70 protein-coding genes (2 of these 70 cut by a window edge) are annotated in these 52,164 nt (G+C 50.5%); 54 read left to right on the top strand and 16 right to left on the bottom strand.

Annotated elements, in window-relative coordinates:
* Nucleotides 1–271 carry the 5' portion of an outer membrane protein assembly factor BamE gene (locus HMPREF2952_RS00280; RefSeq protein ID WP_049336924.1) on the bottom strand. Its footprint begins 125 nt before the window's first position, so only the first 271 of its 396 coding nucleotides appear in the window; it begins with the start codon at nucleotides 269–271; its stop codon lies off the left edge, out of view.
* 151 nt (nucleotides 272–422) lie between these two features.
* Between HMPREF2952_RS00280 and fur the strand changes: the two genes are divergently transcribed.
* The 3 genes from fur (at nucleotide 423) to dapD (ending at nucleotide 2,828) form a co-directional block, all read left to right on the top strand.
* Entirely contained in the window at nucleotides 423–920 is a 498-nt protein-coding gene (gene fur, locus HMPREF2952_RS00285) for a ferric iron uptake transcriptional regulator (RefSeq protein ID WP_003682812.1), read from the top strand.
* A gap of 77 nt (nucleotides 921–997) precedes the next feature.
* Nucleotides 998–1,744 carry a leucyl/phenylalanyl-tRNA--protein transferase gene (gene aat, locus HMPREF2952_RS00290; protein WP_049336925.1) on the top strand — a complete coding sequence of 249 codons (747 nt, stop codon included), beginning with the start codon at nucleotides 998–1,000 and terminating at the stop codon, nucleotides 1,742–1,744.
* Between the two features lie 262 nt (nucleotides 1,745–2,006).
* Nucleotides 2,007–2,828 (top strand): 2,3,4,5-tetrahydropyridine-2,6-dicarboxylate N-succinyltransferase, encoded by an 822-nt coding sequence (gene dapD, locus HMPREF2952_RS00295; RefSeq protein WP_003684212.1) that lies wholly within the window; start codon nucleotides 2,007–2,009, stop codon nucleotides 2,826–2,828.
* A gap of 182 nt (nucleotides 2,829–3,010) precedes the next feature.
* Here the strand turns inward: dapD and HMPREF2952_RS00300 are convergent, their stop codons facing one another.
* From HMPREF2952_RS00300 to HMPREF2952_RS00320, 5 genes are all read right to left on the bottom strand, one after another.
* The gene (locus tag HMPREF2952_RS00300; protein WP_049336917.1) at nucleotides 3,011–3,805 is read right to left on the bottom strand and encodes a glycosyltransferase family 8 protein; all 795 of its coding nucleotides are present in this window, start codon (nucleotides 3,803–3,805) and stop codon (nucleotides 3,011–3,013) included.
* 38 nt (nucleotides 3,806–3,843) lie between these two features.
* Nucleotides 3,844–5,646: a DNA recombination protein RmuC gene (gene rmuC / locus HMPREF2952_RS00305; RefSeq protein WP_049336918.1), complete on the bottom strand. Its 1,803-nt coding sequence runs from the start codon at nucleotides 5,644–5,646 to the stop codon at nucleotides 3,844–3,846.
* 1,027 nt (nucleotides 5,647–6,673) lie between these two features.
* Nucleotides 6,674–8,038 (bottom strand): tRNA uridine-5-carboxymethylaminomethyl(34) synthesis GTPase MnmE, encoded by a 1,365-nt coding sequence (gene mnmE / locus HMPREF2952_RS00310; RefSeq protein WP_049336933.1) that lies wholly within the window; start codon nucleotides 8,036–8,038, stop codon nucleotides 6,674–6,676.
* A gap of 112 nt (nucleotides 8,039–8,150) precedes the next feature.
* The gene (locus HMPREF2952_RS00315) at nucleotides 8,151–8,690 is read right to left on the bottom strand and encodes a DUF924 family protein (RefSeq protein ID WP_004520918.1); all 540 of its coding nucleotides are present in this window, start codon (nucleotides 8,688–8,690) and stop codon (nucleotides 8,151–8,153) included.
* Between the two features lie 432 nt (nucleotides 8,691–9,122).
* Nucleotides 9,123–9,779: an NAD(P)-dependent oxidoreductase gene (locus tag HMPREF2952_RS00320; protein WP_004520916.1), complete on the bottom strand. Its 657-nt coding sequence runs from the start codon at nucleotides 9,777–9,779 to the stop codon at nucleotides 9,123–9,125.
* Nucleotides 9,780–9,898: 119 nt separating this feature from the next.
* Here HMPREF2952_RS00320 and HMPREF2952_RS00325 point away from each other — a divergent pair, with 119 nt between their 5' ends.
* The 4 genes from HMPREF2952_RS00325 (at nucleotide 9,899) to ubiG (ending at nucleotide 12,930) form a co-directional block, all read left to right on the top strand.
* Nucleotides 9,899–10,789: a LysR family transcriptional regulator gene (locus HMPREF2952_RS00325; RefSeq protein ID WP_049336934.1), complete on the top strand. Its 891-nt coding sequence runs from the start codon at nucleotides 9,899–9,901 to the stop codon at nucleotides 10,787–10,789.
* Entirely contained in the window at nucleotides 10,786–11,058 is a 273-nt protein-coding gene (locus tag HMPREF2952_RS00330; protein ID WP_049336935.1) for a GIY-YIG nuclease family protein, read from the top strand. Before HMPREF2952_RS00325 ends, HMPREF2952_RS00330 begins: the two co-directional genes overlap by 4 nt.
* A gap of 462 nt (nucleotides 11,059–11,520) precedes the next feature.
* Nucleotides 11,521–12,054: a c-type cytochrome gene (locus HMPREF2952_RS00335; RefSeq protein WP_049336936.1), complete on the top strand. Its 534-nt coding sequence runs from the start codon at nucleotides 11,521–11,523 to the stop codon at nucleotides 12,052–12,054.
* Nucleotides 12,055–12,216: 162 nt separating this feature from the next.
* On the top strand, nucleotides 12,217–12,930 hold the full coding sequence (gene ubiG, locus HMPREF2952_RS00340; protein ID WP_191620595.1) for a bifunctional 2-polyprenyl-6-hydroxyphenol methylase/3-demethylubiquinol 3-O-methyltransferase UbiG: 714 nt from the start codon (nucleotides 12,217–12,219) through the stop codon (nucleotides 12,928–12,930).
* Between the two features lie 157 nt (nucleotides 12,931–13,087).
* Here the strand turns inward: ubiG and HMPREF2952_RS00345 are convergent, their stop codons facing one another.
* On the bottom strand, nucleotides 13,088–13,558 hold the full coding sequence (locus HMPREF2952_RS00345) for a CYTH domain-containing protein (protein ID WP_049336938.1): 471 nt from the start codon (nucleotides 13,556–13,558) through the stop codon (nucleotides 13,088–13,090).
* 38 nt (nucleotides 13,559–13,596) lie between these two features.
* Nucleotides 13,597–14,016: a CopD family protein gene (locus HMPREF2952_RS00350; RefSeq protein ID WP_004520906.1), complete on the bottom strand. Its 420-nt coding sequence runs from the start codon at nucleotides 14,014–14,016 to the stop codon at nucleotides 13,597–13,599.
* A gap of 234 nt (nucleotides 14,017–14,250) precedes the next feature.
* Between HMPREF2952_RS00350 and HMPREF2952_RS00355 the strand changes: the two genes are divergently transcribed.
* The gene (locus HMPREF2952_RS00355; RefSeq protein WP_004520905.1) at nucleotides 14,251–14,514 is read left to right on the top strand and encodes a hypothetical protein; all 264 of its coding nucleotides are present in this window, start codon (nucleotides 14,251–14,253) and stop codon (nucleotides 14,512–14,514) included.
* A gap of 353 nt (nucleotides 14,515–14,867) precedes the next feature.
* Here HMPREF2952_RS00355 and HMPREF2952_RS00360 read toward each other — a convergent pair whose 3' ends face one another.
* The 4 genes from HMPREF2952_RS00360 to HMPREF2952_RS00375 all read right to left on the bottom strand — a co-directional run bounded on the left by HMPREF2952_RS00360 (nucleotide 14,868) and on the right by HMPREF2952_RS00375 (nucleotide 19,343).
* On the bottom strand, nucleotides 14,868–16,904 hold the full coding sequence (locus tag HMPREF2952_RS00360; protein WP_049336939.1) for a M3 family metallopeptidase: 2,037 nt from the start codon (nucleotides 16,902–16,904) through the stop codon (nucleotides 14,868–14,870).
* A 121-nt stretch (nucleotides 16,905–17,025) separates the two neighbouring features.
* Nucleotides 17,026–17,892: a hypothetical protein gene (locus HMPREF2952_RS00365; protein WP_004520901.1), complete on the bottom strand. Its 867-nt coding sequence runs from the start codon at nucleotides 17,890–17,892 to the stop codon at nucleotides 17,026–17,028.
* A 71-nt stretch (nucleotides 17,893–17,963) separates the two neighbouring features.
* Entirely contained in the window at nucleotides 17,964–18,827 is an 864-nt protein-coding gene (locus tag HMPREF2952_RS00370; RefSeq protein WP_004520900.1) for a mechanosensitive ion channel family protein, read from the bottom strand.
* Nucleotides 18,828–18,848: 21 nt separating this feature from the next.
* Nucleotides 18,849–19,343 (bottom strand): restriction endonuclease, encoded by a 495-nt coding sequence (locus HMPREF2952_RS00375; RefSeq protein WP_004520899.1) that lies wholly within the window; start codon nucleotides 19,341–19,343, stop codon nucleotides 18,849–18,851.
* A gap of 288 nt (nucleotides 19,344–19,631) precedes the next feature.
* Here HMPREF2952_RS00375 and HMPREF2952_RS00380 point away from each other — a divergent pair, with 288 nt between their 5' ends.
* Entirely contained in the window at nucleotides 19,632–19,967 is a 336-nt protein-coding gene (locus HMPREF2952_RS00380) for a hypothetical protein (protein ID WP_039862525.1), read from the top strand.
* A gap of 109 nt (nucleotides 19,968–20,076) precedes the next feature.
* A complete protein-coding gene (locus tag HMPREF2952_RS00385; RefSeq protein ID WP_004520896.1) occupies nucleotides 20,077–20,433 on the top strand; it encodes a hypothetical protein in 357 nt (118 codons plus the stop codon).
* Nucleotides 20,434–20,560: 127 nt separating this feature from the next.
* On the opposite strand, the gene dnaE is transcribed toward HMPREF2952_RS00385, so the two are convergent.
* On the bottom strand, nucleotides 20,561–23,995 hold the full coding sequence (gene dnaE, locus HMPREF2952_RS00390; protein WP_070695159.1) for a DNA polymerase III subunit alpha: 3,435 nt from the start codon (nucleotides 23,993–23,995) through the stop codon (nucleotides 20,561–20,563).
* Between the two features lie 165 nt (nucleotides 23,996–24,160).
* On the opposite strand from dnaE, the gene HMPREF2952_RS00395 reads away from it, so the two are divergent.
* Both HMPREF2952_RS00395 and HMPREF2952_RS00400 read left to right on the top strand, forming a co-directional pair.
* Nucleotides 24,161–24,394: an RNA-binding S4 domain-containing protein gene (locus tag HMPREF2952_RS00395; RefSeq protein ID WP_002221492.1), complete on the top strand. Its 234-nt coding sequence runs from the start codon at nucleotides 24,161–24,163 to the stop codon at nucleotides 24,392–24,394.
* On the top strand, nucleotides 24,372–24,590 hold the full coding sequence (locus tag HMPREF2952_RS00400; protein WP_049328316.1) for a hypothetical protein: 219 nt from the start codon (nucleotides 24,372–24,374) through the stop codon (nucleotides 24,588–24,590). Before HMPREF2952_RS00395 ends, HMPREF2952_RS00400 begins: the two co-directional genes overlap by 23 nt.
* Nucleotides 24,591–24,694: 104 nt before the next feature.
* Here HMPREF2952_RS00400 and HMPREF2952_RS00405 read toward each other — a convergent pair whose 3' ends face one another.
* Complete coding sequence (locus HMPREF2952_RS00405; RefSeq protein WP_224783388.1) at nucleotides 24,695–25,156, bottom strand: PepSY domain-containing protein; 462 nt, start codon at nucleotides 25,154–25,156, stop codon at nucleotides 24,695–24,697.
* Between the two features lie 344 nt (nucleotides 25,157–25,500).
* Nucleotides 25,501–26,142 carry a ribosome biogenesis GTP-binding protein YihA/YsxC gene (yihA, locus tag HMPREF2952_RS00410; RefSeq protein WP_036492739.1) on the bottom strand — a complete coding sequence of 214 codons (642 nt, stop codon included), beginning with the start codon at nucleotides 26,140–26,142 and terminating at the stop codon, nucleotides 25,501–25,503.
* 215 nt (nucleotides 26,143–26,357) lie between these two features.
* On the opposite strand from yihA, the gene HMPREF2952_RS00415 reads away from it, so the two are divergent.
* The 4 genes from HMPREF2952_RS00415 (at nucleotide 26,358) to tsaD (ending at nucleotide 31,552) form a co-directional block, all read left to right on the top strand.
* Nucleotides 26,358–26,981, top strand: a complete 624-nt coding sequence (locus HMPREF2952_RS00415) for a c-type cytochrome (RefSeq protein ID WP_003684518.1) — start codon at nucleotides 26,358–26,360, stop codon at nucleotides 26,979–26,981.
* A 268-nt stretch (nucleotides 26,982–27,249) separates the two neighbouring features.
* Nucleotides 27,250–29,202, top strand: coding sequence for a cytochrome c biogenesis protein ResB (locus HMPREF2952_RS00420; protein WP_049344298.1), 1,953 nt, complete (start codon nucleotides 27,250–27,252; stop codon nucleotides 29,200–29,202).
* Nucleotides 29,195–30,382 carry a c-type cytochrome biogenesis protein CcsB gene (gene ccsB / locus HMPREF2952_RS00425; RefSeq protein WP_004520889.1) on the top strand — a complete coding sequence of 396 codons (1,188 nt, stop codon included), beginning with the start codon at nucleotides 29,195–29,197 and terminating at the stop codon, nucleotides 30,380–30,382. The genes HMPREF2952_RS00420 and ccsB overlap by 8 nt, the downstream gene beginning before the upstream one ends.
* Nucleotides 30,383–30,481: 99 nt before the next feature.
* Entirely contained in the window at nucleotides 30,482–31,552 is a 1,071-nt protein-coding gene (gene tsaD / locus HMPREF2952_RS00430; protein ID WP_004520888.1) for a tRNA (adenosine(37)-N6)-threonylcarbamoyltransferase complex transferase subunit TsaD, read from the top strand.
* A gap of 345 nt (nucleotides 31,553–31,897) precedes the next feature.
* Here tsaD and HMPREF2952_RS00435 read toward each other — a convergent pair whose 3' ends face one another.
* Nucleotides 31,898–32,662, bottom strand: a complete 765-nt coding sequence (locus HMPREF2952_RS00435) for a S24 family peptidase (RefSeq protein ID WP_063076376.1) — start codon at nucleotides 32,660–32,662, stop codon at nucleotides 31,898–31,900.
* Nucleotides 32,663–32,985: 323 nt separating this feature from the next.
* Here HMPREF2952_RS00435 and HMPREF2952_RS00440 point away from each other — a divergent pair, with 323 nt between their 5' ends.
* The 38 genes from HMPREF2952_RS00440 to HMPREF2952_RS00600 form a co-directional block, all read left to right on the top strand.
* Nucleotides 32,986–33,198 carry a hypothetical protein gene (locus HMPREF2952_RS00440; RefSeq protein ID WP_049352588.1) on the top strand — a complete coding sequence of 71 codons (213 nt, stop codon included), beginning with the start codon at nucleotides 32,986–32,988 and terminating at the stop codon, nucleotides 33,196–33,198.
* Between the two features lie 63 nt (nucleotides 33,199–33,261).
* Nucleotides 33,262–33,519: a helix-turn-helix domain-containing protein gene (locus tag HMPREF2952_RS00445; RefSeq protein WP_049352586.1), complete on the top strand. Its 258-nt coding sequence runs from the start codon at nucleotides 33,262–33,264 to the stop codon at nucleotides 33,517–33,519.
* A 167-nt stretch (nucleotides 33,520–33,686) separates the two neighbouring features.
* Nucleotides 33,687–35,717, top strand: a complete 2,031-nt coding sequence (locus HMPREF2952_RS00450; RefSeq protein WP_283120689.1) for a Mu transposase C-terminal domain-containing protein — start codon at nucleotides 33,687–33,689, stop codon at nucleotides 35,715–35,717.
* A 62-nt stretch (nucleotides 35,718–35,779) separates the two neighbouring features.
* A complete protein-coding gene (locus HMPREF2952_RS00455) occupies nucleotides 35,780–36,499 on the top strand; it encodes an AAA family ATPase (protein ID WP_049358176.1) in 720 nt (239 codons plus the stop codon).
* A complete protein-coding gene (locus HMPREF2952_RS00460; RefSeq protein ID WP_070695161.1) occupies nucleotides 36,496–37,065 on the top strand; it encodes a helix-turn-helix transcriptional regulator in 570 nt (189 codons plus the stop codon). The genes HMPREF2952_RS00455 and HMPREF2952_RS00460 overlap by 4 nt, the downstream gene beginning before the upstream one ends.
* Nucleotides 37,058–37,405 (top strand): hypothetical protein, encoded by a 348-nt coding sequence (locus HMPREF2952_RS00465; protein ID WP_083314034.1) that lies wholly within the window; start codon nucleotides 37,058–37,060, stop codon nucleotides 37,403–37,405. Before HMPREF2952_RS00460 ends, HMPREF2952_RS00465 begins: the two co-directional genes overlap by 8 nt.
* A gap of 1 nt (nucleotide 37,406) precedes the next feature.
* Entirely contained in the window at nucleotides 37,407–37,649 is a 243-nt protein-coding gene (locus HMPREF2952_RS00470; protein WP_025457345.1) for a toxin PIN, read from the top strand.
* A 27-nt stretch (nucleotides 37,650–37,676) separates the two neighbouring features.
* Nucleotides 37,677–37,916, top strand: a complete 240-nt coding sequence (locus tag HMPREF2952_RS00475) for a hypothetical protein (RefSeq protein ID WP_063076373.1) — start codon at nucleotides 37,677–37,679, stop codon at nucleotides 37,914–37,916.
* A gap of 99 nt (nucleotides 37,917–38,015) precedes the next feature.
* Complete coding sequence (locus HMPREF2952_RS11285; protein WP_168162973.1) at nucleotides 38,016–38,171, top strand: hypothetical protein; 156 nt, start codon at nucleotides 38,016–38,018, stop codon at nucleotides 38,169–38,171.
* A gap of 189 nt (nucleotides 38,172–38,360) precedes the next feature.
* Nucleotides 38,361–38,528, top strand: coding sequence for a hypothetical protein (locus HMPREF2952_RS11290; protein WP_168162972.1), 168 nt, complete (start codon nucleotides 38,361–38,363; stop codon nucleotides 38,526–38,528).
* Complete coding sequence (locus HMPREF2952_RS00480) at nucleotides 38,528–39,019, top strand: class I SAM-dependent methyltransferase (protein WP_070695162.1); 492 nt, start codon at nucleotides 38,528–38,530, stop codon at nucleotides 39,017–39,019. Before HMPREF2952_RS11290 ends, HMPREF2952_RS00480 begins: the two co-directional genes overlap by 1 nt.
* Nucleotides 39,016–39,213 (top strand): hypothetical protein, encoded by a 198-nt coding sequence (locus tag HMPREF2952_RS00485; RefSeq protein ID WP_049343825.1) that lies wholly within the window; start codon nucleotides 39,016–39,018, stop codon nucleotides 39,211–39,213. Before HMPREF2952_RS00480 ends, HMPREF2952_RS00485 begins: the two co-directional genes overlap by 4 nt.
* On the top strand, nucleotides 39,210–39,566 hold the full coding sequence (locus tag HMPREF2952_RS00490) for a hypothetical protein (RefSeq protein WP_070646213.1): 357 nt from the start codon (nucleotides 39,210–39,212) through the stop codon (nucleotides 39,564–39,566). Before HMPREF2952_RS00485 ends, HMPREF2952_RS00490 begins: the two co-directional genes overlap by 4 nt.
* The gene (locus HMPREF2952_RS00495) at nucleotides 39,563–40,390 is read left to right on the top strand and encodes a hypothetical protein (protein WP_070646210.1); all 828 of its coding nucleotides are present in this window, start codon (nucleotides 39,563–39,565) and stop codon (nucleotides 40,388–40,390) included. The genes HMPREF2952_RS00490 and HMPREF2952_RS00495 overlap by 4 nt, the downstream gene beginning before the upstream one ends.
* Before the next feature lies 1 nt (nucleotide 40,391).
* On the top strand, nucleotides 40,392–40,637 hold the full coding sequence (locus HMPREF2952_RS00500; protein ID WP_049343831.1) for a hypothetical protein: 246 nt from the start codon (nucleotides 40,392–40,394) through the stop codon (nucleotides 40,635–40,637).
* A 15-nt stretch (nucleotides 40,638–40,652) separates the two neighbouring features.
* Nucleotides 40,653–40,853, top strand: coding sequence for a hypothetical protein (locus tag HMPREF2952_RS00505; RefSeq protein WP_049230751.1), 201 nt, complete (start codon nucleotides 40,653–40,655; stop codon nucleotides 40,851–40,853).
* An 11-nt stretch (nucleotides 40,854–40,864) separates the two neighbouring features.
* Nucleotides 40,865–41,011, top strand: a complete 147-nt coding sequence (locus HMPREF2952_RS11295) for a hypothetical protein (RefSeq protein ID WP_168162674.1) — start codon at nucleotides 40,865–40,867, stop codon at nucleotides 41,009–41,011.
* Nucleotides 41,004–41,525, top strand: coding sequence for a host-nuclease inhibitor Gam family protein (locus HMPREF2952_RS00510; protein WP_049343832.1), 522 nt, complete (start codon nucleotides 41,004–41,006; stop codon nucleotides 41,523–41,525). The genes HMPREF2952_RS11295 and HMPREF2952_RS00510 overlap by 8 nt, the downstream gene beginning before the upstream one ends.
* Nucleotides 41,526–41,796: 271 nt before the next feature.
* Nucleotides 41,797–41,988: a hypothetical protein gene (locus HMPREF2952_RS00515; protein WP_141751115.1), complete on the top strand. Its 192-nt coding sequence runs from the start codon at nucleotides 41,797–41,799 to the stop codon at nucleotides 41,986–41,988.
* On the top strand, nucleotides 41,985–42,458 hold the full coding sequence (locus HMPREF2952_RS00520; protein WP_070646204.1) for a DUF2335 domain-containing protein: 474 nt from the start codon (nucleotides 41,985–41,987) through the stop codon (nucleotides 42,456–42,458). The genes HMPREF2952_RS00515 and HMPREF2952_RS00520 overlap by 4 nt, the downstream gene beginning before the upstream one ends.
* A 123-nt stretch (nucleotides 42,459–42,581) precedes the next feature.
* On the top strand, nucleotides 42,582–42,761 hold the full coding sequence (locus HMPREF2952_RS10765) for a YdcA family protein (RefSeq protein ID WP_082815512.1): 180 nt from the start codon (nucleotides 42,582–42,584) through the stop codon (nucleotides 42,759–42,761).
* 153 nt (nucleotides 42,762–42,914) lie between these two features.
* Complete coding sequence (locus HMPREF2952_RS00525; RefSeq protein WP_070646201.1) at nucleotides 42,915–43,313, top strand: gp16 family protein; 399 nt, start codon at nucleotides 42,915–42,917, stop codon at nucleotides 43,311–43,313.
* A 2-nt stretch (nucleotides 43,314–43,315) separates the two neighbouring features.
* Nucleotides 43,316–43,795, top strand: a complete 480-nt coding sequence (locus tag HMPREF2952_RS00530) for a Mor transcription activator family protein (protein ID WP_070646199.1) — start codon at nucleotides 43,316–43,318, stop codon at nucleotides 43,793–43,795.
* Between the two features lie 162 nt (nucleotides 43,796–43,957).
* Nucleotides 43,958–44,503, top strand: a complete 546-nt coding sequence (locus tag HMPREF2952_RS00535) for an N-acetylmuramoyl-L-alanine amidase (RefSeq protein WP_070646196.1) — start codon at nucleotides 43,958–43,960, stop codon at nucleotides 44,501–44,503.
* Nucleotides 44,500–44,703 carry a hypothetical protein gene (locus tag HMPREF2952_RS00540; protein WP_070646193.1) on the top strand — a complete coding sequence of 68 codons (204 nt, stop codon included), beginning with the start codon at nucleotides 44,500–44,502 and terminating at the stop codon, nucleotides 44,701–44,703. The genes HMPREF2952_RS00535 and HMPREF2952_RS00540 overlap by 4 nt, the downstream gene beginning before the upstream one ends.
* 29 nt (nucleotides 44,704–44,732) lie before the next feature.
* A complete protein-coding gene (locus tag HMPREF2952_RS11130; RefSeq protein WP_210398388.1) occupies nucleotides 44,733–44,870 on the top strand; it encodes a hypothetical protein in 138 nt (45 codons plus the stop codon).
* A gap of 2 nt (nucleotides 44,871–44,872) precedes the next feature.
* A complete protein-coding gene (locus HMPREF2952_RS00545) occupies nucleotides 44,873–45,109 on the top strand; it encodes a hypothetical protein (protein ID WP_070695163.1) in 237 nt (78 codons plus the stop codon).
* Nucleotides 45,081–45,500 (top strand): hypothetical protein, encoded by a 420-nt coding sequence (locus HMPREF2952_RS00550; RefSeq protein WP_070695164.1) that lies wholly within the window; start codon nucleotides 45,081–45,083, stop codon nucleotides 45,498–45,500. The genes HMPREF2952_RS00545 and HMPREF2952_RS00550 overlap by 29 nt, the downstream gene beginning before the upstream one ends.
* On the top strand, nucleotides 45,397–45,714 hold the full coding sequence (locus HMPREF2952_RS11595) for a hypothetical protein (RefSeq protein WP_210398386.1): 318 nt from the start codon (nucleotides 45,397–45,399) through the stop codon (nucleotides 45,712–45,714). Before HMPREF2952_RS00550 ends, HMPREF2952_RS11595 begins: the two co-directional genes overlap by 104 nt.
* Complete coding sequence (locus HMPREF2952_RS00560) at nucleotides 45,711–46,040, top strand: hypothetical protein (protein WP_063076057.1); 330 nt, start codon at nucleotides 45,711–45,713, stop codon at nucleotides 46,038–46,040. Before HMPREF2952_RS11595 ends, HMPREF2952_RS00560 begins: the two co-directional genes overlap by 4 nt.
* Nucleotides 46,041–46,050: 10 nt before the next feature.
* Nucleotides 46,051–46,317, top strand: coding sequence for a hypothetical protein (locus HMPREF2952_RS00565; protein ID WP_004520458.1), 267 nt, complete (start codon nucleotides 46,051–46,053; stop codon nucleotides 46,315–46,317).
* On the top strand, nucleotides 46,314–46,511 hold the full coding sequence (locus HMPREF2952_RS00570; protein ID WP_049343850.1) for a hypothetical protein: 198 nt from the start codon (nucleotides 46,314–46,316) through the stop codon (nucleotides 46,509–46,511). Before HMPREF2952_RS00565 ends, HMPREF2952_RS00570 begins: the two co-directional genes overlap by 4 nt.
* Nucleotides 46,512–46,513: 2 nt before the next feature.
* The gene (locus HMPREF2952_RS00575; RefSeq protein WP_049337983.1) at nucleotides 46,514–47,020 is read left to right on the top strand and encodes a DUF1804 family protein; all 507 of its coding nucleotides are present in this window, start codon (nucleotides 46,514–46,516) and stop codon (nucleotides 47,018–47,020) included.
* Nucleotides 47,013–47,840, top strand: a complete 828-nt coding sequence (locus tag HMPREF2952_RS00580; protein ID WP_141750523.1) for a phosphoadenosine phosphosulfate reductase domain-containing protein — start codon at nucleotides 47,013–47,015, stop codon at nucleotides 47,838–47,840. Before HMPREF2952_RS00575 ends, HMPREF2952_RS00580 begins: the two co-directional genes overlap by 8 nt.
* Nucleotides 47,841–49,451, top strand: coding sequence for a phage terminase large subunit (gene terL / locus HMPREF2952_RS00585; protein ID WP_070695165.1), 1,611 nt, complete (start codon nucleotides 47,841–47,843; stop codon nucleotides 49,449–49,451).
* Nucleotides 49,452–49,453: 2 nt separating this feature from the next.
* Entirely contained in the window at nucleotides 49,454–49,651 is a 198-nt protein-coding gene (locus HMPREF2952_RS00590) for a hypothetical protein (protein WP_063076052.1), read from the top strand.
* 50 nt (nucleotides 49,652–49,701) lie between these two features.
* On the top strand, nucleotides 49,702–51,147 hold the full coding sequence (locus HMPREF2952_RS00595; protein WP_070646296.1) for a phage portal protein family protein: 1,446 nt from the start codon (nucleotides 49,702–49,704) through the stop codon (nucleotides 51,145–51,147).
* A protein-coding gene (locus tag HMPREF2952_RS00600; RefSeq protein WP_070646299.1) for a phage minor head protein crosses the window boundary here: on the top strand, nucleotides 51,134–52,164 show its 5' portion. It continues 265 nt past the right edge of the window; only the first 1,031 of its 1,296 coding nucleotides appear in the window; its start codon is at nucleotides 51,134–51,136; its stop codon lies beyond the right edge, outside the window. The genes HMPREF2952_RS00595 and HMPREF2952_RS00600 overlap by 14 nt, the downstream gene beginning before the upstream one ends.

A 52,164-nucleotide genomic window follows, 5' to 3' on the forward strand; every position in this document is an offset into this window, starting at 1 on the left:
TGCTTTGTTCTTTGATGATGCCGTTGCGGCTGGTGTTGAAAGTGTAATCCCAGCGGTCGGCATGGAAGGCGTCGCGCAGGAGTGGCGTACCGAGCAGCAGTTGGACTTGGTCGCGGGTCATACCTTGGCGCAGGGAAACCACGGCGCGCGGATTGAGCTCGTTACCTTGAATGATTTTAAGTTTGTAGGATGGAAAGTTGGATACGCGCTCGGCACTGCATGAGGCCAGACCTAAAATAGCGGCGATGGCAAGGCATAAGGCTTTATTCACGGGCTTACCTTTCTGTGTCATTTCGGGAAAGATGTTTATCATCGCTTGAATATTTTTAAAAAGCAAACGATAATCATCTTCTTAATTTTTCTTTTCGCCGATTTTCAATTGCAAGACCGGCGGCAGATTGCCGCCCTTTAACGGCCCAATAGTGGGCAAACGGGCGGAAAGTGCGTATTATAACGGTTATTACCTTACAGGGATATTGAATATTATGGAAAAATTCAGCAACATTGCGCAATTGAAAGACAGCGGTTTGAAAGTTACGGGTCCACGTTTGAAAATTTTGGACTTATTCGAGACTCATGCCGAGGAGCATTTGAGTGCGGAAGATGTGTACCGTATCCTGTTGGAAGAGGGCGTGGAAATCGGCGTGGCTACGATTTACCGTGTGTTGACCCAGTTTGAACAGGCCGGCATTTTGCAACGCCACCACTTTGAAACCGGCAAAGCGGTTTACGAATTGGACAAAGGCGATCACCACGACCACATCGTTTGCGTGAAATGCGGCGAAGTAACCGAATTCCACAATCCGGAAATCGAAGCGCTGCAAGACAAAATTGCCGAAGAAAACGGCTACCGCATCGTCGATCACGCGCTGTATATGTACGGCGTATGCGGCGAATGCCAAACCAAAACCAAACGTTAAGCAGTTTGTATGTTGATTTTTCAGACGGCCTTGGGCATTTTCAGCCTGAGGCCGTCTGAAACTTTATGGGCTTTGCGATGAAGATTCCTTTTCTTGCACCACGGGATTATCGTTTCCCCGACCCGTCTTACGCTTTGGCCGAATGCGACGGCTTGGTCGGCGTCAGCGGCGATTTGGATACGGGGCGGCTGTTGTCGGCGTATGGGCAGGGGATTTTTCCGTGGTTTAGCCGCGACGGTTGGTTTTTCTGGTATGCGGTTGCGCCGCGAGCTGTGATTGTGCCGGAAAGCCTGCATATAGGCCGTTCGCTCGCCAAAACTTTGCGTCACAAGCCGTATCGGGTAACGGTCAACCGCTGTTTTGAAAAAGTGATTGCCCATTGCGCCAATGTGCCGCGTCCGGAACAGGACGGAACGTGGATAGAACCTGCGTTTCAGACGGCCTATTTGAAGCTGCACCATCAGGGGCATGCGCATTCGTTTGAATGTTGGCTGCCGGATGAACAAGGCGAAATGCAGTTGGCGGGCGGGTTTTACGGCGTGCAAATCGGCTGCGTGTTTTATGGCGAGTCGATGTTTGCCTTGCGTCCCGATGCGTCAAAGATTGCGTTTGCCTGCGCTGTCCCGTTTCTGGAGGATTTGGGCGTTGCGCTGATAGACTGTCAGCAGGATACCGAACATATGCGCCGTTTCGGTTCGCAGCTGATGAATTTTGCCGCCTTTCAGACGGCCTTGAAGGATTTGAACGCGAAACCGTTAAAGCGGAATATCGAATGCGGCGTGGTGGCTGAAAATCTTCTGCAAAAGATTGGCGGCGAAGATTGATTTATCGGCACGGCGTGTCGGCAGAAGCAATAGTCTGTATATCGTAGCTGGAAAATTAGTTAGAAAATAAATGTCATTCCATTTACTCGAACAGGCCGTCTGAAAATCTTGGCTTAACCGAAATCCGGCCGTGTAACGCTTGGCGCTAATCATGTTAATAGCTGACGAAATCGCTTTTACATGGCAAAATAACGAGTTAAATATTTGTAATAGGGTGGCCTGAATAGGTTTCAGACGGCCCTGATCTCTTGAAGGAATCAACATGTCTTTGCAAAACATCATTGAAACGGCTTTTGAAAACCGTGCCGAAATCAATCCGAATACCGTTACCCCCGAAGTGCGTGAAGCGGTTTTGGAAACCATCCGCCAACTCGACTCCGGCAAACTGCGCGTTGCTGAGCGTTTGGGCGTGGGCGAATGGAAAGTCAACGAATGGGCGAAAAAAGCCGTATTGCTGTCTTTCCGCATTCAGGACAATGAAATCCTCAACGACGGTGTGAACAAATACTTCGACAAAGTGCCGACTAAATTTGCCGATTGGTCTGAAGACGAATTCCGCAGCGCAGGTTTCCGCGCAGTTCCGGGTGCGGTTGCCCGCCGCGGCAGCTTTGTGGCGAAAAATGTCGTATTGATGCCTTCTTATGTCAATATCGGCGCATACGTTGACGAAGGTGCGATGGTCGATACTTGGGCGACTGTCGGCTCTTGCGCGCAAATCGGTAAAAATGTGCACTTGAGCGGCGGCGTCGGCATCGGCGGCGTACTCGAGCCTCTGCAAGCCAGCCCGACCATTATTGAAGACAACTGCTTCATCGGTGCGCGTTCTGAAATCGTTGAGGGCGTGATTGTCGAAGAAGGCAGCGTGATTTCCATGGGCGTGTTCATCGGTCAATCCACCAAAATCTTTGACCGTACTACCGGCGAAATCTATCAAGGCCGCGTACCGGCTGGTTCGGTTGTCGTATCCGGTAGCATGCCTTCCAAAGACGGCAGCCACAGCCTCTACTGCGCGGTTATCGTTAAACGCGTGGACGCACAAACCCGTGCGAAAACCAGCGTGAACGAATTGTTGCGCGGTATCTAATCGGATAACGATTGCGCTGACTGAGGGTAGGTAGCAAAGCCTGCTTTACGGTCGGGTTTAAACAAAAACAGGCAGAATATTCTGCCTGTTTTTTTATGGCTTAAAGGCCGTCTGAAACGATTTCAGACGGCCTTTTATTTTTGTTTAAGAGTAATCGAAGGAGAGGGGTTCCCTGCCTGAAATTACGCTTTCGGCCAGTCGGCGCAATAGTATTGCCAATAGGTTTCGATAAAAGGAATTTCGCCGTAATCGCACAACCAAGGTTTGGCGCGTGTGGTGTAGTGGATAACGGGCGGGACAGTGTCGGGTTTGGGGAATACTTCTCCGAGGTTTCGTTTTTGGAAGTATTCGACTGCGCCGGTTTGGAAGTTCCAAGATTCTTCTAGTTGCAGCCAGTTTTTTTGAAATACGGTGTTTAGAAAGCATTGGTCGCCGTAGGGAACGGATTTGTCAATGGTGGTAGCAGTTTGCAGCAGTTGCGCTGCGATATTGTGTTCCCGCCATTGCGCCAGGTCGACCAACAACATACCGGAATTGAAATAGGGCGTAGTGTGCAGGCCGGTCGGGTGATTCCATTCGGTACGGGCAAGAAAGGAGTCTTGTACCGCTGCAACGGGATAACCGCGCATATCGAGGTTGAACAAATCATGCAGGGATTGGGTAACCACCATATCGCTGTCGAGATACAGGGCGCGATCGACAGGCAGATGTTGCATCATCAGACGGAAAAATGCGGCATCCGAAATATGGGGTAGGCGGCGATATTGGCTGAAGTCCATCTCGATTTTGACATCATTCAGACGGCTGCCGCTGGCTGCGAGCTTTTGGTTGGTATAGTCGATCCATTCCCGCCTGAAGGTATTGTGCATGAGGTAGAAATTGACATTTGTGTTGTGAGTACAGATGGATTTCATCAGGGTATGAACTTGCTCGGCATAGCCGGTATCGGCGGCAAGGACGATGGTGATGTTGCTCATTGGTTAAATTCCCTTTATTTGCAATGTCTTAAGTTTTATCAGTCATTTTCTTGGTCTTGCGCGGTCGGCAAGGTGGCGTGGTCTTCGTTTTCCGACATGGCTTTTTCTAATAAATCGCGTTGCAGCTGTTTGCCGGCTTTGATGCCCAATTTGCGCAGTTTTTCGGTGCTGCTGATGAGATTGCCCCTGCCGGAAACCAAGCGGCCATAGGCCGTCTGAAACTGGGATTGAGCCTGACCGAGCGCTTTATTGATGCCGTCCATGCTTTCGACAAAGCCGACAAATTTGTCATAAAGTTTGCTGCCTGCCTCGGCAATGGCCAGTGCGTTTTGGTTTTGCTGCTCGTTGCGCCAGATGTTGGCAACGGTGCGCAGGGTGGCGAGCAGGGTGCTGGGGCCGGTCAGCATGATGCGTTTGTCGAAACACTCTTGGAAGAGGTTTGGATCATGTTGCAGGGCGAGGAGATAGGCCGGTTCGACAGGGACGAACATAAAGACGAAGTCCAACGTTTTGACGCCCTCAAGGTCAGTGTAATCTTTTGCTGCCAAGCTTTTGATGTGGGCGCGGATGCTGGCGACGTGGTTGGCAAGCTCGCGCTCTGCTTCTGCGCCGGTGCTTTGCGTATAGCGGACGTAGGCGGTCAGCGATACTTTGGAGTCGATGACGATTTGTTTGTTGTCGGGCAGATTGATGAGGACGTCGGGCTGGAGGCGGCGTTGGGTGCCATCTGCTTCGTGGCGGACGCTAGAGGCTTGAACGATGTATTCGCGGCCTTTCTGTAGGCCGGAATTTTCCAATACGCTTTCCAAAATCATCTCGCCCCAGTTGCCTTGGGTTTTGTTTTGCGTGCCGGTCAGCGCGGTGGTCAGCGCTTTGGCATCGTGGTGGAGCTGGGTGTTGAGGGTTTGCAGGCGTTTGAGCTCGTTTTCGATGGTCAAGCGTTCTTTGGCTTCTTTTTCATAAGTCTGCTGAACCAGCTCGCTGAAGCCGTGGATGCGTTCGTTGAGCGGATTGAGCAGTTGTTGGAGATGGTCGTGGTTTTGTTCGGTAAAGCGGCGGCTTTTCTCTTCCAAAATAGTGTTGGCGAGGTTTTGGAACTGGTCGCTCAGGTTTTTACGCGCATCTGCCAGCAGGGTCAGTTTTTCTTCGGCAGCCTGACGGTCTTTTTCCGATTGGGTGTTGAGGCGCTCGTTTTGGACTTGAAGCGCGTGATTTTGCTCCAAAAGAGCGGCGTATTCTTGTTTCAGACGGCCTTGTTCGGCTTCCTGTTGCTGTAAAAGGCTGTTTTTATCGTCGATATTGGCTTTTTCTTGCGTCAGTTGTGTGGAGAGGCGTTCGTTTTGGACTTGCAGCGCATGGTTTTGCTCTAACAGCGTATCGTAGTCTTGTTTTAGACGGCTTTTTTCCGTTTCCTGCTGTTGTAAAAGCGTATTTTTATCCGCACTCAATGCCTGCTCTTGAACCAGCTGCGTGTTTAATCGCTCATTGTTGATTTGCAGGTTTTGCGCGCTTTGCTGCCATTTTGCACATTCGTGTTTTAAAGCTTCGGCTTCGGCCTCGCAATCTTGCAGATAGGCAATCTGTTTTTCGGCCGCGGCAAAGCGGTTGCCCGTCTCCTGCAATTCGTCTTGCAATTCCTGCACGGTATGGCGGCTTTGCGCCAAATCCGCCGCAGTTTGAGCCTGCACCTGTTCGGCAAACTCATGCAGGCGGCGGCTTTCGGCCAATTCTTGCAAAACAATAAAGTGTCGGCTTTGGGCTTGGTAGCGTGTTATCAGCCAAGCAAACAGCGCGCCGATAAAAAATGCGGCCGCGCCGGTCAGGATTAGGGTGTTGTTCATGCTGGAAATAGTCAATATGCAGAATGTTTCACTATATCATATATTTGCAGCGCATTTTATGGTCGGATATGCGCTAGAAACGTGTGTTTTCTTTAAAAGAAGCTATCAAAGGTATTGGTTTTGACTAAATGAATATTTGGTTTGCAAAAAAATATAATTTTGTAACATTTTGAATTTAAAAATATATTTAATTTAGAGTGCAATTTTGCAACAAAAAAGGAGGGATTTTATGGGCGCAACAAGATACGTTTGTAGTGTGTATGTAATTAAGACATCGGTGTCATTGAGAAAGACATCGGTGTCATTTTCAAAACAAAATATAAATTAACTAAAATCTAAATTATGTATATTTTTAGTATTTTATCTTTACGAAAAAGTTGTATTAATTAACGATTAACACGGTATGATTCGTCCTGTCAGCAGCGCAGATGCCGGCGAGAAAATGTGTATGTTGTTAAATAACATTTTGTATCTATGAAAAAGGACTACTTAAAATGGGATATTTAATAACGCTTGCTGCCGCTTCTTTAATCGGCATGTCGGGATACCGGCCTCCGCCCTCGGCGTCGCCTACAATATCGAAACGGTAGTACACAAATAATTCAATCATAAACGAATTAATTACAATACTTCAGAAAACGCAACTTAGGCCGTTTTTCGGCCGACAGACAAGAAAGTGAGATAAACAATGAAAACTTTAATCAAACTGGCAGCAGCCTCTTTAATCGGTATGTCCGGCCTGACCGTCGGTGCAACCAATATCGCCCACAATATGGCTGATGCCGATAAATAAAAAATACACAACACACCCTTAAATACACAGAAAAGAGTTAAAATGAAAACATTAATCAAATTGGCTGCGGCTTCTTTGATCGGTATGTCCGGTTTGACAGTTGGTGCGACCAAAATCGCAAAAAATATGGCAGAAGCTGCCAATAAATAAACGCAAGTGAAATTAAGCTTGTTTTGGTGATAAAAAAGGCCGTCTGAATATTCAGACGGCCTTTGTATTTGATGGCAAACCGTTTTATTTGCCGATACAGAAGCGCGAGAAAATCACGCCCAGCAAATCGTCGGCGGTAAATTCGCCGGTGATTTCGCTGCAGGCGTTTTGGGCGAGGCGCAGGTGTTCGGCGAAAAGCTCGATTTGGTTGTTGTTGCAGAGTGCGGCGTTTTCCAGCTCGGCTTCGGCTTCGTGCAAGGCGTTGAGGTGGCGGCTGCGGGCGAGGAACAGGCTTTCGCTTTCGCCCTGCCAGCCGACTTCCTGCAATAGGGCGTGTTTGAGCAAGTCGAGACCCGCGCCGGTTTTGGCGGACAGGCTGATGACACTTTCCACACCGGTTTGCGCGAGGCCGTCTGAACGGACGGCGACAGGTTCGCCGGTCAGGTCGGCTTTGTTGTGGATTTCGATTTTTTTCAAACCTTCGGGCAGGCTGTTTAAAATCGCTTGGGTTTTGGCGTTCACACCTTCGCGCGGGTCAATCAGAATCAGGGCGACATCGGCTTCGGAGACGGCTTTGCGGCTGCGTTCGATGCCGATTTGCTCGACCACGTCGTCGGTTTCGCGCAGGCCAGCGGTGTCGATGATGTGAACGGGCACGCCGTCGAGGGTGATTTGTTCGCGCACGGTGTCTCGGGTGGTGCCGGCGATGTCGGTTACGATGGCGATGTCGTCGCCAGCTAAGGCGTTGAGCAGGCTGGATTTGCCGACGTTGGGCGCGCCGACGAGGACGACGTTCATGCCTTCGCGCAAAATCGCACCTTGTTCCGCACTGGCAAGCACGGTTTTCAGACGGCCTTGCAGCGCTTGGAGCTTGCCGCGCGCGTCGGCGGCTTCGAGAAAGTCGATGTCTTCTTCGGGGAAGTCCAGCGTGGCTTCAACCAGCATCCGCAAAGTAATAAGGTCGTCCACCAGCTCGTGTATGTGTTGGGAAAACGCGCCTTTGAGCGAACGCAATGCCATGCGGGCGGCGGACTTGCTGGAGGCGTCGATGAGGTCGGCGACGCTTTCGGCTTGGGCTAGGTCGAGTTTGTTGTTGAGGAAGGCGCGTTTGGTAAATTCGCCCGGCTCCGCCATGCGCGCGCCCAGTTCGAGGCAGCGCGAGAGCAACATGTCCATCACGACAGGGCCGCCGTGCCCCTGCAATTCAATCACGTCTTCGCCGGTAAAGCTGGCGGGAGCGGCGAAGTAGAGCAGGATGCCGTTGTCTATCGGCTGTCCGTCGCCGCCGAGAAAGTCGGTGTAAAGCGCGGTGCGCGGTTTGGGCGTTTTGCCGCCGCTGAGGGTTTGCGCCAAAGGCAGCAGGTTTTTGCCGGAAAGACGGATCACACCGACGCCGCCGCGTCCGGGTGCGGTGGCGATGGCGGCGATGGTGGGTTGGGTTGCGGACATGGTTGGCTCGTATCTGGAATTTAATAGACGGTATTATATAGTGATTTCACGATGATGCAGGCCGTCTGAAAACCTTGATTTCGGTTTCAGACGGCCTTTGACTTTGATGGAATTAAAATGATGAACCTTCCTGCTTCAGAAATTCTGCTTCTTCTTCCGTGGTTTTACGCCCCAATACGGCGTTACGGTGCGGATAGCGTCCGAAGTGGTCGATGATGACTTTGTGTTTGATTTCAAAGGCCAATGCGTTTTCATTGGTATAGCGTTCAAACAGCGGTACGGCTTGTTCATGGATAACTTGGCTTTCGCTGTGCATCAACGGCATCAGCATGAAATGGCGTTCATGCGGAAGGAGGTCGGCGAAGCCGGGTTGGCGAACGGCTTCTTGGGCAAGAATGAGTGCAGCAGTATCTTGGGCAAACGCTTGAGGGCTGTCGCGGAACAGATTGCGCGAGAATTGGTCAAGAATAATGATTTCGGCGAGCCTGCCTTGCAGAGTATCGCGCCAGTGTGAAAGTTCGCCGCGAGCTGCCTGCTGCCAGATATCGAAAAATTGAGCGCGAATTTGGGCATCGAATCCATTGTTGCGGGCAAATTGGAAAGGGTGGTTTTCTTCGGTAAACCAGAAATCTAAGACAGTTTGAGGTGTCATGAAAACTCCTTGAAATAGAGTACAGGGAAAATTGAGGCCGTCTGAAAAATTAGAGAGATGCTTTCAGATCATCTTAACCATCAGCGCTTGCGTGAGAAAAGATCGGTAGCGGAGCGGATTGTTGCTCACAATATACAATTTATGATCTACATCTTTTCAGGATGGGCTCCTTACTACTCTGGTACAGTTCCTTCACTTTGTTCAAAATATTTTTGTAATTTTGATATAAATTGCCGACAGATTTTATTCGTATGTGGAGACGACGACAATATTTTGCACTTGGAAAACTTTGCTTGCGTTGCCGACATAAGCTGTTGCACCAATCACTGCGATTTTCATGTGTGACTTCTTGTTGAGATTCGATTGATGAGATGAGCGCATGCAAAGGCCGTCTGAAACTTTTAGTTTCAGACGGCCTTTAAATTAAGATGATTAAACAGCGGCGACGGTAAAGCGTTCAAACAAATGCGCTTTGTTTTCCGCATCGTTGGCGATGGCGACTGCCAAATCGGCCACGCTGATGCCTGCCGGAATTTCACCGTCCATCAGCAAATCGTCTTTACCCAAGCGGTATTTGCTGGTTTTGTCTTCGCTGAAACCGCCGTCCGCGCCCAGTCGTGCCGGAGGGGAAACGAAAGACCAGTTCACGTCGCGGCGCGGCAGGAGTTCTGCCAAGAGATGGCGTGCGGCATTGGCGCCGTCGAAAATTTCTTTCGGGAAGTCGGGCGTATCGATAACTTGCAAACCGGGTGCCACATACAGGCTGCCCGCGCCGCCGACGACCAACAAATAAGGCACCTGTGCTGCTTTTGCCGCTTCGACGATGCTGTTTGCGCCACGTGTGAAATCCGTGCCAATGTTGGGATTGGTCCAGCCCGGGTTGAACGCGCTGACTACGGCATCAAAACCGGCCAGTTTGTCGGCAAAATCTGCTGCGTTGACATCTGCGGAGACTGCGGCAACATTTTGCGCTTGGAAAACTTTGTCTGTGTTGCGAGCGAAAGCGGTTACTTCATGACCGCGGCCTGCCAATTCTTGAACGACTGCGTTGCCGACATAACCAGTTGCACCGATAACTGCGATTTTCATGTTTGATTCCTTGTGGGGATGTGATTGATTAGATGAGTGCATTGTAAGGCCGTCTGAAGCGCTTGATAATCCCTGATTTACTGTTATTATTGTGAAGTTGAACTACATAATTAGTCGAAATGCAAGACATCAAACCCCTGCTCGTTTTCGCTGCCGTCCTCGAACACGGCAGTATGAACGCCGCTGCGGCCACGTTGGGCATGACGCCGTCTGCCGTCAGCCAGCACATCAACCGCCTCGAAACCCTGCACGGCATCAAGCTGTTAAACCGCAGTACGCGCAGTCTTGCGCCGACCGATGCCGGCCGCGCCTTGGGCGAATACTGCCGCCGCCTCGCCGCCACGCTTGCCGATACGCGTACCGTTATCGACAATCTGAAAACCGAACCCGTCGGCGAATTGCGGATTTCCTTGACGTCTACGGTCATCGAGTCCCGCGCTTTTCAGATGGCCTTTTCACGATTGCAAACCGAGTTTCCCAAAATCCGTCCTGTCCTTAATTTCAGCGATACTTTGGACGACCTGCAACACAATCAGACCGACATCGCCATACGCGGCGGCGACCGAGCTTTGGACGATCCCAATCTTATCGCACGTCATCTCGTGACTTGGCCGTACATAATTTGCGCCGCGCCGGATTATCTTGACCGACATCCGCCCATTACCCATCCCTCTCAGCTTCATGCACACCGCTGGCTGCATTTTTTACCTGTCCGCACGACCTTGCAAAATGGTGAAGAAAGCTATTTCCTTGACGTCGCCGACAGCATTGCCTGTACGCATCTTGCCGCCGTGTGCAGCCTGACCGAAAGTGGATTTGGTTTGTCTTTGCAAGTGGGCGGCGAAGTGAGGGAGAAAATTGCACAAGGCCGTCTGAAAGCGGTTTTGCCTGAATGGACATTACCACCGGTCAGCCTTTATTTGGTAACGCCTTATCGTGTGCAGTCTGCCAAAACCGAGGCTGCCGTGCGCATTTTTACCGAGAGTTTTGCCAAGGAAGGGGATTTATGAACGCGGAAAATTGGAGCGTTTACCTGATTTTGTGCGAAAACGGCGCGTTTTATTGCGGCATCAGCAACCGTCCGCAAGAGCGATTTGCGGCGCACTTGTCAGGAAAAGGCGCGAAATACACGCGTTTGAACAAGCCTGTCGAGATGCGCATCGTTTCAGACGGCCTGAACAAGAGTGAAGCGCTAAAACAGGAAATCGGCATTAAGAAATTGACGGCAGAGCAGAAGCGGGGATTGTGGACTGAAGCTGAAACCTTGGCAAAAGGCTAATGGCATTGGATTAAATTGTAGTCGGAATATGAAAAACTCTATAAACAAGTAAGCCTGCCGGTGTCTTTTGCATGGCCAAGCGGCAAATGTTTATTAACATGATTCAAAAAGGCCGTCTGAAACCTGATTGGGATTCAAACGGCCTGTTTGGATGGGGATGGCTTTTAGGTTGACGCTACTTATGGAGAAGTCGGTAAAAAGTTGAATTCTAAAAGAAACTTTGAAAATAAAATGAGTAACTGCTTGAACAATAAAATGAAAGTTATCGCATTTCATGACAAATGGGGTGAATTTCTATCCGAGTGGAGAGGTGGTGTCAATATGTTTTTCAGTTTTTGAGACAAAATCTGATTTATACCAATATTTATTATAGTGTAGGTCAAAAGTATTAGTTTCTATGCTAGAATTTTTAAGCTGTTTATATAAAACAGTGATTTAAATAAAATTAAGGAAAGACAGAACATGAACAAATTACTGATTGCCGTAATGATGATGGCTGGTTTGACAGCTTGTTCCCAAGAGGCTAAACAGGAGACACAAGAGACTGCTCAAGCCGTTGCATCTGAAGTGAAAAACGAAGCCGCTTCTGCTGCCGATGCGACTGCATCTGCCGCTCAAGAAGCTGCCGATAAGGTTGAAGCCGCCGCCAGCAAAGCAGAGGAAGCCGCCAAACCTGAAGAAGCCGCCAAGCCTGAAGAGAAAGCCGAAGCGCCTGCCGCTGAAGCCAAGCCTGCCGAATCCGCCAAAGTGGACGGCAAAGCTGTTTTTGAAGCGAACTGTAAAGCATGCCACAGCGGCTTGATTCCCGGCGCTCCGGCCGTAGGCAAAAAAGAAGACTGGGCGCCTCGCATTAAACAAGGTAAAGACACTCTGCACAAACACGCAATCGAAGGCTTCCAAGCCATGCCTGCCAAAGGCGGCAACGGCAGCTTGAGCGACGATGAAGTGAAAGCCGCAGTTGACTACATGGCCAACGAATCCGGCGCTAAATTCTAAACCGCACCGATTGAAACGCACCTTGTCACAAGGTGCGTTTTTTATGGGCAGACGGATGAAAGTTGAAATAGGGCCGATAAACAGGCAAAGGCCGTCTGAAACATTTTATTTTGAAGCACAATCGGCTAAAATCAGGCGAATTATTTTATGCAGGAGCAAACCATGAGCAATCAACACGACAACGTAGATGCCGGCGAAATCGCCAAGTTCAGCCAAATCGCCGACAAATGGTGGGATAAAAACGGCGAATTCAAGCCCCTGCATGACATCAACCCCTTGCGCCTAAACTATATCGACGGCTATACCGGATTGGCAGGCAAATGTGTGTTAGATGTAGGCTGCGGTGGCGGTATTTTGTCGGAAAGCATGGCCAAACGCGGTGCAGAACACGTGACCGGCATCGATATGGCGGAAAAATCCCTGCAAACCGCCGCTGCCCATGCGGCCAGCCAACACGTTGCCAATATCGATTACCGCTGCATCCGCGTTGAAGACCTCGCCGCCGAGCAGCCGCATAGCTTTGACGTGGTAACGTGTATGGAAATGATGGAACACGTTCCTGATCCGTCTGCCATCGTTCAAGCCTGTGCGAAACTGGTCAAACCTGACGGCATGGTGTTTTTCTCCACCATCAACCGCAATCCCAAATCTTATCTGCATCTGATTGTCGGCGCGGAATATCTGTTGAAATTCGTCCCCAAAGGCACGCACGACTGGAAAAAATTCATTACGCCGGCAGAACTTGCGCGTATGTGCCGCCAAGCCGGATTGGATACCGTCGGCAGCAAGGGCATGACCTACAATTTGTTGAGCGGTCGTTATTCCCTGTGCGACTCGACCGAGGTTAACTATATGGTGGCCTGCCGTCCGGCGTAAAGTTCAACTGATAAAACACACGGGCTTGCCCGATATTTGAAACGGTATGTCGAAAGCAGCTTGATACAAATATCGGTAAGGTAAATCAGGCCGTCTGAAAAGAAAAAAGGCATGTTCGATACATGCCTTTTTTGTCTGTGCAGTGCAGCTGTCGCCCTTATTCCGTCCAAGACGAATACGGATGTTTGCTCAAATACGCATTGGTGAATTTACCGTCTGACGTGATTTCCTTGCCCAGCCAAGACGGTTTGGGAAACTCGGTATCTTCAGACGGCAATTCGATTTCCGCCACAATCAATGGCGCATTGTCGCCGAAATATTCGTCGATTTCATACACAAAACCTTCAAATTCGACCCGATAGCGGTATTTTTCCATTTTAAACGGGCACATATCCGCCATCATCACTTGCGCGTGAGCCAGCGGAATTTCGTATTCAAACTCGCTGCGCGTCATGTCGGAAATATAGCCTTTCAGGGTCAGCCATGCTTGCGAACCGATAATCCGCACGCGGATGGTGCGCTCTTTTTCCACGCTCAAATAGCCCTGTTGCAACACCAGCGGCTCGCTTGCCGCTTTGCGCCAACTGTCATCTGCCAGTAAAAAGCGGCGTTCGATTTCGACCGTCATGAATTCTTTCCTTATTTACCAAACAGGCCGTCTGAAGATCAAAACGGCTTGAAAACCACCATATAAAGCGCGGCCACCATCATCAATACGGGGAGTTCGTTGAATACCCGATACCAGCGGTGCGAATACACATTGCTGCCGTTTTGAAAACGGCGCAGCAGCAGGCCGCAATAAAGCTGGTAAGCCAAGAGCAGCAGGCCGCACAATAATTTAACCGCCAGCCAGCCGTTGCCCCACCAATTATTTACAAACCCGATGGCCGCGCCAAATATCAGCGTTCCCCAGCCCAAAGGCGACATAAAGCGGTACAGCCTGCGCGACATATCCGTCAGCCGTACATATTCCACGCTACCAGGCTCTAATTGCGCCAGATTCACATAAATCCGCGGCAGATAAAACAGTCCGGCAAACCAAGAAATCACAAAAAATATGTGTAACAGCTTAAACCACAAATACATTTCAGACGGCCCCAAAACCTAAAACCATTATTTTATCCGCAATACGGCCCGAGCCAAAACAAAATAGTCAAAACAATCCGATTTAGTGCGCCGCAACAATGTGTTGCAGGCGCGATTTTACCCAAAAACCAAATTGTAAATTTCGCAACAATATGCAAGTTAATATATGCACAATGCAAAAAACTTGTTAAAATCCTATGCTATTTAATTATAAAAACATTATGGACGGAAAACATGAAACAATTTGAAATCAGCAACAGCGTCAGGAAAGAGCTTAGCAACTACCTGAATACGCACAATCTAAACCTCAAAGCCGCCATGGACAACGAAACAACCAATGGCGAAGTCGCGGCCATCGTTCACGCAGGATTGCCGGCGATGATTCGGAAAATCTATTCTTTGGAAAAAATGAAAACCTTTTTCTGGACGAAAAAAGATTTGATGATGGAATTTATCAATATGCGTTTGGCTGCCGGCGATAAAAAAGGCAAAAACTAATTTTAGCGATGGGCAGGGGGAGATAGGGGTTTGAAATGCGGACTTCTGTTTTTCTCGAAGTCTTGTTAGGGATAGGTGTACTCATTGTTCCTAATAAATTTTGACAACCGAAAGGTCGTCTGAAATTCAAATGATAGGGCATGGGAACATGCCCTGTTTTTATGGGCGGTTGGTCTGCATTGGGAAAATATTGAGCTTGGCAATCATTGCGGCGTTCCGCGCCGGGTAGTTTTATCGGTTGAATGGTTTTATTTGTTTTGCTGAACATATTGAATGGATTATAAAAAGGCCGTCTGAAATATTTCAGACGGCCTTTAGCGTTGAATCAGCAATTAAAACGGCGGATTTTCAAATCAAGCTGCGTTGTCGAAACCGCTGTGGCGGAGCAGGGCATCCAGGCTTGGTTCGCGGCCGCGGAAGGCTTTGAAGGATTCGGCTGCGTTGCGCGAACCGCCGACGGCCAGTATTTCTTTCCAGAAGCGGCGGCCTGTTTCGGCAACATCGTCGCTTTCTTCAAAAGCGGCGTAAGCGTCCGCGCTCAAAACTTCCGCCCATGCGTAGCTGTAATAGCCTGCGGAGTAGCCGCCGGCGAAGATGTGGCTGAAGCTCAAGGCAAAGCGGTTGTATGCCGGCGGTTGGGTTACGGCGACTTCTTGGCGCACTTTGTCCAAGATTTGCGGCCATTCTTTCAGACGGCCTTCATCTTCCTGATGGTAGATTTCCATGTCGAAGAGGGCAAATTCCATTTGACGGACGAGGAACATACCGCGTTGGAAGTTTTTAGCCGCGTGCATTTTGTCGAACAGCTCTTTCGGCAATACCGCGCCGGTTTCTTCGTGCGAGGACATTTGCGCCAATACGTCGTATTCCCAAACGAAGTTTTCCATGAATTGGCTGGGCAGCTCGACCGCGTCCCATTCGACGCCGTTGATGCCGGATACGCCCACTTCGTCAACTTGGGTCAACAAGTGGTGCAGGCCGTGGCCGGTTTCATGGAAGAGGGTGATGATTTCGTCGTGGCTCAAACGCGCTTCTTTGTCGCCGACCGGCGGGGTGAAGTTGCAGACGAGGTAAGCAGTCGGCAGTTGCAGCGTACCGTCGGCGAAACGGCGGCGGCTTTTGTAGCCGTCCATCCATGCGCCGCCGCGTTTGCCTTCGCGTGCGTACAAGTCCATGTAAACGCCGCCGATGGTTTGGCCGTCTTGTTTCAGCTCGAAATAGCGCACGTCTTTGTGCCAAACGGGGACGGTTTTTTCAGCCAGCTCGATGCCGTAGAGTTTTTTGATTTGGGCAAACAGGCCTGCCAATACTTTGCTGATAGGGAAGTATTTTTTCACTTCGGTTTCGCTGAAGGCGTATTTGGCTTGACGCAGTTTTTCGGCGGCGTAGCTCAAATCCCAAGATTGCGGATCTTCGATATTCAGGCTCTCGCGTGCAAAGGCTTTGATTTCGGCAAAGTCTTTTTCGGCAAACGGTTTGGCGCGGCGGGCAAGGTCGTGCAGGAAGTTTAAAACCTGTTCGGGCGTGTCGGCCATTTTGGTTGCCAGCGACAGCTCGGCGTAGTTTTTGAAACCGAGCAGTTTGGCGGTTTTCAATGCGTTTTCGAGAGTGCGGTCGATGTTGGCCGTATTGTCGAATTTGCCGTCGTCAGACAATTCGCTGGCGCGGGTAACGTAGGCACGGTAGATTTGTTCGCGCAGTTCGCGGTTGTCGGCGTATTGGATGACGGCGAGGTAGTGCGGAATTTGCAGGCCGATTTTGTAGCCTGTTTTACCTTCGCTTTGCGCGGCGGCGGCAAACATGGCGAGGGAGTCTTCGGGAATGCCGGCAAGCGGCGCGGCATCGTCAAAGTGAATGCCGAAAGCGTCGGTTGCGTCTTGGATGTTTTGTGCGAATTTGGCACCCAGTTGCGCGCCTTCGGTTTGCAGTTGCGCCAGTTCTGCCTGCTGTTCGGGCGGCAATTCGGCACCGCTGAGGACGAAATCGCGCAAGTCGTGGTTGAGCTTGGTTTGCTGCGCCGGGGAGAGGGTGTCGAATTCGGCAGAGTTTTTGATGATTTTAAAGCGGTTGTACAACTCGATGTCTTGACCGATTTCGGTGAAGAAGATGGTGATTTCTGGCATCAATTCGTTGTATACGGCACGCAATTCGGGCGTGTCGACTACGGAGTTGAGATGGGAAACCACGCTCCAAATGCGGCCGACGCGTTCGGTAATGTCGGTCAGTTTTTCGACGGTGTTGGCCCAGTCGGTGTGCGTTTGCGCTTTGATGGCGGCGATTTGTTCGCGCGCTTCGGCAATGGCGGTTTGCAGGGCGGGTTTGATGTCTTCGGTTTTGATTTGGTCGAAACGGGGTTCTTCGCCCAAGTGGAGCAGGACGTTGTCGCTCATATGGTTTCTCCTGAATAAGATGGATTCAGACGGCCTTGTGGCCGTCTGAAAAGAAAACGATAGGCGTTATATGGTGGCAGACAGGCAGAATTAAAGTGTCCTGCCTTCCTGTCGGCCAATCTTATTCTGCGCCGCGCGGATTGGCGTGCAATGGCGCAGCCAGCTCGAGGCGCATAGTGGTGCCTTCTGGGGCATAAACCGCATTGGCAACATTGGTTTGCAGGGATTCGGCAAACGAGCCGCGATACACTTTTGCGCCTTGGTGGGTCAGGTTGGATTGCACGTCGACGTACACTTCTCCGCCGATTTGACGCCAGAGGTAGCAGAAGGTGTAGTCTTCAGACAGGTAGCGTTTGCTTTCGGGATCGACCATGCAGTCGAAGAAGCGGTAGTGCAGGCCTTTGTTTTCCGGGCTGTAGTCGCTGTCGGAGACGTAGTTCAACTCGGGGTAGGCCTCTATCATTTTTTCAAATACGCTGCGTTTGATAACCATGAAGCCGGTTGGCGCGTCATGGACTTTCATAAAACCGTCTTCATCGACTTTCAATACGATTTCACCGTTTTCATCTTTGTCGTTGGTGTTGACGGTGTAAGAAGTGTACATACGCTCAAAATCGGCTTGGGTCATGCCGGCCGGAAGGCCTGCTTTCGGCCAGTTTTCGCGTTTGAGCGGATAAACGCCGGCTACAACGTCTTTATCGGCCAAGAGCAGGCGGTAGAATGAGTCGGGAGAGAAGCCGATGTCGGAGTCAATCCAGAATAAATGCGTCCATTCTTTGTTTTCCAAAAATTTGGCCACGCAGTTGTTGCGCGCGCGCGTAATCAGGCTTTCGCCGCGCTGCATCATTACTTGCAGCGGCAGGCCGAGGGAGGCGTTGGTGTGGACGATGTTCAGAAGCGAGAGGGTGTAGTTGTGGAAATATTTGCCGTCATGGCTGGGGGTCATAATGACGGGATACATTTCGGCAAGGGCTGATTCGGGCAACATGACTTTTCCTTATTGTTGATTGTGAACTTCATTATTGTAAGGGATTTAATTGTATCAATAAACAAACCGTACTATTTTGTTTGGTTGATCAGTCGGTATTGCGTGCGCAAAAATTCGTCTAAGACGGCCTGTTGTATTTCCAGCCGTTTGGAAACGGGGGAGGCGAAGCGTACGATGATGTGGTACACCTTGTCATCATGCGGCACGCGGGACACGCGCGGCTGGGCGGCGGGGGTAATAAAGAGTTTTTGCGCTTGAACGTTTTCCAAATATTGTTGGATAACGGGAACATAGGCTGCGCACAAGGGCTCAAGAACGGCTTTCAGACGGCCTATGATTTCGTCCGAATCCAAATGAATCGGCACGGGGATTTCCACCGTATGAATCACATAATTGCCCAAAATATTGTCGCGGCGCACGGTGTGGCTCAGAAGCAGGCTGTTGGGAAACGAGAGCGTTTTGCCGGAAAGTTGGCCGATCAATGGATTAGGGCCGATTTGCATCATCAGCGTGTTCAGCATATTGATATCGACCACCCGTCCGCGCAGGCCGTTGATTTCGATGTAGTCTCCGATGGAGTATTGTTTGGTTACCGAGCGCAGGATGCTGCCGGACAAACACATAATCAGCTCTTTGGTTGCCACCACAATCGCCGCGGCCACTGCAAACATCGACAAGGCCAAAGTTTGAATCTGCGCCGCCCAAATCATCGCCAGCCCGAGCAGGATCAGCAACATGGTCACGTTGCGGCTGAACACCAGCGAGCGGCGTTTGTTTTCAATGCTCAAATCCGGATGGCTGCGAAAATGCGCCGAGAGCAAAATGCTGCGCCCGGCAATGACGGCCACAATCATCAATACCGACATCAATGCCGATTTAATGATTTCTTCACTGACAGGCAAAGCGTTCAGCCATTCATGCATGGTGTTCCACATAATCCTGTTTCCTTTCCCTTCTTAGGCCGTCTGAAAACCCACGCGTTCAAAAATTTCTGCCGCACACGCTTCCGATACCGCAAACAAAGTTGCCACGCTGCCCAAAGCCCGTTGCGTAGCCGCACTCAAATCATCACGGCACACTTCGCCCAGCCACTCAACCGGCCGCACCAGCGACATTTTTTCATCGTCCCATTGCGGACAATGTACCGCGCCGCCCGTAATCCTGCCGACCCGATAACGGCGCAAAGCAGGCGAGTAGGTCAGTACGGCATCTCCATCAGCCAATTCGTTGACAAACCGCCACACCTGAGCCGCGCCCGATTGCGCCGTTCTCAACTTCACATCCGGTACGGCCGAACGGTAAATATCGGTCAGCTCCTCACGGCCAAAACCCTTGGCCGCCGCTTCGGCCAGCATAGGCCAGGCCAATGCCGCAACACCGCGTTCAAAAAATACATCATAAAGCGCACCTTGCGTGCTGCGAACCATATAAAGTTTGGCTTGTTTTCCCATTACAGTACCTGTTTGTTTGAAGGATTCATCCCTTTGTTTCCATGTTACCTGTTACGGCTGAAAAATTCGATATTTTACATTGCCGGAAGGGTTTGAAGTTCTCGCTGAAAATAAATGAATTATAGATGAAAGGCCGTCTGAAAAATAAAATAGGCTTATATATCAACAGATGATATAGCGTAACAATATATTAATAACTGTAAAATTATTTACGTTTGCATCAAAAAAAGATAAGATGGAATAATCAATCGAGAAAGATTGCTATTCACTGAACATTAGGAGAGAAAAATGACCTGTAAAACCCACGAACATCATGACCACGTTCACAGCGCAAACTGCGGCCACACTGCCATCAAACACGAAGGCCACGTCGATTATCTGCACGACGGCCACCTGCACCATGAGCACAACGGCCACTACGACGAGCATGCTCTGAGCGTCAATGAAACCAACCCTGACGGCTGCCATCCGGTTGACACCTGCCACGGCCACGTTCACGGCGAAGGTTGCGGCCACGAAGCCGTACCGCACGGCGATCACGTTGACTACATCGTCAACGGCCGTCTGCATCACCAACATGGCGACCACTGCGACGACCACGGCCCGGTTGAAATCGTTAAATAAAACTGTTTTTCAGACGGCCTTTAATATGGAGCATCTGTAGGGAAAGGGGGGGTATTTTCACCCCCTTTTCATATATATTGTCGTACCCTACACTAAAACAGCCATTATTATGTTTGACATCATATTTGTATTGGTATTCGGCAGGCTCCAAGCCTCCGGAACACTGAATTTTCCCGATAGGCTTTATCCCATCTGGAAATGGGCGCTAGGCGCAGGCATGCTTTATGCCACGATAGGGACAATGCTGGGATACGCTTTCTCCGGTTCCTTCTCCCTAGTCAGCTTTTTGCTGATTATTGCCTTGTCATCAACCTGGTTCTCTCTGTATTTCAAACTGTTGCGGCTTACCGCCTCAAAAACTGTACTGAACCAATGTATTTACTGGGTGCTGGGTATTGTTTCGGCATTGTCGTTCCCCTTTATTGTGGGCTACTTTTCCCTATTGGCCAAAGGCTTTGTACAATAAACTTTTCAGATAATCTCCCTATACAATAAGGTCGTCTGAAAGCCTGAATCTTTATCTGATTTATGTTTTTAAAGCGCTTTTTAAATTAAAGGCCGTCTGAACGTATAGTTTCAGATGGCCTTTAGTTTTACCAATTCACGCGGACGGCCCTGCTGCCGAGCAATGTTTCCAGTTCGTCAAACAAGGCGGTGCTTGGCGTTACCATCCATTTTGGCGCAATTTTCAATTTGCCTGATGCTTTGCCGTTGCTGTACGACAGTTGCAGCGGAATGTGCGACGTGTCGGGCAGGCGGTGGGCGGTGAGGATGGCGGCGAGGCGTGCGATATCGTGGCCGGGGGCGAGGACGAGGCTGAGGCTGCGGGCGTAGCGTTCGCGCGCCATTTGCAGGGTCATGACTTGGTTTGCCATAATGCGCAGACCGTCGCCGCCGCCGTAGTCGTTGCGGCTGACTTTGGATTCGATAATCAGCACTTGGTCGGATTTGAGGTAGTCGGCGCAGTTTTCCAGCGTGTGGCCGCTGACCATGATTTCCACCAGACCGCTCAAATCTTCAAGGCTGACGAAGGCGATTTTGCCGCGTTTGCCCATCATGGTGCGCACAGCGGTAACGAATCCGGCGAGGCGTACGCTGTCTTGCGGTTTCAGACGGCCCAATTTGGTCGGGGCGATTTGGCGGACTTCTTGGGCATACGGGCCGAACGGGTGGCCGGACAGGTAAAAGCCGATGACGGTTTTTTCTTCGGCGAGTTTTTCCGATTCGCTCCACATGGGCGCGTCGATGAGCTGCACCGGTTCAATGGCGTCTTCCATCATGTCGAAAAGTCCGCCCTGATTGACGTTGGCGGCTTTTTGGTCGGCGTTGCTCATGGCAAGGTCGATGTTCGCCAAGAGCATGGCGCGGTTGGGCTCGATGCTGTCGAACGCGCCGCCGCGTATTAGGGCTTCGAGGGTGCGGCGGTTCATGTGTTCTTTGCCGACGCGCTCGCAGAAGTCCAAGAGGCCGGTAAACTTGCCGCCACTTTGCCGCGCGGCGATGATGGATTCGACGGCGGCTTCGCCCGTGCCTTTAATCGCGCCGAGTGCGTAGCGGATTTTCATGTTCGGATACGGCGTGAAGCGGTAGTCGGATTCGTTGATGTCGGGCGGCAGGAACTCGATGCCGTTGGCGCGGCAGTCGTCGTAGAAATGCTTGAGCTGGTCGGTGTTGTCCAATTCAGACGACATGGTTGCCGCCATAAATTCGGCAGGATAATGGGCTTTGAGCCATGCGGTCTGATAGGAAATCAGGGCGTAGGCTGCGGCGTGGGATTTGTTGAAACCGTAGCCGGCGAATTTTTCCATGTAGTTGAAGATTTCGTCGGATTTTTCGCGCGAAATGCCTTGTTTTGCCGCGCCTTCGGCGAAAATTTCGCGGTGTTTCACCATTTCTTCGGGCTTTTTCTTACCCATGGCGCGGCGCAACAAGTCTGCGCCGCCGAGCGAGTAGCCGCCGATAATCTGCGCCGCCTGCATTACTTGTTCCTGATACACCATAATGCCGTAGGTCGGCGCGAGGATGCCTTCGAGCAGCGGGTGGATGTATTGGAATTCCTGTCCCTTCATGCGCGCGACGAAGTCGGGGATGTTGTCCATCGGGCCTGGGCGGTAGAGCGACACGAAGGCGATGAGTTCTTCAAACTTGGTCGTGTGCGCCGTTTTCAGCATTTTTTTCATGCCGGTCGACTCGAACTGGAAGACGGCGGTGGTGTTCGCATCGCGGAAGATTTGGTAGGCAGCTTGGTCGTCAAGCGGAATCTTGCCGACATCGACAATATCGCCGGTGGTGTTTTTGATGTTGTTCTGCGCCATTTCGATAATGGTCAGGTTGCGCAGACCCAAAAAGTCGAACTTCACCAAACCCACGTCTTCCACGTCGCCCTTGTCGTACATGGATACGGGCGAGGCGGATTCGTCCGCCTGATACACGGGGCTGTAATCGGAAATCTTGCCCGGCGCAATCAACACGCCGCCCGCGTGCATACCCAAACCGCGCGTCAGGTCTTCCAGCTTTTTCGCCAGCGTAATCAGTTCGTCCGCTTCTTCCGCTTCAATCAATTCCTGAATCTGCGGCTCGGCCTCCATGGCTTTTTCCAAACTCAGGGGTTTGTTGGCTTCCAACGGAATCAGTTTGGACAGTTTGTCGCACAGCATAAACGGCAGTTCCAGCACGCGTCCGACGTCGCGAATCACCGCTTTGGACGACATCGTGCCGAAGGTAACAATCTGGCTTACCGCATCCGCGCCGTATTTTTCGCGCACATATTCAATCACGCGGCCACGGTTTGCCTGACAGAAGTCGACGTCAAAGTCAGGCATGGAGACGCGTTCAGGGTTCAAGAAACGCTCGAACAGCAGCGCGTATTTCAGCGGGTCAAGGTCGGTAATCTTCAGCGAATACGCCACCAGCGAGCCAGCGCCCGAACCGCGTCCCGGCCCTACCGGACAGCCGTGCGTTTTCGCCCAGTTGATAAAGTCTTGTACGATAAGGAAATAGCCGGGGAATTTCATCTGGATGATGATGTTCAACTCAAAATCCAGCCGTTCCTGATATTCCGGCATTTTTGCCGCACGCTCTGCCTCGTCGGGATAAAGCTGAACCATACGTTCATGCAAGCCCTCGTTGGACAGCTTCACCAAATAATCGTCCAGCGACAGGCCGTCCGGAGTAGGGAAGAGCGGCAGGAAGTTTTTGCCCAATGTGATGTGTAGATTACAGCGTTTGGCAATTTCCACCGTGTTTTCCAAGGCCTCGGGTAAATCGGCGAAACGTTCGGCCATGGTTTCCGGCGGAATGAAAAACTGGCTTGGCGTGAAATCGCGCGGACGTTTCTTGTCCGTCAGCACCCAGCCGCCCGCGATGCACACCCGCGCCTCGTGCGCGTTGAAATCGTCGCGGCTCATAAACTGCGTCGGATGCGTCGCTACCACCGGCAAACCCAGTTCCTCCGTCAGCTTCACGCTGCCGGAAACACAAGCCTCCCATTCAGGGCGTTCGGGCAGGCGTTGCAGCTCTAAATAAAACGCATCGGGAAACCACGCCGCGTATTTCAACGCCGCCGCACGCGCCGCGTCTTCATTGCCGTTTAAGAGATTCACGCCCACTTCGCCGTAATGCGCGCCGCTCAAACAAATCAAGCCGCTGTTGTCGCCGTTTTCCAGCCATTCGGGATTGAGTTCCGCATGATGGATATTGCGGTCTTTGCCGACATAGGCCTCCGTCAAAAGCTCGCTCAAGCGCAGATAACCCGCATCGTTGCGGATAATCAGCATGGCGCGAAACGGCTTGTCAGGCGCATTCGGATTACCTATCCACACATCCGCCGCGCCGATGGGCTTAATCCCTGCGCCGCGGCAGGCTTTATAGAATTTCACCAAACCGAATTCGTTCATCAAATCGCTGATGCCCAAAGCAGGCAAACCGTATTCCTGCGCTTTGGCAATCAGTTTTTTAATCCGCACCATACCGTCAGTAATCGAGAATTCGGTATGCAGGCGCAGGGGGATATAGGTCGGCTCGGTCATGGCAAAATCGGCGTGAACAATAAAAGGCGTATTGTAGCAGGGTTGGCAGCGAAAGGCCGTCTGAAAACCAAATGTAATGAGGTTGGATAAAGCAAATAAAACAGAAGGGGGCTTTCTTTCAGACGGCCATGTTAAAATATCGCCATTATTGAAAAGGATTAAATGATGGAAGCAACAGTCTATCTTGAAGACAACGAATACATCGCGTTGTGCGACTTATTGAAACTGGCCGGCCTTGCCGAAAGCGGCGGACAGGCAAAAGCATTTATCGCCGAAGGGCTGGTGTTGCGCAACGGCGAAACCGAAACCCGTAAAACTGCCAAAATACGCGGCGGCGAAGTGATTGAGTTTGACGGTGCGCGCTTGGAAATCGCCGATGGATACGACCCTGAAGAATAAAGCCGAAGCCATCTTGGGCGAGTCGCTTTTAGACGAACCTGTCCGCCCCGAGTCATGGGAATGTTGCGGCAGCGAGTGCGGCGATGCCTGTATCCAGACAATGTATTGGGCGGAAAAAGCCAGATATGATGCGCAACAGCGGAAATTGAAAGAAGCGGGTTGGACTGATGGCGAAGATGAGGCAAAGGCCGTCTGAAAACGATTGGGCTTGATAGGAGCTGTGTTTCAAACAATGCTGCATTAAAGCCAATGTCGTCTGAAAGTTTCAGACGGCATTGGCTTTTTTAAAGTTTAAATAAATTAAGATTTTGTTACCTCGGAAGCGGTTGCATTTTCAGGTGTGCCAGGTGCAGCATCGGCAGGAGCCTGATAATCTGTATTTTGCGATGAAGAGGGCTCAGCATTGTCATGTTTATGATGCTTATCATACTTATCAAAGTGTCGTTTGTCTTGATCGTTATCTTGCGCTACCGCCAATACTTTGCCGCTTTGAGCATCAACCAGAGCCTCATATTCGACCCCGTCTTTTAAAATTTCCACCTTATAACGGCCACCCAAATGCTGTTTGTATTTATAATCAACATCTTTGGCCACGCCGCCAACTTGCGCCACTGCCGTTGCTGCCGCTTGCTGACCGGAAACCTGCGCAAACATGCCTTCTTTAAAAGCCACGGCACCCGCAGCACCGGCAACGCCCAAACTTGAAGCAATAATACCGGCAATGATGAGTTTTTTTGAAATAAAAGCATTAATGCGTTTCATGATTTTCTTTCCTACTGTGTTGTTGAACGATGAATGCATTCTATGCCTCAACAATTAGCTGAATATGAGCAAAATGCTAAGATGTGTAATTGGTTGCAATACTAAAATTAACACTTTAATAATGATGGAGAACGAAGCCGCTCTTTCAGACGGTCTTGCTGATATGTTGTGATGGCATATTTGGCGGAGATTGTGGTTTGCGTGTGAAAACAAAAAAGCGTGATGAAAAAAAGGCATGTGTGAGACATGCCCCCGAATTAAATGGTAAACGCGATGGTGAGAAAACAAATGATGGAATAAGATTTGCGGTTGGTCAACTCATCTTATTCCGCCTTGTTTTACAATCATTCAGGCGATGTTTCGCCTGCAAGATTCTCGATTTCTTCGCGATGCGCGTCAAACCATGAGCCGACCACTTGATTGACTTCGTCCATGCCTTGTTTTTTCAGGCTGGAGAACAGTTGAACGCTGATTTTTTGACGGTCGGTGTAGGGTTTGAGTGATTTTTTTACCGCCGCCAAAGTTTTAATCTGGTCGTTTTTAGACAGCTTGTCTGCTTTTGACAGCAGGATATGCACAGGGCGGCCGGTGATGTGGAAGAAGTCCAGCATTTGAATGTCTAAAGCCTTGAGCGGATGGCGCGAGTCCATAATCAAAATCAGGCCGATCAGTTGGCGGCGTTGTTGCAGGTAGTCGCCCAAGAGTTTGACCCAGTGCGCACGAATAGCCTCCGGTACTTGCGCGTAGCCGTAGCCGGGCAAATCGACCATGAAATTGCCGTTTTCCAGTTCAAAGAAATTGATGTGTTGGGTGCGGCCCGGTGTTTTGGAAACGTAGGCAAGGCGCACATGATTGGTTAAAGTATTGATGGCGCTGGATTTTCCGGCATTGCTTCGGCCGACAAAGGCAATCTCGGCCGGCGTGTCGGGCAGGTCTTTCAGATGGTTGACCGTTGTAAAGAATTTAGCATTTTGAAAAAGGTTCATCAGTATTTCCTTGCATGGAAACAAAACTGCAACATCATAATTTGTATCGGGCATTTATGTTGCAGCAGTTTGGTAATTTGAGTAGTAATTTAATGTAAACTTGGTATAGAATAGCACGTTTATAGAATTATCGGTTTTAATCGGGAAAATTCCCCGGTATTTGAGTATAAAAAAGGCATTGACGCGGTACGCAATGCTGTAATCAGGAGCACTCCATGAAACGATTGACTTTATTGGCCTTGGTATTGGCTGCCGGTGCGGTTTCCGCTGCCCCTAAAGCAGATGCTGAAAAAGGCAAACAGGTAGCGACTACTATCTGTGCGGCGTGTCACGCAGCCGATGGTAACAGCGGTATCGCAACTTATCCTAAACTGGCAGGTCAGGCTGCGGCCTACACCTACGGTCAAACCATGGCCATCAAAGACGGTACCCGTACCCACGGTGCTGCCGGCGTGATGAAACCGATGGTGATGAACTTGTCCGAACAAGACATCCGCGACGCTGCCGCCTACTACGCCAAACAACAAGGCAAACCGGGCGAAGCCAATCCTAAAGAAAACCCAGAGCTGGGCGCGAAAATCTATCGCGGCGGCCTGAGCGCTAAAAAACTGCCGGCATGTATGTCTTGCCACGGCCCTAGCGGCGCAGGTATCCCGGGCGGCGGTACTGAAATCCAAGCCTATCCTCGTTTGGGCGGCCAACACAAAGCTTACGTTGTCGAGCAAATGAAAGCTTACCAATCCGGCCAACGTAAAAACGCTATCATGGCCGATATTGCCAACCGCCTGAGCGAAGAAGAGTTGAACGCAGTAGCCAACTTCATTCAAGGTTTGCACTAAATTTCGTTCTGAAACGAGTTTATTGATACAGGCCGTCTGAAAACCCTTCAGACGGCCTTAGCCAATATAAACCGATAAGCCTGATTGGTTTTTTCAAATAGCGACGGCAAGATTTTTACTGCAATATGCAATATTCTTCCTTTCGCATCACACGTCATAGCAGTCCGTTCTACCGATCGGGTTGCCCCAAGCCGACATTTGAGATATGAGTAAATCTTCATCATCCGTCCCACTTATCCGTAGACCATGGTTTGCCTTTTTCAGCTCCATGCGTTTTGCCGTTGCCCTGCTCAGCCTGTTGGGCGTGGCTTCGATTATCGGTACGGTCTTGCAGCAAAACCAGCCGCAAGTCGATTATTTGGTGAAATTCGGCCCGTTTTGGTCGCAGATTTTCGGCTTTTTGGGCCTGTACGACGTGTATGCCTCGGCGTGGTTCGTTGTCATCATGATGTTTTTGGTGATTTCCACCGGATTGTGCCTGATTCGCAATGTTCCGCCGTTTTTGCGCGAGATTCGTTCGTTCCGTGAAAACGCGAAGGAAAAATCGCTGGCGGCAATGCGCCATTCCATCGTTTTAGACGGACAGGTGACGCCCGAAGTCGCACAACGGTATTTGGAAGTACAAGGTTATGGCTGCAAAACCGTTACGCGTGAAGACGGTTCGGTTTTGGTGGCGGCGAAAAAAGGCGCGATGAACAAATGGGGCTATATCTTTGCCCATGCCGCGCTGATTGTGATTTGTTTGGGCGGTTTGATAGACAGCAATATTCTGCTGAAAATCGGTATGCTCACCGGCCGGGTCGTGCCGGACAATACGGCGGTTTACGCCAAAGACTTTAAGCCCGAAAGCGTGTTGGGTACGTCCAATTTGTCGTTTAGGGGCAATGTCAATATTTCGGAAGGTCAGAGCGCGGACGTGGTATTTCTGAATGCGGATAACGGCATGCTCGTGCAAGACTTGCCGTTTTCCGTCAAATTGAAGAAATTCCATATTGATTTTTACGATACCGGTATGCCGCGCGATTTCGCCAGCGACTTGGAAGTCACGGACAAGGCAACCGGCAAAGTCAGCGAACACACCATCCGCGTCAACTATCCTTTGACGCTGCACGGTATTACGGTTTATCAGGCAAGTTTTGCCGACGGCGGCTCAGACTTGACGTTTAAAGCGTGGAATCTGGCTGATGCCGACCGTACTCCGGTCAAACTCAAAGCAACTTCAATGCGCGAGTTTCCGCTGGATTTGGGCAAGGCTTCTTATAAATTGGAATTCGACCAGTTTACTTCGATGAACGTCGAAGACATGAGCGAGCCGTCTGAAAAAGAGCAAAACCTGAAATCCGCCATCAATGATGTTCGTTCTGTCCGTCAGGAAGGCAAAAAATACACCAATATTGGCCCATCTATCGTTTACCGCATCCGCGACAAAGCAGGGCAGGCGGTCGAATATAAAAACTATATGTTGCCGGTAAAACAAGATGAAGACTATTTCTTCATTACCGGCACGCGCAGCGGCTTGGCGCAGCAATACCGCTGGTTGCGCATTCCAATGGATAAAAACGGTAAAATCGATACCTTTATGGCTTTGCGCCAATATTTGAAAGACGATGCGGCACGCCGTAAAACCGTTGCCAACGCCGTCAAAGGCGCACCCGCCGAAATCCGCGAGCAATTCATGGCGGCGGCGGAAAATACTTTGTCGATTTTTGCCAAAGGCGGCTATTTGGCTTTGGACGAATTTGTTACCACCAACATTCCCAAAGATCAGCAGGAAAAAATGCAGGGCTATTTCTATGAGATGCTCTATGGCGTGATGAATGCCGCTTTGGAAGACACGATCAGTACATACAACCTGCCGGCTTGGCCGCAAGATGAAAAACGCAACCGCTTCCTGCTGCATGCAATGGATGCGTACACCGGTTTAACCGAGTATCCTGCGCCGATGTTGCTGCAATTGGACGGCTATTCCGAAGTGCGCTCTTCCGGATTGCAGATGACCCGTTCTCCGGGGGAATTCTTGGTGTATTTGGGTTCGGTATTGCTGGTGTTGGGCACGGTGTTTATGTTCTATATCCGTGAAAAACGTGCTTGGCTGCTGTTTTCAGACGGCCGTATCCGTTTTGCCATGTCTTCCAGCCGCAACGAACGCGACTTGCAGAAAGAATTTCCGCAACACACACGGCAATTGCAGCAGCTTGCCAAGGATTTGAACCATGAATAACAAACATCAGGCCTTGCCCGAGCATGAGCTTCTGACACACAAATCATTTATCCGAAACCTCAACCTCTTCGACTGGGCATTCGCACTGCTGATTGCCATCAGTGCGTTTATTGCCCAAACCCAAGCCGGTCTGCACATGGACATCTACGAAATGGTGATTTTGTGGGCGAGTGCCGGTATTGCCGTTTTTCTGGGTTGGTTTTTCAAACCGATGCGCTGGTTTATCCCTTTGGGCGTGTGCTTGGCGTATTTGGCCGTTGATTTGTATGGCGGTGACATCAAACACGCAGACGGTTTCCTGCTCAAATATCTGTTAAGCAGCCAGTCGGCGATTATGTGGCAATGCGCGTTTGTGTTCTTTGCCTTGTTTGCCTATATCGTCGGCGCGATAGCGGCGGTGCGCAAAAATGTGTCGTCCAATACGCTTTTGGGCATGGGTACCGTGTTTGCGTGGGTTTCCGCGATGGCGGGCTTTGTCGGTTTGCTGGTACGCTGGCATGAAAGCTATCTGCTGCGTCCCGATGCCGGCCATATTCCGGTTTCCAACCTTTACGAAGTATTTATCTTGTTCTTGGTCATTACGGCACTGATGTACCTCTATTACGAAGGCCGTTTTGCCGTACAAAAACTGGGTGGCTTTGTCTTCAGCTTTATGGCAATTGTGGTCGGATTTGTCTTATGGTACAGCGTTTCACGCGAGGCTCATGCCATTCAGCCGCTGATTCCGGCTTTGCAGTCTTGGTGGATGAAAATCCACGTTCCGGCCAACTTTATCGGCTACGGCGCATTCTGTATCGCTGCCATGCTGGGTATTGCCGAACTGCTGGCGCTCAGAAAAGAAGATGCGGGCAAAAAATCATGGCTGCCGCACTCGCAAGTCATTGAAGAAGTTATGTACAAAGCGATTGCTGTCGGTTTCTTATTCTTCACGATTGCCACCATTCTCGGCGCATTGTGGGCAGCCTCTGCGTGGGGTCGCTATTGGAGCTGGGACCCGAAAGAAACTTGGGCATTCATCGTTTGGCTGAATTACGCTGTTTGGTTGCATTTGCGGCTGGTGGCAGGCTGGCGCGGCAGGGTGTTGGCTTGGTGGGCAGTCATCGGCCTGGTCATTACCGCCTTTGCCTTTATCGGCGTGAATATGTTCTTGAGCGGCCTGCATTCTTACGGCACTTTGTAAACCGCTTATTCCGCACTTTATTTCAGACGGCCTTTTTCCGTTTTCGGAGAAAACGCCGTCTGAATCGTTTTTAATCATTTTTTCAGACGGCCTCAAACCATGTTGGTATTAGGAATTGAATCATCTTGCGACGAAACCGGCGTTGCGCTCTACGATACCGAGCGCGGCCTGTTGGCGCATCATTTGCACACACAAATGGCGATGCACGCCGAATACGGCGGCGTTGTCCCCGAATTGGCCAGTCGCGACCATATCCGCCGTGTCGTGCCGTTGACGCAAGGTTGCTTGAAGGAAGCAGGCGTAGGCTATGCCGACATCGACGCGGTTGCCTTTACGCAAGGTCCGGGCTTGGGCGGCGCATTGCTGGCCGGTTCAGGCTTCGCCAACGCCTTGGCATTTGCCATCGGTAAGCCCGTTATCCCTGTCCACCATCTTGAAGGCCATTTGCTCTCGCCTTTGTTGGCAGACGACAAGCCTGAATTTCCATTTGTCGCTTTGCTGGTGTCGGGCGGGCATACACAATTTATGGCTGTACGCGGTATCGGCGATTACACCTTGCTGGGTGAAAGCGTGGATGATGCGGCAGGCGAGGCGTTCGACAAAACGGCCAAGCTTTTAGGTTTGCCTTATCCCGGCGGTGCCAAATTATCCGAGCTGGCCAAACTCGGCACGCCTGATGCCTTCACATTCCCACGTCCTATGCTCCATTCGCACGATTTGCAGATGAGCTTTTCCGGTTTGAAAACAGCCGTTTTGACCGCTGTCGAAAAAGTCCGCGCCGAAACCGGCAACGATGAAATTCCCGAGCAGACACGTAACGACATTTGCCGCGCTTTCCAAGATGCGGTGGTTGACGTGTTGGCGGCCAAAGCCAAAAAAGCGTTGTTGGATACCGGCTTCAGAACTTTGGTGGTTGCCGGCGGTGTGGGTGCAAACTGGAAGCTGCGTGATGAATTTTCGCGCTTAACCGTCAAAATGCCATCTGAAAAAGGCAAACCAAAGCCGCAGGAAGAAAAAATCAATGTTTATTTCCCGCCGATGGCATATTGTACCGACAACGGAGCAATGATTGCCTTTGCCGGCGCGATGCGTCTTGCCGAGCGTCAGGCTGTCGGCGCATTCAATGTCAAGCCGCGCTGGCCGCTGTCGGATATTGTGAAGCAGGGTTGATGCATTAGACTGCTTTGATGCAATGAAAGGCCGTCTGAAAACCTGAAAACATGGTTTTCAGACGGCCTTTAATGAAACGGATGTTTACGGTAAAACTTCATTCAAAAAGATGAGTAATTTTTTCATCCGTTTTTTCTACAATATTAACTTTGATTGATTGCAAAAGTGTGGGGTGGTGTTAGTTTTGTCATAGATATATAACGAGAAAAAAAGGCGGAAATTATTGAAAGACTAAGGAAATTTAAAAAAGTGGGGGAAATTTTAGAATTGCGAAAAAAGCGCGAAATCTGACAGTTTTTTGTCGGTTTCGCGCTTTTTTTGTCATGGGAATTATCGGGAAGTTGTTTATTTTGATATGCCGCAGCTCCAGAGGTATTTGCCGAGGATTTGGAAGTCGGCGGGGGTGGAGGCGGACAGGGTCAGTTGGGTTGTCGGGTAGATGGATTTATTTGGGTTGTCGCTGATGATGTTGAGTGTATCGGCGGTCAGGCGTTGCAGGCGTTTGACTCGGAGTTCGTCTTGTTGCCGGAAGAGGTAGATTCCTTCCCGGGTGTAGCGCGTGGCGGTTTGCCATAGGACGGTGCCTTGGTCGATTAGGGTTGGAAACATGCTGTCCCCGTCGATACGGGTACAGAAGCAGTCTGCGGGGGAGAGCTGCAGGTGTTTGAAGAAGGCGGTTCGGAACCACATGGCTTCGGGGTTGGTATCCCACGGTATTGCGCCGCTGCCTGCGCTGGCGAAGACTTCTTTGTAATAGCGGACGGGTACGATGTCGCGCGTATCCTGACGTGCCGCCCAGTCTGCGTAATCCATATTTTCGATATGCGCTACATCGGGTTGAGTGTTGCGGACTTCAAGCGGTGTGTCTGTTTCCGCGCCATCTATCAAATGGAGCAAGCCTTTTTGTTCCAATTCATCAATAACATAAGGAGGAAGAGGGTAGATTCTTTTAACACCTTTCTTCCCACCTTGTGAAGGTGCTTCTTCATATTCCCAATGTTCTCTTTCTGCCCTGTATTGAATGGCGCGTGTTGTATTCGGCAGGCTTATCAGATTCAACTGGGTAATCAAATTCTGAATTTCAGAGATGCTGAATTTTGGCTCTTTCATTTCCATGCTCCAATTAAAAACATGGAAAAAATCTTAGAAATTATTTTCATATTTAAAACAATCACTTGTCAAAACAACATAGAAAAGCATGGAAATTTTAGTTGCGAAATAATTTCCAAGTTATATAATTTTAAAAACAGCGAAACGGCAACTTTAAAACAGTATAACCGATTTTGCAGTGTTCTTTAACAATTTGGAAATAGCCAAAAAAATGACGGGTATTCGGCCCGTCAGGAAGGAGACTGTTTAACAGGTCGTCTGAAACGGTTCGGACGACCGATTAAGCGGTTTTGCTTAGATACTTTATACAGAAAGGAATCAAAATGAAGCACATTGCAAATATTATGCAGATGAACGATTGGGATATGAATCAAGAAAGTACAGTGGGGCGGATATTGGAATATGGTCGCGGGAAGACTAAAAAATTCGTCATCGAATGGTTGGGTGGAGAGAAAACCGAAGTGAAAGGCGGTTATTACGATGCCTGTGCTATAGGTTTGAATGCTGATACTTGGAACTTTATTCGTCGAATTTAATAAGGTTAAACAGGTCGTCTGAAACGGCGGACGACCTGTCTAGATAATAAAGAAAGGAAAACGATGAGTGGTATGCATCCTGAAATGATACGGGCGGAAATCAAAATGAAGGGACTGTCGCTTGCCGATGTGGCTGCGATGGCAGGTATAGGCGAAAGCACAGTGCGTCAGGCTTTGAGAAAGCCGTCGACTGCCGGCGAGATGGCGATTGCGAAAGTGTTGGGCAAGCCCTTGTATGAGCTGTGGCCTGAACGGTGGACGAAAGACGGGCGGCGCATCCGCCCCCGCTATGCTTATTTATATAAAGAGGCGGCAGCATGAAAACGCATTATTCGATTTCCGAGTTATTGGAAATGAACTTGGAAAAATTTCCTAAGACGAACAGAGCAATCTTATATAAGGTTGAACGAGAGAAGTGGTCTTTTATTGAAGCCTCTTGTCAGGGTGGGAAAAACGGCAAACGCCGCGAATATGCACCGCCCCCAGAGGTGTTGAAACTGATTCAGGCGAAGAAGCTGAACGAGGTTTTGGGCGGTTTGTCAGATTTGCCCGCCCCCCTGTCTTCTTATGAAGAAAAAGGCGGCGAGGAGGCGGGGCTGCCCTCTCCCGATGTGCGAGGGGGACAGCTTACCATCGGCGTTGCGGACGGCTCGACGGAGCAACAACGGCTGTGCGAATCGGCACGACGCGGGGTTTTGTCTGCGGTCGAGCTGGTAATGGCGGAATCGGGTGTGTCGAAGGAGGCGGCGATGACGACTGTTTTGACGCAGGCGAAGATGCCTGGCTTCGAGCATATTGCGAAGCTGTTTTCTTTGGCTGCCGACGGGCGCGGCGGCGGTGGGAAGCTGCCGAGCGTACGGACCATCAAGAGGTGGTTTGCGGCGCGGGAATCTAACAGCCTCGCGCCGAAATCTAGAACCGAGGATATGAACGTCCCGTCTTGGCTGCCGGTGTTTTTGGAATGCTACCGGCTGCCGATGAAGCCTTCTGTTTCTGAAGCTTACCGCTTGTTTGTGAACAGGCTGGAGGCTTTGCCCTCTCCCCAACCCTCTCCCACGGGGAGAGGGGGCGATGTGCCGAGTATCCATCAGGTGCGCCGGTGGTTGGGCAAGCTTGGCAATGTGGAGCGTGAACGCGGACGACGCGGCGCGCGGGATTTGAAAAATATCCTGCCGCACAAACGGCGCGATTTCCTGCACTTGAAACCTGCCGCCATCTACACCGCCGACGGTCATACGTTTGATGCGGAGGTGTTGAATCCGTTATCGGGGCTGCCGTTCAGACCTGAAATTACGACGGTTTTGGACGTTGGCACAAGACGGTGTATGGGCTGGAGCGTGGGGCTGGCGGAAAGCCGGTTTACCGTGCTTGAGGCTTTAAGCCACGCGAGCCGCGCGGCCATCGGTGCGCTTTGGTATGTGGACTGGGGTCGTGGCTTTGAAAACTTGATGATGACGGATGAGGCAACGGGTCTGATGGGCAGGCTGGGTATGACGATGACGCATTCGCGGGCTTATAACTCGCAAGCGAAGGGCGCGTCGGAACGCAGCCATAATATTTTCACACGGGCGGCGGCGAACCTGCCGTCTTTTGTGGGAAAAAATATGGACGACGAGGCGCGGCAGAAGCTGTTTAAGTTGTCGCGTAAGGAAGTCCGCCTGCACGGGAAGATTTTGAATTCGCCGATTCCTACTTGGGATGAGTTTAAGGGCTATATCGAACGGGTGGTGGACGAATATAACGACCGACCGCACCGTTCGCTGCCTAAGTTTACCGACCGCGATGGCAAACGCCGGCATATGTCGCCTAATGAGTTTTGGGCTTTGAAGGTGGCGGAGTTTGGCGAGCCGCCGAGAGTGTCGCCGGAGGAGGAAGGGTATTTGTTCCGACCGCAGGTGATGCGCACGGTACGGCGCGGAGAGGTATCGCTGTTCAGCAATACTTATTATTCCGCCGAACTGATGGAGTTCAACGGCGAAACGGTCAGGGTCGGCTACGACGTGCAGGACGCGCTTTGGGTTTGGATTTACGACGATGTCGGCCGCCTTATCTGCAAAGCGGAATGGCATGGAAATTCGACGGATTATATGCCTGTCAGCGTCTTGGAGCGCGCGGAAGACAAACGCAACGACGAGCGTCTGAAACGCAACGAGCTTCAACAACAAAACATCCTGAAAGAACGCCGCGTACCGACCATCGAACATCAGGACTCGGTCAATATCGGGGGGATGGTGCTGGATATGGGTCAAATCAAGGCTAAGGCTGCCGCATTGGCAGCACGCCGAAACCGTGAGGACGATTTAACGGTCGAGGCTGTGGCAGTGAAGACGGTGGAAATGCCGTCTGAAACGGAAGCTGCTGCGGGATGGTCGGTACCGTCCGAAGCATCGGAGCGGTTTGCGCTGTATCAGCGTCTTTGCGGTCAGACGGATTTGCCGCCGCAGGCGCAAAGATGGCTGGAGCGGTATCCGCAAAGCAATGAGTATAAGGCGTTGTCCAAACGGGCGATGCTGGCTTGATTTCAGACGACCTTTCGGGGTTTTAAACAAGGTTTATTCACTAATTTAAAAGGATTTTAAAAATGAAAATTGCAAATATCAACAATCTGTCTTTGGTCTCCGTTGCGATGGAGCGTTTGGTTAACCGTCAGGACGGTTTGCCGGGTTTGGGTGTGTTGTACGGCCCTTCGGGTTTCGGTAAGACGACGGCGACGGTGGCGGTGGCGAATGAGACACGAGCTTACTATGTCCAGCTGCGCAGCGCATGGAGCAAAAAGACGCTGTTGGAAAAAATCTGCTTCGAGATGGGCTTGCCGCCTGCCCGGACGGCGGCGGGTTGTTTGGATGTGATCTGCGAACAGTTGGCCGCCAGCCAACGTCCGTTGATTTTGGATGAGGCGGACTATTTGGTTACGCATAAGGGATTGGTCGAGCTGGTGCGCGACATCTACGAGGGCAGCCAAGCCCCGCTGATGTTGGTGGGCGAGGAGATGTTGCCGACCAAGCTGAAGAAATTCGAGCGTTTCCACGGTCGCGTGTTGGCTTGGGTACCTGCGCAGCCTGTCGATTTGGCAGACGCGGAAGAGTTGGCGAAGGTTTACGCACCTGATTTGACGTTTGAAAAAGATGCGCTGTCTTATTTGGTGGATTTGGCGCACGGCTCGGTACGCCGCGTAACGGTCAATTTGGTCAATCTGTTGGAGCTTGCCAACCAGCAAGGCTTGGATACGGTAACGCGCGAGGTTTGTGCGAAAGCCGATCTGTACAAGGGCGAAGCACCTAAACGCGGGGTCAAATTATGAGCGTGACGACATTGACGAAGCCCCGCAACCGCCGACAAGAGATTTGGAACTGTCTGCGGGGCAATAAGGACAGGCTTCAGACGGTCTCTGAAATCGCCAAAGCCTGCCAACTGAGCGGGAATACGGTGTACACGTATCTGAAAGCTCTTAATAAAGGCGGGTTTGTGTCGATACAGAAGGGTTCGGACTTTTGCAGCCCGTACGGATACCGACTGGAGCGGGATGCGGGTGTGGATGCGCCCCGCTTGTCTGATGACGGTCAGCCGTTGAAATGTCCGGTAACGGAAGCCTTGTGGCGAACGATGCGGATTTTGAAAACCTTTGACTTGGACAGCCTGACGGCCCACGTCAATATGACACACCCTGTCAGCCGCAGTATGGCCAAGGTTTATGCTCAACACCTTGAAGCAGCGGGTTATCTGAAAAATACGGGCAACGCTCGGAAAAAATCGTTTGTCCTTTTGAAGAATACAGGGTCGAAAGCACCGCAGCTGCTGGCTGTCAGAGAGGTGTACGACCCAAATATAAACGAAATTGTATTAAGGGAGGTTCCTGATTATGAATAAAAAAGATTATATGAAAGAAGATTGGTACGCGGTTTTGAAGGAAGAGGTCGAGAAAGACGGACTGATGAAGACTGCGGCAAAACTCCGATACAGCGCGACAAGCATCAGTCTGATTTTGAACGGCAAATACAACGGCAAGCCTGACAAAGTTGCTGCGAAAGTGGCGGATGTATTTCGCAAGGTGATGTGTCCGTTTGAAGGTCGACGGATGGAACGAGCCGAATGTATTGAAATCTCTCTCTCCCCCGCTCCGACGCATAACCCTATCAAAATGCAGCACTGGCGGGCATGTCAAAAGTGTGAAATTAAACCATGCGAAAAGCGTAAAAAGGTTGGCTGAAATGAGACACGAATATGCGGTACACGCCGGAGTCTATGAGGACACTTGGCACGATTATGAAACCCATAAACGGCGGAAGATTTGGCGTGCGGATATACGCGGCAAGCGGAAAGAAGGCTTCGCATGGTTGCAAATCCGCCGACTGCGGAAACGCTTCGAGAGCAAAGAGGAAGCCAAGGAATGGGCGGCGCAGGTTAAGGCGGATTGGGTGCGCAATAATTTTTTTGCCTTAAGAAAATATTAAGTAATTGATTTATAAGGAAATAGGAAAATGTCTAATTTGTTTTGCGAACGGAAAACCAAGTGGATCGGTTTGGCTTTTTGGTTGTTGTTTTGGGCGGTTTTGGTGGGAACGATGCTTCACAGCTGCTCTAAGCCGGTGGTGTCGGCGGCGAAGTTGGAAATGTCACGCCGCGAGCGGATGGCGGACTTGGAGGCTCAAGCCTTGGGCGAGCAATACGAGTCGATGAGTACGGAGGAAAAAATGAAGGGGATTGTTTATGAGCGATAAGCCATTGAGCCCTACGGCGAAACAAGAGGCTTTGGATCGGGCGGTAAAGGAAATCCGCGCGAAATATGGTGATAAGGCGATTTTGAAAGGATGTGTGAAATGAGTTTCGGACGACGTAATACGGATTGGCAGGCTTGGGGACAACACCGCAGGCGTACGACGGCGCGAATGGCGCAAAAAAGCCGGGAGCGTGAAATCGAAGAATATCAGGCGCGTTTCAGACGGCCTGTTGACAAGAAGGAGGAGAAAAAATGATTTGGTTTGTTGTCGGATTGGCGGTGTTGGTGCTGCTGGGGATTTGGCTTGAAATGCTGGCCCGAATCGTCGTGTTGCACATGACAGGTAAATGGCATGACGACAATTAAAACGGTAAGTCGTTGATGTTGCTCTATATTTTTTTGCCTTATTGAAAATATAAGATGTTGATTTAAAAGGATTTAAGAAATGAATCAAAAAGAAATTACCGAATGGATCGAAGACCGTGGCGAGCTGATGCTCATGAAGAAGGACGGCGAGGGATTTGTGATTGCCGCGCGTGCGCCGGACGGGATGTGGAAAACGGCGGAGGCGGAAACTTTGGCTCGGGCGATAACTTTATGGGAGGAAGCGTGATGAAGGTATTAGACCCGTGTTGCGGCAGCCGGATGATGTGGTTCGATAAAAATAACCCTGAAGCTGTTTTCGGCGATAAACGCAAAGAAATCCATCTACTGAAAGACCGGAAATATCTGCGCAAACAGGAAATTAATCCCGATGTGGTTATGGATTTTACAAATATCCCTTTTCCTGACAACACGTTCGCAGTAGTGGTTTTCGATCCGCCTCATTTACAAAGAGCGGGAGAAAAATCTTGGCTTGCAAAAAAATACGGGGTGTTGGGCAATGAGTGGAGAGAAGATTTTCGTAAAGGGTTTGCTGAGTGTTTCCGGGTATTGCGTCCTGACGGCATATTGATTTTTAAGTGGAGTGAAAATCAAATCCCTGTGAAAGAGATTCTTGCTCTGACTAACGTAGAACCACTTATTGGGCACGTTAGCATGAAGCATAAGCAAAACCAAACACAGACACATTGGATAACGTTTTTGAAGGAAGAAGCGTCATGAGCATTGGAATGATGATTTATCTCTTGATCTGCGGGCTGATTGGTTTGGCACTGGTGGTTTTGGCACTGATGAGCCTGATTGAAAACTGGTTTAAGCAGCGGACTAAAGCTGTTGTTTTGGATGCCTGCGGTATGTTTTTTGGGTTGATTGTTGTCCTTGTGGCGTTTTTGGCGATTCTTGGGGTGGTTAAATGATTGAAATCAGAAGTAAAAACTTTGTTGCGTACAACGCGAGTGAAAGTGTTTTGGAAAGCATCATCAAGGATGTTTTCACGGGGGCGATGTTAGGGTTTTGTGTGTATATCAGCCATTGGTCAGCCTCAGTGTTTTGGACATTTATCAGCGGTTTGATGTTTTTGTCTTATCTGGGCATTAAGTTGGGCAGGTTGATGCGTGACAAGCAAACTAAGTTTGAAACTTGGTCAGAGTTTAAGACATGGATCGATAAACAAGCTGAACTTGAAAATCACTTGGCAGGTAATGTTCAAATCGTAAAAGGCAATGGAAATGTACAGGCTGGTGGCGATGTTTGGAAGGATAAACAATGAACATCAAATGCCCGAACTGCGGGGCGGTGCATAGTCTGGACAGCTTAATCAACGATGCCGACGCATCGTCTGTATTGCGGGCTGTGTTGGAGATGGATGCTGAAATGGGCAAGGCGGCGATACGGTATATCGGTTTGTTCCGCCCCGCCAAGTCCCAGCTCTCTTGGGCGCGTACCGCGAAACTGCTGAATGAGTTGCTGCCGATGATTAAGGCACAGGAGGCGGCACGCGACGGGGTTTGTTTCCCCGCTCCTACCGAGGCTTGGATTCACGGTTTTAATGAAACCGTTAATGCCCGCGACCAAGGCCGTCTGAAACTGCCCTTAAAGTCGCATGGTTATTTGCTGGAGATTATCAGCCAGTGGCAGGGTTCGGGGGTGCCCTCTCCCCAGCCCTCTCCCACGGGGAGAGGGGGCGAAGGCGGCGCACCGTCCAAGCTGCGGCAGGGTGTGGCAGCCTTGGGCGAATGGGCAGGAGAAGATTGGGCGAAACGAGAAATCGCTTCAGGTTTTACATTGCTTGCCGCGCTCAATCTACCCAACCGACCGGCAGCGCAGGATATGCCGGTAGTTGCGGAAATTTGGTATCGGAAACTGATGGAGAAAAAAGAAATCGTCTCGCCGGAGTATGACCCGATACGGATTCAGACGGGGTTTAAGGTATTGCAGGCGGCGGAAACATGGCCGCACCCCGCCGAACTGCTCCGCAACCTGCCGCCACGGTTGATACCAAGGGCGATGCTGGCAAAGCCCGCGCCGGATAAGGAAAAAGGCCGTCAGAAAATGGCGGAAGTGAAAGATGTTTTAAACAAGAAAGGTAAGTGAAATGAAAGAGTATGTTTTTAAAATCATTGCGGAAAATGGGAAGTGTCGCGTCGAGTTGCCCGAAATCAAGATAAACGGTGAGTATCAAGCTCCCGACCTGATGGCTGCGTTGACAACGGAATTTTTAGACAGCGTATGCAGTGATGCCGCCCGAGATACGGAAGGATTTATCAAGGCTGCTGTCACTAATTTAAAAGCATTGCAACTGGCAAGACAGTTGAGAGATGCAGACCGAAAAGTAAACTAAGAAAGGAAAAAGAAAATGGCTAAAGTCATTATTACCATTAAAGATAGTACCAAAAGCTTATTTGATTTTGAAATCAAAGGATTGGGAGATGATAGTGAAAAAACTCCTGCAATCTTTGCCGGACATGCTGCAGCAGGCTATCTGAGAAAAAGGCAAACAGCACTCCACGAGAATTTTTTAAGTCAAATTTTACGAGACTTATCAGATCAAGATTAAAGGAAAACATCATGATTGAACCGCATGAGTACCGTCTATTGGACGAATATTTAGAGCAAGACTGGGATGCCTTTATCAGTTTTGCTGAGACTAAAGGATTTGAAGCAAGCGAAGTATATCAACTACTCAACAAACTGGAGGAAAAAGCAAATGGCTAAAACCCGAATCAAACAACCCGCTATCGAAGCGGCACAAGACAAAGCGGAAGTTACTGCGTTTATCCGTAAAATCGGCGATTTGCAGCGCGAAGTCAAACGCCTGGAAACCGAAGCCGGAGACAAAAAAGCGGTCATCGAAGAAGAATATGCCGCCAAAGCTGCGCCGATGTGTGCCGAAATCATGAGCCTGACCGAACGTGTGGCCGCATACTGCGAGGCACATAAGGACGAGCTGACGGAAAACGGTAAAACCAAAACTGTGGACTTTACCACCGGCCTGATTAAATGGCGCATCCGTCCGCCATCCGTCAAGGTAACGGGCGTGGCTGCCGTCTTGGCGTGGCTCTCGGAGAAATCCGCCTTTGCCGAGTTTGTCCGCACAAAAAAGGAAATCGACAAAGATGCCATCCTGAATCAAAAAGAGCGTTTTTCAGACGGCCAAGTGCCGGGGATTAAGATTGTGTCGGGGCTTGAGGATTTTGTGATTGAGCCTACTGAGCAGGAGTTGGCGTAGAAGTGTTTTAAAGTCTTTAACAGGGGATTTAACAACAGTTTTAACAAGCTGTTTAAATCTTCTGTTAAATTTTTACAATAAACCATATATTCCAATATTTCCAAATATTTTTAATATAAAACACAATATGTTGTTTTTTCATGATGTAAGGTGGTAAGTAAATCCCGTCCGTTAGAGTTCGCTGGCGTTCACTAGGGTTCGCTTTATTTGAATGAATGTATTAGAATTATAAGAAGATTAACTTCGTTATTAACAAGTGATAGAAGGAAAGATGATGAAAATTACTAGACCAGGAAAAGCACTGCTGGCCGGATTCATTTCGTCTTTCGGCCTGATTGCAGCATCTACTGATGCTCCAGTCAAAAACAAACAAAAGAATGACCGTCAAGCATTAACAAACGATTGGTTGAGTATAGGCAGCGATTTTAGAAAAGCAGTCAAAAAGGTAAGTGCGACACGATGAACAATGAAGATGAATTAAAAAACCGCTCGACAGATACGGGCGGTTTGGTTTTTCCAGCACAAGAAGAGCAAGAGCTCTTAGAAAAAATAGAAGACCGTCCACGCTTAATTCAACAGATTATTGCCCGTCATCATCAGGGGCCTTTGCCTACCCCTGAAGACATGGTAAGTTACAATAACATTATTCCGAATGGTGCAGAGCGGATTATGCAAATGGCGGAAAAAGAGCAGTCTGCACGCTTACAATTTGAGACAAAGGATCAGGAAGAACGGTTTGAGTATCTAAAACAAGAGCAAAATATTAAAAAACGTGGGCAATGGTTTGCCTGTTGGTCAATTATTGTTTTTGCCTCTATTTCCGTTTATTTGATTTACAGCGGTTCGCCTACAGCAGGCGCGTTGTTGATGGGAGCTTCTCTTGCTACTGTAGTTTTGGCTTTTATTGCCGGACGTGGTCAGACGAAAGAATAAAATAGGGAATGATTAAAGGCCGTCTGAAATGGGGTTTAAAACCTGTTTCAGGCAGCCTTTTTGTTTGTAGTCATATTGCGTATAATCAAACAACATTTTGACTATATCATATGAGGATAAATCATGAAGAAACTATTAATTGCCTGCGTAACTTTGGCTTTGGTGTCGATGCCTTTAACTGTACAAGCTAAGGGCCGTCAGCCTTGTTCGGGTAAAAAAGGCGGTGTGTCGCATTGTGCGGGGGATAAGTTTGTATGCCAAGACGGCAGTATTAGTAAATCAAAACGTATTTGTGGCCGTTAATTAAGGTTTTGAAATTTTGGCTGTCTGAATTATTCAGACGGCCTTTTTTGTGCCTATCAGTTTCGCAAAAAAAAACATCGACTTAATACTATATATTGTATTTTATTGGTATAATATTCGCTAATTTATACTATATGTTGTATTGGAGAAATAATGCGCCGGGCGTTGATTGCGAAAATTAAGATTGCTCAAAAGGAGCTGGGCTTGGATGACGGTACCTATCGCGCGGTGTTGGAGCGCGTGACGGGCAAGCGGTCGTGTACTGAGTGCAGTATCCCTGAGCTGGAGCGCGTGGTCGAGGATTTGCGCCAGCATGGGTTTCAGCCGAAAAAGACGGCAGGCCGACGGCCGAACCGCCGCTCTTCCGCCGACCCGATGATGCGCAAAATCGAAGCCCTGCTGCTGGATAACGGCTGGACTTGGAATTATGCGCACGGTACGGCGAAAAAAATGTTTAAGGTTGACCGCGTGGAATGGTTGTCCGACGGCAATATGCACAAGCTGGTGGCGGCGTTGCAGATTGCGGCGAACCGAAGGAAGAAGGAGGAATAGGAATGAGTGTAAGTTGGGAAATGACAGAGCAGGACTTTGAGGATGTGAAACATCTTCTGCCGCAGAGCGTGGTAGCGATGATTACGGTCATCGGGCTTGAAGCGGCGTTTCACATGGTCAAGGTTTGGGGCGGGACGAATTACCCGATTTCCAATCGCCGCCGCAATACGCGCCAGAGCCGTATCTTACACGCACAACTGGTCGAGGACATTGGTGAGGAGGCTGCGGGACGATTGGAGCGAGCTTATGCCGGTCAGCCTTTCTTGGCCATTCCGCGCTGCTGGGACGCGATGCGCGAACTGCGCAACCGGTTCATCCGCCGCCAGTATGATGCGATGAGCGCGGAAGGTTTGAGCGATTTGTTTATTGTGCGCGAGCTGGTGCTGGCTCATCGGCTGTCTACGCGCAATATACGATACATTTTGAAAGAGGCCGACCGCGAGGCGGCGGCAAGAGCGCAGACGGATTTATTTGTAGCTTGATTGTGTTGTGTGTTTCTTGTGAGTGGACCTTTGCCCTGCTTTTTGCAGGGCTTTTTTTTGTCTGCGGAACAGTAAGTGCATTTGTGCCGACCGTCTTATGCCATCTGAAAAGGTTAAATAAGGTTTTAAAAATAAATTGTGATTTGATTTTCGGAGATGTTTATGGGCAAAACTGTAACTTTAACCGCCGGCCACAGCAACACCGACCCGGGCGCGTGCAACGGCTCCGACCGTGAGGCGGACTTGGCGCAGGATATGCGCAACATCGTGGCATCTATCTTGCGCGATGACTACGGCTTGACCGTTAAAACCGACGGCACGGGCAAAGGCAATATGCCGCTGCGCGAAGCTGTAAAGCTGATTCGCGGCTCGGCAGTGGCGATTGAGTTTCACACCAACGCAGCCGTCAGTAAGGCGGCGACAGGCATCGAAGCCCTGTCCACGCCAAAAAACAAACGCTGGTGTCAGGTGTTGAGCAAGGCTGTTGCGAAGGCAACCGGCTGGAAACTGCGCGGCGAAGACGGCTTTAAGCCCGACAATGCCGGCCAGCATACGCGTCTGGCGTATGCGCAGGCAGGCGGCATTGTGTTTGAACCTTTTTTCATAACCAACGACACTGATTTGGCCTTGTTTAAGGCTACTAAATGGGGCATCTGCCGCGCGATTGCGGACGCGATTGCGATGGAATTGGGAGCGGCGAAGGTATGAAAAAGTCTTTGATTGCTTTATCTATTGCCTATTGGGCAAAGTTGAAAAACGGTTTTGGCGTACCGCTGTTACCTGAAATCCAAATCACGCCAAGCCCTGTTCGGGTAGGCTCTTTGAAACAACATCCGAGCCTGCGCTTGGGTAAATCAGGCGTGGCGGCAGCCAAACGCGCAGCGCGTAAACGCAAGAATCGTCGTTAATCATGGGACAGGTTGAGTTTTACGAAAAGATGATTGAGCTATGGTCGGCCAAAAGCCGCGAGGCAAGCGAACAGGCAGACTTGGCTGCGTTCGAATTTGCGGAGGGCGAACTGGCCAATTATCAGGAAATGCTGAAACGGCACCTGCAAACCAAAAGTGTGGAATAGCAATGCGTATTTTGAATATTTTTAAAAACCCGGCGACAGGCAATGTGTCGCACTCGAAACTGTGGGCAAACGTTGCCTGCGCGGCGGGGACGTTTAAGTTTGTGATGTTGCCCGACCCGTCGGCGGAAATTTGGGCGGTGTATTTGGGCATTGTCGGCGGATATGCGGTGGCACGCTCGTTTGTCAGCGTGAAACGTCAGGAGGTCGAGAATGAATCTCGTGAAACTGCTGGCGAATAACTGGCAACCGATTGCCATCATCGCACTTATCGGCACGGGCTTGGCTGTGTCGCACCATCAAGGCTACAAGTCGGCTTTTACGAAGCAGCAGGCGGTCATCGACAAGATGGAAAAAGACAAGGCGCAAGCCCTGCTGTTGTCGGCTCAAAACTACGCCCGCGAGCTGGAACAGGCACGCGCGGAAGCTAAAAAATATGAAGTCAAGGCACACGCCGTCGGCATGGCTTTGGCGAAAAAACAGGCGGAAGTCAGCCGTCTGAAAACGGAAAATAAAAAGGAAATCGAAAATGTCCTTACTCAAGACCGTAAAAATGCAAGCGGTAATTGTATTGACGGCTTTGGCTCTCACGGCCTGCAGCTCTACAACCGCGCCCTCGGCTACGGAAATTAAAGTTGTCGAAAAGGCGGTCATGCCGACACCGCCTGCCGCGTTGATGGTCGCGCCGGTGCGCCCGAATCCGCCGAAAGACGGCAAGACGGCCACGCTGTTGGAACACGCCGCCGAGTTTGGCGGCTATGTGGCAGAGTTGGAAAACCAAAATCAGGCTTGGCGCGATTGGGTCAACAGTCAAGCGGCAGTTGACGGTTCGGAGGGCGCGCGATGACGACTTATCGTGATTTGGTACAACGCACGGTCGCCTGCCGCCATGCGGACTTGGAATTGGGCTTAAGCCGCGCACGCGAGCAAGAGCCGTTTGTCATTCATGTTTCCGACCTGTTGGATAAGGCAGGCATTGAGTACGCAGTGCGTATGGATAAGGATTTTCAGACGACCTTTTGTGTGGAGTTTTCGGCGACCGCCCCTGCTGATGTGATTGGTATTTTGCGTAAATATTACTCAGTCTTTTTTGACGGCCAAAAGGTCGAGGCGGCGAGCCGAAATCCCGAAGGCTATGCGGTGCGTATCGTATTCGGCGATGTGCCGGTTTAAGGGGTTTTAAATGGACTTTGAATTTGGTTTTAAAACCTTGTGGCCGATTGCGACGGCGGCGTTTTGGTTTTGGGTCAACGGCATTTCAGGCCGTCTGAAAGAGGCGGACAAGCGTATCGACGACCTTAAAGAGGAGCTGCACGCGGTCAAGCTCTCTTATCACACCAAGGCGGACGCCAAGGCAGACAGCACTAATATTGCAGCAGCGTTGGAACGAATTGAAAACAAGTTAGAAAAAGTAAACGAAAAACTGGACAGGAAAGCGGACAAATCATGAGCGACCCGATTTTGGAAGCCTTGGCGCGTATTGAAAACAAGACTGATCAAACTCTGAAAAATCAGAAGGAAATGCAGGCGGAAATTGCACAAATCCGCCAAGACACGAAACGCACGGCCATTACATTCGGCGCGATCGGCGGCGGCGTGATTACGGTCGGCTGGGAATTGCTTAAAGCGAAAATGGGACTGTAATTATGGCTCACCCGCAAGAAATCCGTGAAAAGTTACGCCGGCTCTATGTGAGCGGCGAGCAAACTTTGGAAACGGCAGCCTTGATGTGCGAAATCCCGCAGGCCACTGCGCGTGCGTGGAAACGTGCGGATAAGGAAAAAGGCGACGACTGGGACAAGATGCGCGCTGCCTACACTTTGGCCGGCGGCGGTATCGAGGACTTGAGCCGTGCGATGTTGGCCGGTTTTATGGTGCAGTACAACAGTACGATGACGATGCTGCAGGATTCGAGTACCGAAGATTTGTCGCCGTCGGACCGTGCGAAGCTGTTGGCCAGCCTAGCCGATGCGTTTACGAAAACCGTATCAGCCAATGCCCGTGTGATGCCGGAAACGTCAAAACTGGCGACGGCTTTGGAATTGATTGAGTTCTTGATGGCGTTTGTGCAAGAAAAACACCCCAAACATTTGCCTGCCTTTGTGGAGGTATTGGAGCCGTTTGGGGCGGAAGTGGAGAAGAAGTTTGGATAAAGAACCTTTGTTGATTAGTTTTTCCGGTGGTCGCACCAGCGCGTACATGACACATCTGATTATGAATAATCTTGGGTTGTTTACTAATTACACCCCATTTATTGTCTTTGCCAATACGGGCTGCGAACACGAACAAACGCTTGAGTTTATACATCAATGTGAGACAGTGTTTGGCTGGCCGGTAGTATGGTTGGAAGCGGTGATTAATTCTGAACATGGCAAGGGTACTCGGCATAAGGTGGTCAATTTTGAAATAGCATCAAGAAATGGCGAGCCTTATCAGGCGATGATTGCAAAATATACGATACCTAACGTATCCAACCCGCATTGCACAAGAGAACTAAAACTGGCAGTTATAAATTCGTGGGCGCGTGAGAAATTCGGTACGGCAGCCGTTGATACAGCTATTGGTATCAGAGTTGACGAATCGAGACGCATTAAGGCAGATGCTGTCCAAAGAAAAATTATTTATCCATTGGTAGATATATGGCCGTCTGAAAAGCAAGATGTTTTAGATTTCTGGAAAAAACAGCCTTTTGATTTAAACATCCCCGAATATTTAGGCAACTGTGTCTGGTGTTTTAAAAAGTCGGATGCCAAGTTACTTAATGCGTTAAATGATGCCTCCGAATACTTTGAATTTCCAAAAATGATGGAGCGGCTATATCCGAACGGTAGAGATGGCTCGCCCGTTTTTTTCTTTCGTCGGCATCGTACCGTTTCCGACCTTGAAAAATTAAAAGAAATTGTTGAACCAACAGTAAGTTATACCCATCAAGGTGGATGTTCTGAATCGTGCGAATTTTTACAGGCTGTCTGAATGAAGAACAAAGATTTCCTCAAATCCCTGTCCGTCCTTGCTGCCAGTCTGCGCCAAGTCATCGAAGCGGAAGTGGACGGCTTTGATGCGTCGCCCAAGGCTATTGCTGCACGCCGTACCAAGGTATTTGACCCGGTAGGCGGTTACGAATATTTCGTAAATACCTACTTCCCCCATTATATCCGCTCGCCTGAGAAATCCGAACTGCATGCGTTTTTATTCAGCCGTCTGCCGGAGATTATCCGCTCCCCCAAAGGGGAAAATGAGGCGGTGGGTGCGCCGCGCGGCGAGGGTAAATCGACGCAGGTTACCCAGCTGTTTACGCTGTGGTGTATTGTGACCGGCCAAAAACATTATGCCGTTATTGTGATGGACAGCATAGACCAGGCATACCCGATGCTCGAAGCCATCAAGGCGGAATTGGAATTTAATCCGCGCCTGAAAACCGACTTCCCAGAAGTGTGCGGACAAGGCCGTGTATGGCAGGCCGGTACGATTGTTACGGCCAATGACGTTAAGGTGCAAGTGGCCGGTAGCGGTAAAAAGCTGCGCGGTTTGCGTCACGGCCCTTACCGTCCTGACTTAACTGTTTTGGACGATATTGAGAATGACGAGCAAGTCCGCAATCCCGAACAGCGCGACAAGCTCAATGCGTGGCTGACTAAAACGGTATTGCCTCTGGGCGGGGTCGGCCAGAAATACGATGTGATCTATATCGGCACGATTTTGCATTACGACAGCGTACTGAATCGCACTTTAAATAACCCGTTTTGGCACGGTATTAAGTTTAAGGCGATGAAACGCTGGCCCGACCGCATGGATTTGTGGGACCGCTGGGAGGAACTTTTCCGCAACGACGGCGAGACGGTGGCCGAGGCGTTTTATCTCGCCAACAAAGACGAGATGGAGCGCGGCGCACAAACAAGCTGGGCGGCTCGCGGCGTACTCGCGCTGATGAAAATCCGCGCCCGCGACGGCCATGCGACATTTGACAGTGAGTACCAAAACGACCCGGTCAGCGGCGAAGATGCGCCGTTTGCCGAAAACATCAAATACTGGTCGGAATTGCCGGACGATTTGGTGTACTACGGCGCGCTCGACCCGTCATTGGGTAAAGCGGGCGCGGGGCGTGACCCGTCGGCGATTTTGGTCGGCGGTTATCAGAAATCAACAGGCCGTCTGTTTGTAACCGTTGCCCAAGTCAAAAAACGCCTGCCCGATTTGATTATCGAGGACGTGATCCGCATCCAAAAAGAGGCGCGGGTCAAGCCGGTATTGTGGGTGGTGGAGACGGTGCAATTCCAAGAGTTTCTCAAGGACGAGTTGATTAAGCGCGGGGCGCGTTTGGGTGTGCATATTCCGGTGCGCGGTATCAAGCCGTCATCGGACAAGATGTTGCGGATTGAGACCTTACAGCCACATATGGCAAACGGGCTGATTTTGCTCAACCCCGACCAAAAGACGCTGATTAGCCAGTTGCGTCACTTCCCGAAAGCCGACCACGACGATGGCCCCGATGCGTTGCATATGCTGTGGATGGCGGCAACGACGGGCAATGTATCAAACAGAGCGCGGGCGATTGATTTGCCTGTGCCGATGTTGGAGATTTAACAATGTGTGATGGAAAACGTATAACCGCTCGTGAAAAAGAGCTGACAGAGGATGTTGAGTACCTCGAGCGTGGTTTGGATAAAGCGATTGCACATCTGCAAGAGGTTGTCTCCTGCTATAAGGCTGGGCGGCTATTAAATCTACATTTTATTGTCGCTGGAATTGAAGGTTTTTTGGCGGCCCGTGGCGAAGAGTATTGATTTTAAGGTCGTCTGAAAACGGTTTCAGACGACCTTTGGAGTAAGAAAATATGTTCGGATTGATTAAAAGCGCAACGCGAAAAACCGCCATCAAGACATTGACGAGCGCGACCGAAGATGCGCTGGAAAGCCTGTTTTCCAATATGGAGGGCACGGACGCGCTGCTTTCGCGTCTCGGCGTGGACAGACAGCAGGCATTGGACGCGGTGGTAAGCGATGACGAGGTGGCTGCCTGTTTGGAGGATTTGCATTCCGCCATGCAGAACAAGGCGTGGCGCATTTATGGCGAGGACTTGAATGACGATGACAAAGACCGCTTGTGGAAAACGCTGAAACGCCATCTGCCCGCACTTGCCGAAATCGTGTTGACGGCGCGTTTGGGCGGCTATGGTGTCGGTCGGTACGTTTATCAGCCCGAACCCGACGGCTTTTTGACGATTAAGCATATCAGCAACAAAAGCGGCGAATTGGCGAAATACGTTCCCTACCGCGACGGCTCGCTGGTGTATCGCGGCACCGGCGGCGAGGAAGCCTGCAATACGGACGTGCTGTATCTCTTTATTACCCACCGCGCCACTTCAACCAATCCTGCGGGCGAAATGGCGGCGGCGCGGCTTTATGCGCCGGTTGCGTTGCGTAAAAAAGGCTTTATTTATGCGGCACAATTCATCACGCGCTACGCCCAGCCTTATCTGATTGCCAAAATCCAAGCCAACAGCAACGACGACCACGACAGTTTCATGAGCCGTTTTTACCGTTTTGTGAGCGGCGGCGCATTGAGTATCGAACGCGAAGACGATGTGATGATGCTGCAAAACAGCGCGGACGGTCAGGCATTCCGCCGACTGGAAAACCTTGCCAATGCGCGTATCCAAAAAACGCTGTTAGGCAAAGTTAAAACCAGCGACCTTGAGACCGCCAGCCGCGCGAGCCAAGAGACCGAAGAAAACAATCGCGACGAGCGTATCGGCGCGTATCTCGCTCTGTTCTCCCGCGCTGCACAGCACTTTATCGACGCGCTCGTGATGGTTAACAATGCCTACGGCAAGCCGATTAATGCGCCCAAAGGCGTATGGTTTGAGTTTGAAGACGAAATCAAGGTCGATAAAACCCGCGCCGAACGCGACAAGATGTATATGGATACGGGGCAGCTCGTGTTGACCGAAACCTACTACCGCGACATCTTGGGCTTTGAGCCGGAACATTTCGAGCTGCGCGACCCGAAAGCGTCGTCTGAAAACCCTGCGCCCGCCAAATTCAGCCTGCGCTTGTCTGACGCTCTTGCCCATAATGCGCCCGATACGGCGGAGCAGGCAATCACCCGCCCGAAAATGGAAGCAGTGTTGGGTTTATTGGAAAGCTGCAAAGACTACGCGGAATTTGAGGCAAAGCTGTCCGAACTTGATTTGAGCAAGGGCGACAATCTCTTGATCCAGCGTTTGGTTTCAGACGGCCTTTCGGCTTGGGCTGACGGAGCGGGCGATGGACGGGATTGAATACAACTTCACGGGGCTGGTCGATAAAGCCGCTTTCGAGCATTTCAAGGCTAAGAAAATCCTGCCCGGGTTTTCGCATTACGACGTTTGGCTGTATCAGCACAGCCTTGCCTTTACCGTCGCCAAGATGATGGACGCGGATATGCTTGCGGAGGTCAAAGACGCCGTCGAATCCGCGCAGAAAAACGGTACGGCATTCGCCGATTTTAAAAAGCGTTTAAAACCGTATTTGATGGCGAAAGGCTGGTGGGGCGAGCAAGTGATGACCGACCCGCTGGACGGCGAGCCGAAATTGGTACAGCTCGGCAGCACACGTCGTCTGAAAACCATCTTTAATACCAATATGCAAACCGCCTTTGCAGCGGGGCAGTGGCAGCGGATTCAGGCAAATAAAAAAGCCCTGCCGTATTTGCGCTACAACCATTCCGCCGCCGGGCATCCGCGCGACAGCCATAAACGCTACTACGGCTTAGTCCTGCCGGTTGACCACGATATTTGGAAGGTTATCTTCCCACCCAACGGCTACGGTTGTAAATGTTCGGTGTCCTCACTGACCCGTCGGCAGGCGGAGCGCGAGGGTATCAGCGGCGAGCCTGATGTGGATATGGTTGAGTTTACCAATCCGCGCACAGGCAAAACGGTATTGATACCCGACGACATCACGCCGAGCTTCGCGCACAACCACGGCGACCGATTGGGCGCGATGGACGCGCTGTTTGGCGAGAAAAACGGCGAAGAGGCTCTGGCCGCCATGATTGCCGAGCGTGAGGCGTGGCTGGACAAGCGGTATAGCGTGCCGTCTGATAAAGTGGCGGTGTTGGCTTTGTCAGACAAGGTGTCGGAAAAAGAAGTGCGTAGGCTGACAAAAGAGCAGTCTGCCAACAATACCAAAGACCACGAAGCGAGAGCTGCGGCAGCGTGGCAGGCTGAAACGGGCGACAGGCTGGAAGTGTTCGATTTGGCGGTAGAAAAAGGCAAAGGACAAGCCGATTATCTGATTGTTTCAGACGACCTGCC

Source organism: Neisseria sp. HMSC068C12 (assembly GCF_001814095.1).
Taxonomy (GTDB): Bacteria; Pseudomonadota; Gammaproteobacteria; order Burkholderiales; family Neisseriaceae; genus Neisseria; species Neisseria perflava.

Bases quoted from the DNA above. Each gene is read 5' to 3' on its own strand.
- aat (WP_049336925.1), top strand. From the start codon at position 998: ATGAAGATTCCTTTTCTTGCACCACGGGATTATCGTTTCCCCGACCCG.
- dapD (WP_003684212.1), top strand. From the start codon at position 2,007: ATGTCTTTGCAAAACATCATTGAAACGGCTTTTGAAAACCGTGCCGAA.
- HMPREF2952_RS00300 (WP_049336917.1), bottom strand. From the start codon at position 3,805: ATGAGCAACATCACCATCGTCCTTGCCGCCGATACCGGCTATGCCGAG.
- rmuC (WP_049336918.1), bottom strand. From the start codon at position 5,646: ATGAACAACACCCTAATCCTGACCGGCGCGGCCGCATTTTTTATCGGC.
- mnmE (WP_049336933.1), bottom strand. From the start codon at position 8,038: ATGTCCGCAACCCAACCCACCATCGCCGCCATCGCCACCGCACCCGGA.
- HMPREF2952_RS00315 (WP_004520918.1), bottom strand. From the start codon at position 8,690: ATGACACCTCAAACTGTCTTAGATTTCTGGTTTACCGAAGAAAACCAC.
- HMPREF2952_RS00320 (WP_004520916.1), bottom strand. From the start codon at position 9,779: ATGAAAATCGCAGTTATCGGTGCAACTGGTTATGTCGGCAACGCAGTC.
- HMPREF2952_RS00325 (WP_049336934.1), top strand. From the start codon at position 9,899: ATGCAAGACATCAAACCCCTGCTCGTTTTCGCTGCCGTCCTCGAACAC.
- HMPREF2952_RS00330 (WP_049336935.1), top strand. From the start codon at position 10,786: ATGAACGCGGAAAATTGGAGCGTTTACCTGATTTTGTGCGAAAACGGC.
- HMPREF2952_RS00335 (WP_049336936.1), top strand. From the start codon at position 11,521: ATGAACAAATTACTGATTGCCGTAATGATGATGGCTGGTTTGACAGCT.
- ubiG (WP_191620595.1), top strand. From the start codon at position 12,217: ATGAGCAATCAACACGACAACGTAGATGCCGGCGAAATCGCCAAGTTC.
- HMPREF2952_RS00345 (WP_049336938.1), bottom strand. From the start codon at position 13,558: ATGACGGTCGAAATCGAACGCCGCTTTTTACTGGCAGATGACAGTTGG.
- HMPREF2952_RS00350 (WP_004520906.1), bottom strand. From the start codon at position 14,016: ATGTATTTGTGGTTTAAGCTGTTACACATATTTTTTGTGATTTCTTGG.
- HMPREF2952_RS00355 (WP_004520905.1), top strand. From the start codon at position 14,251: ATGAAACAATTTGAAATCAGCAACAGCGTCAGGAAAGAGCTTAGCAAC.
- HMPREF2952_RS00360 (WP_049336939.1), bottom strand. From the start codon at position 16,904: ATGAGCGACAACGTCCTGCTCCACTTGGGCGAAGAACCCCGTTTCGAC.
- HMPREF2952_RS00365 (WP_004520901.1), bottom strand. From the start codon at position 17,892: ATGTTGCCCGAATCAGCCCTTGCCGAAATGTATCCCGTCATTATGACC.
- HMPREF2952_RS00370 (WP_004520900.1), bottom strand. From the start codon at position 18,827: ATGTGGAACACCATGCATGAATGGCTGAACGCTTTGCCTGTCAGTGAA.
- HMPREF2952_RS00375 (WP_004520899.1), bottom strand. From the start codon at position 19,343: ATGGGAAAACAAGCCAAACTTTATATGGTTCGCAGCACGCAAGGTGCG.
- HMPREF2952_RS00380 (WP_039862525.1), top strand. From the start codon at position 19,632: ATGACCTGTAAAACCCACGAACATCATGACCACGTTCACAGCGCAAAC.
- HMPREF2952_RS00385 (WP_004520896.1), top strand. From the start codon at position 20,077: ATGTTTGACATCATATTTGTATTGGTATTCGGCAGGCTCCAAGCCTCC.
- dnaE (WP_070695159.1), bottom strand. From the start codon at position 23,995: ATGACCGAGCCGACCTATATCCCCCTGCGCCTGCATACCGAATTCTCG.
- HMPREF2952_RS00395 (WP_002221492.1), top strand. From the start codon at position 24,161: ATGGAAGCAACAGTCTATCTTGAAGACAACGAATACATCGCGTTGTGC.
- HMPREF2952_RS00400 (WP_049328316.1), top strand. From the start codon at position 24,372: ATGGATACGACCCTGAAGAATAAAGCCGAAGCCATCTTGGGCGAGTCG.
- HMPREF2952_RS00405 (WP_224783388.1), bottom strand. From the start codon at position 25,156: ATGAAACGCATTAATGCTTTTATTTCAAAAAAACTCATCATTGCCGGT.
- yihA (WP_036492739.1), bottom strand. From the start codon at position 26,142: ATGAACCTTTTTCAAAATGCTAAATTCTTTACAACGGTCAACCATCTG.
- HMPREF2952_RS00415 (WP_003684518.1), top strand. From the start codon at position 26,358: ATGAAACGATTGACTTTATTGGCCTTGGTATTGGCTGCCGGTGCGGTT.
- HMPREF2952_RS00420 (WP_049344298.1), top strand. From the start codon at position 27,250: ATGCGTTTTGCCGTTGCCCTGCTCAGCCTGTTGGGCGTGGCTTCGATT.
- ccsB (WP_004520889.1), top strand. From the start codon at position 29,195: ATGAATAACAAACATCAGGCCTTGCCCGAGCATGAGCTTCTGACACAC.
- tsaD (WP_004520888.1), top strand. From the start codon at position 30,482: ATGTTGGTATTAGGAATTGAATCATCTTGCGACGAAACCGGCGTTGCG.
- HMPREF2952_RS00435 (WP_063076376.1), bottom strand. From the start codon at position 32,662: ATGAAAGAGCCAAAATTCAGCATCTCTGAAATTCAGAATTTGATTACC.
- HMPREF2952_RS00440 (WP_049352588.1), top strand. From the start codon at position 32,986: ATGAAGCACATTGCAAATATTATGCAGATGAACGATTGGGATATGAAT.
- HMPREF2952_RS00445 (WP_049352586.1), top strand. From the start codon at position 33,262: ATGAGTGGTATGCATCCTGAAATGATACGGGCGGAAATCAAAATGAAG.
- HMPREF2952_RS00455 (WP_049358176.1), top strand. From the start codon at position 35,780: ATGAAAATTGCAAATATCAACAATCTGTCTTTGGTCTCCGTTGCGATG.
- HMPREF2952_RS00460 (WP_070695161.1), top strand. From the start codon at position 36,496: ATGAGCGTGACGACATTGACGAAGCCCCGCAACCGCCGACAAGAGATT.
- HMPREF2952_RS00465 (WP_083314034.1), top strand. From the start codon at position 37,058: ATGAATAAAAAAGATTATATGAAAGAAGATTGGTACGCGGTTTTGAAG.
- HMPREF2952_RS00470 (WP_025457345.1), top strand. From the start codon at position 37,407: ATGAGACACGAATATGCGGTACACGCCGGAGTCTATGAGGACACTTGG.
- HMPREF2952_RS00475 (WP_063076373.1), top strand. From the start codon at position 37,677: ATGTCTAATTTGTTTTGCGAACGGAAAACCAAGTGGATCGGTTTGGCT.
- HMPREF2952_RS11285 (WP_168162973.1), top strand. From the start codon at position 38,016: ATGAGTTTCGGACGACGTAATACGGATTGGCAGGCTTGGGGACAACAC.
- HMPREF2952_RS11290 (WP_168162972.1), top strand. From the start codon at position 38,361: ATGAATCAAAAAGAAATTACCGAATGGATCGAAGACCGTGGCGAGCTG.
- HMPREF2952_RS00480 (WP_070695162.1), top strand. From the start codon at position 38,528: ATGAAGGTATTAGACCCGTGTTGCGGCAGCCGGATGATGTGGTTCGAT.
- HMPREF2952_RS00485 (WP_049343825.1), top strand. From the start codon at position 39,016: ATGAGCATTGGAATGATGATTTATCTCTTGATCTGCGGGCTGATTGGT.
- HMPREF2952_RS00490 (WP_070646213.1), top strand. From the start codon at position 39,210: ATGATTGAAATCAGAAGTAAAAACTTTGTTGCGTACAACGCGAGTGAA.
- HMPREF2952_RS00495 (WP_070646210.1), top strand. From the start codon at position 39,563: ATGAACATCAAATGCCCGAACTGCGGGGCGGTGCATAGTCTGGACAGC.
- HMPREF2952_RS00500 (WP_049343831.1), top strand. From the start codon at position 40,392: ATGAAAGAGTATGTTTTTAAAATCATTGCGGAAAATGGGAAGTGTCGC.
- HMPREF2952_RS00505 (WP_049230751.1), top strand. From the start codon at position 40,653: ATGGCTAAAGTCATTATTACCATTAAAGATAGTACCAAAAGCTTATTT.
- HMPREF2952_RS11295 (WP_168162674.1), top strand. From the start codon at position 40,865: ATGATTGAACCGCATGAGTACCGTCTATTGGACGAATATTTAGAGCAA.
- HMPREF2952_RS00510 (WP_049343832.1), top strand. From the start codon at position 41,004: ATGGCTAAAACCCGAATCAAACAACCCGCTATCGAAGCGGCACAAGAC.
- HMPREF2952_RS00515 (WP_141751115.1), top strand. From the start codon at position 41,797: ATGATGAAAATTACTAGACCAGGAAAAGCACTGCTGGCCGGATTCATT.
- HMPREF2952_RS00520 (WP_070646204.1), top strand. From the start codon at position 41,985: ATGAACAATGAAGATGAATTAAAAAACCGCTCGACAGATACGGGCGGT.
- HMPREF2952_RS10765 (WP_082815512.1), top strand. From the start codon at position 42,582: ATGAAGAAACTATTAATTGCCTGCGTAACTTTGGCTTTGGTGTCGATG.
- HMPREF2952_RS00525 (WP_070646201.1), top strand. From the start codon at position 42,915: ATGCGCCGGGCGTTGATTGCGAAAATTAAGATTGCTCAAAAGGAGCTG.
- HMPREF2952_RS00530 (WP_070646199.1), top strand. From the start codon at position 43,316: ATGAGTGTAAGTTGGGAAATGACAGAGCAGGACTTTGAGGATGTGAAA.
- HMPREF2952_RS00535 (WP_070646196.1), top strand. From the start codon at position 43,958: ATGGGCAAAACTGTAACTTTAACCGCCGGCCACAGCAACACCGACCCG.
- HMPREF2952_RS00540 (WP_070646193.1), top strand. From the start codon at position 44,500: ATGAAAAAGTCTTTGATTGCTTTATCTATTGCCTATTGGGCAAAGTTG.
- HMPREF2952_RS11130 (WP_210398388.1), top strand. From the start codon at position 44,733: ATGATTGAGCTATGGTCGGCCAAAAGCCGCGAGGCAAGCGAACAGGCA.
- HMPREF2952_RS00545 (WP_070695163.1), top strand. From the start codon at position 44,873: ATGCGTATTTTGAATATTTTTAAAAACCCGGCGACAGGCAATGTGTCG.
- HMPREF2952_RS00550 (WP_070695164.1), top strand. From the start codon at position 45,081: ATGAATCTCGTGAAACTGCTGGCGAATAACTGGCAACCGATTGCCATC.
- HMPREF2952_RS11595 (WP_210398386.1), top strand. From the start codon at position 45,397: ATGTCCTTACTCAAGACCGTAAAAATGCAAGCGGTAATTGTATTGACG.
- HMPREF2952_RS00560 (WP_063076057.1), top strand. From the start codon at position 45,711: ATGACGACTTATCGTGATTTGGTACAACGCACGGTCGCCTGCCGCCAT.
- HMPREF2952_RS00565 (WP_004520458.1), top strand. From the start codon at position 46,051: ATGGACTTTGAATTTGGTTTTAAAACCTTGTGGCCGATTGCGACGGCG.
- HMPREF2952_RS00570 (WP_049343850.1), top strand. From the start codon at position 46,314: ATGAGCGACCCGATTTTGGAAGCCTTGGCGCGTATTGAAAACAAGACT.
- HMPREF2952_RS00575 (WP_049337983.1), top strand. From the start codon at position 46,514: ATGGCTCACCCGCAAGAAATCCGTGAAAAGTTACGCCGGCTCTATGTG.
- terL (WP_070695165.1), top strand. From the start codon at position 47,841: ATGAAGAACAAAGATTTCCTCAAATCCCTGTCCGTCCTTGCTGCCAGT.
- HMPREF2952_RS00590 (WP_063076052.1), top strand. From the start codon at position 49,454: ATGTGTGATGGAAAACGTATAACCGCTCGTGAAAAAGAGCTGACAGAG.
- HMPREF2952_RS00595 (WP_070646296.1), top strand. From the start codon at position 49,702: ATGTTCGGATTGATTAAAAGCGCAACGCGAAAAACCGCCATCAAGACA.